The organism is Pseudomonas sp. W2-17 (assembly GCF_041060445.1).
Lineage (GTDB): Bacteria > Pseudomonadota > Gammaproteobacteria > Pseudomonadales > Pseudomonadaceae > Aquipseudomonas.
In genome coordinates, this window is record NZ_JAUFNS010000014.1 from 57,672 (window position 1) to 114,996 (window position 57,325).

General features: G+C 60.4%; 50 protein-coding genes and 1 pseudogene (2 of these 51 only partly in view). 16 read left to right on the top strand and 35 right to left on the bottom strand.

Annotation, left to right across the window (positions count from 1 at the left end; translation table 11 throughout):
• Positions 1-2,001, top strand: partial view of a glycoside hydrolase gene (locus QWI20_RS18020; RefSeq protein WP_369306663.1) — the 3' portion only. The gene continues 204 nt to the left of window position 1, outside the view; 2,001 of the gene's 2,205 nt are visible here — the last part of the coding sequence; the start codon falls outside the window, past its left edge; the stop codon is at positions 1,999-2,001.
• A gap of 43 nt (positions 2,002-2,044) precedes the next feature.
• Here the strand turns inward: QWI20_RS18020 and QWI20_RS18025 are convergent, their stop codons facing one another.
• From QWI20_RS18025 to QWI20_RS18080, 12 genes are all read right to left on the bottom strand, one after another.
• Positions 2,045-2,671: a class I SAM-dependent methyltransferase gene (locus QWI20_RS18025; protein ID WP_369306608.1), complete on the bottom strand. Its 627-nt coding sequence runs from the start codon at positions 2,669-2,671 to the stop codon at positions 2,045-2,047.
• A 461-nt stretch (positions 2,672-3,132) separates the two neighbouring features.
• Positions 3,133-3,777, bottom strand: a complete 645-nt coding sequence (locus tag QWI20_RS18030; RefSeq protein ID WP_369306609.1) for a methionine ABC transporter permease — start codon at positions 3,775-3,777, stop codon at positions 3,133-3,135.
• Positions 3,767-4,894 (bottom strand): methionine ABC transporter ATP-binding protein, encoded by a 1,128-nt coding sequence (locus tag QWI20_RS18035; RefSeq protein WP_369306610.1) that lies wholly within the window; start codon positions 4,892-4,894, stop codon positions 3,767-3,769. The genes QWI20_RS18030 and QWI20_RS18035 overlap by 11 nt, the downstream gene beginning before the upstream one ends.
• A 2-nt stretch (positions 4,895-4,896) precedes the next feature.
• The gene (locus QWI20_RS18040) at positions 4,897-5,691 is read right to left on the bottom strand and encodes a MetQ/NlpA family ABC transporter substrate-binding protein (RefSeq protein ID WP_369306611.1); all 795 of its coding nucleotides are present in this window, start codon (positions 5,689-5,691) and stop codon (positions 4,897-4,899) included.
• Between the two features lie 96 nt (positions 5,692-5,787).
• The gene (locus tag QWI20_RS18045; protein ID WP_369306612.1) at positions 5,788-7,161 is read right to left on the bottom strand and encodes an LLM class flavin-dependent oxidoreductase; all 1,374 of its coding nucleotides are present in this window, start codon (positions 7,159-7,161) and stop codon (positions 5,788-5,790) included.
• Positions 7,161-8,387, bottom strand: coding sequence for an SfnB family sulfur acquisition oxidoreductase (locus QWI20_RS18050; protein WP_369306613.1), 1,227 nt, complete (start codon positions 8,385-8,387; stop codon positions 7,161-7,163). Before QWI20_RS18050 ends, QWI20_RS18045 begins: the two co-directional genes overlap by 1 nt.
• A 22-nt stretch (positions 8,388-8,409) precedes the next feature.
• The gene (locus QWI20_RS18055; protein ID WP_369306614.1) at positions 8,410-9,651 is read right to left on the bottom strand and encodes an SfnB family sulfur acquisition oxidoreductase; all 1,242 of its coding nucleotides are present in this window, start codon (positions 9,649-9,651) and stop codon (positions 8,410-8,412) included.
• A gap of 489 nt (positions 9,652-10,140) precedes the next feature.
• A complete protein-coding gene (locus QWI20_RS18060) occupies positions 10,141-10,875 on the bottom strand; it encodes a hypothetical protein (protein ID WP_192173020.1) in 735 nt (244 codons plus the stop codon).
• 572 nt (positions 10,876-11,447) lie between these two features.
• On the bottom strand, positions 11,448-12,191 hold the full coding sequence (gene tcyN, locus QWI20_RS18065; protein WP_237252870.1) for an L-cystine ABC transporter ATP-binding protein TcyN: 744 nt from the start codon (positions 12,189-12,191) through the stop codon (positions 11,448-11,450).
• A 3-nt stretch (positions 12,192-12,194) separates the two neighbouring features.
• Positions 12,195-12,863, bottom strand: a complete 669-nt coding sequence (tcyL, locus tag QWI20_RS18070; protein ID WP_133775647.1) for a cystine ABC transporter permease — start codon at positions 12,861-12,863, stop codon at positions 12,195-12,197.
• The gene (gene tcyJ, locus QWI20_RS18075; RefSeq protein WP_369306615.1) at positions 12,860-13,657 is read right to left on the bottom strand and encodes a cystine ABC transporter substrate-binding protein; all 798 of its coding nucleotides are present in this window, start codon (positions 13,655-13,657) and stop codon (positions 12,860-12,862) included. The genes tcyL and tcyJ overlap by 4 nt, the downstream gene beginning before the upstream one ends.
• Before the next feature lie 230 nt (positions 13,658-13,887).
• Entirely contained in the window at positions 13,888-14,889 is a 1,002-nt protein-coding gene (locus QWI20_RS18080; protein WP_369306616.1) for a D-cysteine desulfhydrase, read from the bottom strand.
• A gap of 205 nt (positions 14,890-15,094) precedes the next feature.
• Here QWI20_RS18080 and epsC point away from each other — a divergent pair, with 205 nt between their 5' ends.
• Together epsC and betT are read left to right on the top strand one after the other, a co-directional pair.
• Positions 15,095-16,048, top strand: a complete 954-nt coding sequence (gene epsC / locus QWI20_RS18085) for a serine O-acetyltransferase EpsC (protein ID WP_369306664.1) — start codon at positions 15,095-15,097, stop codon at positions 16,046-16,048.
• A gap of 418 nt (positions 16,049-16,466) precedes the next feature.
• Positions 16,467-18,422, top strand: coding sequence for a choline transporter BetT (gene betT / locus QWI20_RS18090; RefSeq protein WP_244655956.1), 1,956 nt, complete (start codon positions 16,467-16,469; stop codon positions 18,420-18,422).
• A gap of 115 nt (positions 18,423-18,537) precedes the next feature.
• Here betT and QWI20_RS18095 read toward each other — a convergent pair whose 3' ends face one another.
• Positions 18,538-19,290 (bottom strand): SDR family oxidoreductase, encoded by a 753-nt coding sequence (locus QWI20_RS18095; RefSeq protein WP_369306617.1) that lies wholly within the window; start codon positions 19,288-19,290, stop codon positions 18,538-18,540.
• Between the two features lie 238 nt (positions 19,291-19,528).
• Between QWI20_RS18095 and mgrA the strand changes: the two genes are divergently transcribed.
• The gene (gene mgrA / locus QWI20_RS18100; RefSeq protein WP_074890138.1) at positions 19,529-20,566 is read left to right on the top strand and encodes an L-glyceraldehyde 3-phosphate reductase; all 1,038 of its coding nucleotides are present in this window, start codon (positions 19,529-19,531) and stop codon (positions 20,564-20,566) included.
• Between the two features lie 162 nt (positions 20,567-20,728).
• On the opposite strand, the gene QWI20_RS18105 is transcribed toward mgrA, so the two are convergent.
• The 8 genes from QWI20_RS18105 to glnA all read right to left on the bottom strand — a co-directional run bounded on the left by QWI20_RS18105 (position 20,729) and on the right by glnA (position 29,292).
• The gene (locus tag QWI20_RS18105; RefSeq protein WP_369306618.1) at positions 20,729-22,468 is read right to left on the bottom strand and encodes an amidase; all 1,740 of its coding nucleotides are present in this window, start codon (positions 22,466-22,468) and stop codon (positions 20,729-20,731) included.
• 88 nt (positions 22,469-22,556) lie between these two features.
• Complete coding sequence (gene ntrC / locus QWI20_RS18110; RefSeq protein ID WP_065991040.1) at positions 22,557-23,993, bottom strand: nitrogen regulation protein NR(I); 1,437 nt, start codon at positions 23,991-23,993, stop codon at positions 22,557-22,559.
• Entirely contained in the window at positions 23,990-25,075 is a 1,086-nt protein-coding gene (gene glnL, locus QWI20_RS18115; protein WP_074890143.1) for a nitrogen regulation protein NR(II), read from the bottom strand. The genes ntrC and glnL overlap by 4 nt, the downstream gene beginning before the upstream one ends.
• 303 nt (positions 25,076-25,378) lie before the next feature.
• Positions 25,379-26,023 carry a DUF4124 domain-containing protein gene (locus tag QWI20_RS18120; protein WP_369306619.1) on the bottom strand — a complete coding sequence of 215 codons (645 nt, stop codon included), beginning with the start codon at positions 26,021-26,023 and terminating at the stop codon, positions 25,379-25,381.
• Positions 26,007-26,543 (bottom strand): DUF4124 domain-containing protein, encoded by a 537-nt coding sequence (locus QWI20_RS18125; protein WP_369306620.1) that lies wholly within the window; start codon positions 26,541-26,543, stop codon positions 26,007-26,009. The genes QWI20_RS18120 and QWI20_RS18125 overlap by 17 nt, the downstream gene beginning before the upstream one ends.
• 126 nt (positions 26,544-26,669) lie before the next feature.
• The gene (locus tag QWI20_RS18130; RefSeq protein ID WP_369306621.1) at positions 26,670-27,236 is read right to left on the bottom strand and encodes a chorismate mutase; all 567 of its coding nucleotides are present in this window, start codon (positions 27,234-27,236) and stop codon (positions 26,670-26,672) included.
• A 28-nt stretch (positions 27,237-27,264) separates the two neighbouring features.
• Entirely contained in the window at positions 27,265-27,714 is a 450-nt protein-coding gene (locus QWI20_RS18135; protein WP_369306622.1) for a cupin domain-containing protein, read from the bottom strand.
• A gap of 171 nt (positions 27,715-27,885) precedes the next feature.
• Complete coding sequence (glnA, locus tag QWI20_RS18140) at positions 27,886-29,292, bottom strand: glutamate--ammonia ligase (RefSeq protein WP_037018763.1); 1,407 nt, start codon at positions 29,290-29,292, stop codon at positions 27,886-27,888.
• Between the two features lie 332 nt (positions 29,293-29,624).
• Here glnA and thiI point away from each other — a divergent pair, with 332 nt between their 5' ends.
• Both thiI and typA read left to right on the top strand, forming a co-directional pair.
• The gene (gene thiI / locus QWI20_RS18145; protein WP_369306623.1) at positions 29,625-31,079 is read left to right on the top strand and encodes a tRNA uracil 4-sulfurtransferase ThiI; all 1,455 of its coding nucleotides are present in this window, start codon (positions 29,625-29,627) and stop codon (positions 31,077-31,079) included.
• 140 nt (positions 31,080-31,219) lie between these two features.
• On the top strand, positions 31,220-33,040 hold the full coding sequence (gene typA, locus QWI20_RS18150; protein WP_369306624.1) for a translational GTPase TypA: 1,821 nt from the start codon (positions 31,220-31,222) through the stop codon (positions 33,038-33,040).
• 151 nt (positions 33,041-33,191) lie between these two features.
• On the opposite strand, the gene QWI20_RS18155 is transcribed toward typA, so the two are convergent.
• The 3 genes from QWI20_RS18155 to QWI20_RS18165 all read right to left on the bottom strand — a co-directional run bounded on the left by QWI20_RS18155 (position 33,192) and on the right by QWI20_RS18165 (position 36,526).
• Positions 33,192-33,647, bottom strand: coding sequence for a YkgJ family cysteine cluster protein (locus QWI20_RS18155; protein WP_369306625.1), 456 nt, complete (start codon positions 33,645-33,647; stop codon positions 33,192-33,194).
• Positions 33,648-33,768: 121 nt separating this feature from the next.
• Entirely contained in the window at positions 33,769-35,154 is a 1,386-nt protein-coding gene (locus tag QWI20_RS18160) for a GTPase/DUF3482 domain-containing protein (RefSeq protein WP_369306626.1), read from the bottom strand.
• The gene (locus tag QWI20_RS18165) at positions 35,147-36,526 is read right to left on the bottom strand and encodes a DUF2868 domain-containing protein (protein ID WP_369306627.1); all 1,380 of its coding nucleotides are present in this window, start codon (positions 36,524-36,526) and stop codon (positions 35,147-35,149) included. The genes QWI20_RS18160 and QWI20_RS18165 overlap by 8 nt, the downstream gene beginning before the upstream one ends.
• 132 nt (positions 36,527-36,658) lie before the next feature.
• Between QWI20_RS18165 and QWI20_RS18170 the strand changes: the two genes are divergently transcribed.
• Positions 36,659-37,171: a dihydrofolate reductase gene (locus QWI20_RS18170; RefSeq protein WP_369306628.1), complete on the top strand. Its 513-nt coding sequence runs from the start codon at positions 36,659-36,661 to the stop codon at positions 37,169-37,171.
• A 306-nt stretch (positions 37,172-37,477) separates the two neighbouring features.
• Positions 37,478-38,533 (top strand): haloacid dehalogenase-like hydrolase, encoded by a 1,056-nt coding sequence (locus tag QWI20_RS18175; protein ID WP_369306629.1) that lies wholly within the window; start codon positions 37,478-37,480, stop codon positions 38,531-38,533.
• 43 nt (positions 38,534-38,576) lie between these two features.
• Here the strand turns inward: QWI20_RS18175 and QWI20_RS18180 are convergent, their stop codons facing one another.
• Complete coding sequence (locus tag QWI20_RS18180) at positions 38,577-39,845, bottom strand: DASH family cryptochrome (protein WP_369306630.1); 1,269 nt, start codon at positions 39,843-39,845, stop codon at positions 38,577-38,579.
• 143 nt (positions 39,846-39,988) lie between these two features.
• Between QWI20_RS18180 and QWI20_RS18185 the strand changes: the two genes are divergently transcribed.
• On the top strand, positions 39,989-40,453 hold the full coding sequence (locus tag QWI20_RS18185) for a DUF3429 domain-containing protein (RefSeq protein ID WP_346630906.1): 465 nt from the start codon (positions 39,989-39,991) through the stop codon (positions 40,451-40,453).
• A gap of 144 nt (positions 40,454-40,597) precedes the next feature.
• Here QWI20_RS18185 and ilvD read toward each other — a convergent pair whose 3' ends face one another.
• Positions 40,598-42,445, bottom strand: a complete 1,848-nt coding sequence (gene ilvD / locus QWI20_RS18190; RefSeq protein WP_369306631.1) for a dihydroxy-acid dehydratase — start codon at positions 42,443-42,445, stop codon at positions 40,598-40,600.
• 466 nt (positions 42,446-42,911) lie between these two features.
• On the opposite strand from ilvD, the gene QWI20_RS18195 reads away from it, so the two are divergent.
• Entirely contained in the window at positions 42,912-43,370 is a 459-nt protein-coding gene (locus QWI20_RS18195; protein ID WP_346630907.1) for a transposase, read from the top strand.
• A 228-nt stretch (positions 43,371-43,598) separates the two neighbouring features.
• On the opposite strand, the gene QWI20_RS18200 is transcribed toward QWI20_RS18195, so the two are convergent.
• A complete protein-coding gene (locus QWI20_RS18200; RefSeq protein ID WP_237252892.1) occupies positions 43,599-44,795 on the bottom strand; it encodes a class I SAM-dependent rRNA methyltransferase in 1,197 nt (398 codons plus the stop codon).
• A gap of 167 nt (positions 44,796-44,962) precedes the next feature.
• Here QWI20_RS18200 and QWI20_RS18205 point away from each other — a divergent pair, with 167 nt between their 5' ends.
• From QWI20_RS18205 to QWI20_RS18215, 3 genes are all read left to right on the top strand, one after another.
• Positions 44,963-45,829 carry an HDOD domain-containing protein gene (locus QWI20_RS18205; protein WP_192173003.1) on the top strand — a complete coding sequence of 289 codons (867 nt, stop codon included), beginning with the start codon at positions 44,963-44,965 and terminating at the stop codon, positions 45,827-45,829.
• A 38-nt stretch (positions 45,830-45,867) separates the two neighbouring features.
• On the top strand, positions 45,868-46,680 hold the full coding sequence (gene mutM / locus QWI20_RS18210; RefSeq protein WP_172610045.1) for a bifunctional DNA-formamidopyrimidine glycosylase/DNA-(apurinic or apyrimidinic site) lyase: 813 nt from the start codon (positions 45,868-45,870) through the stop codon (positions 46,678-46,680).
• Positions 46,681-46,844: 164 nt separating this feature from the next.
• Complete coding sequence (locus QWI20_RS18215) at positions 46,845-47,180, top strand: multidrug transporter (protein ID WP_192173001.1); 336 nt, start codon at positions 46,845-46,847, stop codon at positions 47,178-47,180.
• Here the strand turns inward: QWI20_RS18215 and ggt are convergent.
• The 4 genes from ggt to QWI20_RS18235 form a co-directional block, all read right to left on the bottom strand.
• Positions 47,162-48,895, bottom strand: coding sequence for a gamma-glutamyltransferase (gene ggt / locus QWI20_RS18220; protein WP_369306665.1), 1,734 nt, complete (start codon positions 48,893-48,895; stop codon positions 47,162-47,164). The two genes, QWI20_RS18215 and ggt, sit on opposite strands and share 19 nt — an antisense overlap.
• Positions 48,896-48,982: 87 nt before the next feature.
• A complete protein-coding gene (locus QWI20_RS18225) occupies positions 48,983-49,234 on the bottom strand; it encodes a YfhL family 4Fe-4S dicluster ferredoxin (RefSeq protein WP_065991092.1) in 252 nt (83 codons plus the stop codon).
• Positions 49,235-49,333: 99 nt separating this feature from the next.
• Positions 49,334-49,816: a pantetheine-phosphate adenylyltransferase gene (coaD, locus tag QWI20_RS18230; protein WP_192172999.1), complete on the bottom strand. Its 483-nt coding sequence runs from the start codon at positions 49,814-49,816 to the stop codon at positions 49,334-49,336.
• Positions 49,817-50,139: 323 nt separating this feature from the next.
• Positions 50,140-51,579, bottom strand: coding sequence for a coniferyl aldehyde dehydrogenase (locus QWI20_RS18235; protein ID WP_369306632.1), 1,440 nt, complete (start codon positions 51,577-51,579; stop codon positions 50,140-50,142).
• Between the two features lie 147 nt (positions 51,580-51,726).
• Here QWI20_RS18235 and QWI20_RS18240 point away from each other — a divergent pair, with 147 nt between their 5' ends.
• The 3 genes from QWI20_RS18240 (at position 51,727) to QWI20_RS18250 (ending at position 54,600) form a co-directional block, all read left to right on the top strand.
• Entirely contained in the window at positions 51,727-52,923 is a 1,197-nt protein-coding gene (locus QWI20_RS18240; protein WP_369306633.1) for an MFS transporter, read from the top strand.
• 72 nt (positions 52,924-52,995) lie between these two features.
• Positions 52,996-53,682, top strand: coding sequence for a TetR/AcrR family transcriptional regulator (locus QWI20_RS18245; protein ID WP_065991100.1), 687 nt, complete (start codon positions 52,996-52,998; stop codon positions 53,680-53,682).
• Positions 53,683-53,745: 63 nt separating this feature from the next.
• Entirely contained in the window at positions 53,746-54,600 is an 855-nt protein-coding gene (locus QWI20_RS18250) for a sulfurtransferase (protein ID WP_369306634.1), read from the top strand.
• An 18-nt stretch (positions 54,601-54,618) separates the two neighbouring features.
• On the opposite strand, the gene QWI20_RS18255 is transcribed toward QWI20_RS18250, so the two are convergent.
• The 4 genes and pseudogenes from QWI20_RS18255 to rsmD form a co-directional block, all read right to left on the bottom strand.
• Positions 54,619-54,942 (bottom strand): AzlD domain-containing protein, encoded by a 324-nt coding sequence (locus QWI20_RS18255; RefSeq protein WP_369306635.1) that lies wholly within the window; start codon positions 54,940-54,942, stop codon positions 54,619-54,621.
• Positions 54,939-55,667 (bottom strand): AzlC family ABC transporter permease, encoded by a 729-nt coding sequence (locus tag QWI20_RS18260; RefSeq protein ID WP_369306636.1) that lies wholly within the window; start codon positions 55,665-55,667, stop codon positions 54,939-54,941. Before QWI20_RS18260 ends, QWI20_RS18255 begins: the two co-directional genes overlap by 4 nt.
• A gap of 68 nt (positions 55,668-55,735) precedes the next feature.
• Positions 55,736-56,751: pseudogene (locus tag QWI20_RS18265) on the bottom strand (hydrolase).
• Positions 56,735-57,325, bottom strand: the 3' portion of a protein-coding gene (rsmD, locus tag QWI20_RS18270; protein ID WP_065991110.1) for a 16S rRNA (guanine(966)-N(2))-methyltransferase RsmD. 30 nt of this gene lie beyond the right edge of the window; the window shows 591 of its 621 coding nt (coding positions 31-621); its start codon lies off the right edge, out of view; it ends in the stop codon at positions 56,735-56,737. The pseudogene QWI20_RS18265 and the gene rsmD overlap by 17 nt, the downstream one beginning before the upstream one ends.

A 57,325-nucleotide genomic window follows, 5' to 3' on the forward strand; every position in this document is an offset into this window, starting at 1 on the left:
CTCGAAGCCCGGCTGCAGCAACGTGATCTCCTGCTGACCATTAAGGCCCGCAACGCCGGGGTGCTGGAGTTCCTGAATCAGCCGGGCGACGCCATGGGCAAGGCGCTGATCTGGCCGATTGCCGAGGGGCATTATGTGCCTCGCGGGAACACTGTCTGGCAGCAGTTTCTTGCGACCCAGGGCGAGATCAATACCACTCAGGATCTCAGTCTGCCGCTGTGGGGAATGGACCACGGCGCGTTCACCCTGACCTGGCTGTTGACCCATCCATTCAACAACCGCCTTCGTTTGCATCACCAGGGTGACGCCCTGGGTTTGTCCGCCCGGCATGAGTTCACGACGCTGGATGTCAGCACGCCAATGACCTTTCGCCTGTCGCTGGATGCCGCCGACCCGCTCGCTGGCGCAAGGCGTTACCGTCAGTGGCTCATCGACAATGGCGAATATCAGACGCTGGAAAGCAAGTTCGAGAAAACCCCAGAGGGTCGTAAGCTGCTCGGCGCCGCTCACGTGTATCTGTGGGGCAATGACCTGTTGGGCCTTGATGATATTCAGTTCTGGGGCCGTCTGACTCAGGTACTTGCGTCCGACGACCCACTGGCCGTGCAGTTGCGCAACCGGCTGGATAAAGAAGCCCTGGCTTTGCTGAGTGGCAGCCATGGACAATTGCAGCGCTGGCAACACGTCGCCCTGCTGCGCAGTCTCAACAGCGCGTTCAACTCTGTCGCAAGACAAGCATGGCAACGTGATGCTCAGCCCGACGTGTCGCGGTTGACGTCGCGTTACGGTGAGCTTCGCGGGGAGGTCGCCCGCCTGTTTGCCGGCGCCCTCGCTGATGACCCGTCGACCTGGGGCGGTGCGCTGTCCCTGAAAGGCATCAAAAGTCTGCAAGCCTCCGGTTTGTCACGCCTGTGGCTGGGGCTCGGCGAAGGTTGGGAAGGTGGTCTCTGGCATCCCGAAGCCGTTCGCGCCGGTGTGCAGGCGGGGTATCTGATTGCGCCTTATGACTCTTACGAAACAGCTCTGGCGACTCACGAAAACCCGGACTGGGTGACGGCTCACCTGGGCAGCACCGCACATCGTCAATGCGCCATCGTGCTGAAGGACGGAACGTTCAAGGCAGGTTTTCAGCAGTCCGGGCATTACACCGATCCGCGTTGTGTCCGGCCTTTACTGGAGGGGCGGGTTCCGGCTGTCCAGTCCGCTGCCGGTTTCAACAGCTGGTTTCTGGATGCTTATGCCACGGGGATGCTGTTCGACAGCTATCGGCCCGGCGCGACCATGACCGAGATGCAAAACGCTGCGGCCAACGTCAGTGCTTCGCAGTGGGTCGCTGAAGCCCGAGCGCTGCCCTCAGGTTCCGAGGACGGTAATGCCGTCACTGCTCGTGGCATCCTTTTCGCCCACGGGATGCAGACGCCGGTGATCGGTTGGGGTGATCCGGAGCTTAGCCAGCACAAGTCCTCCCGCTGGTACCTGGGCAGTTGGTATCCGCCCGAGCAGCCGGATGTGTTCTTCAAACCGGTACCGATCAAGGAGCCTTATCGCACCGTTCACTTCAATCCGACGACCCGCCTGCCGCTCTATCAGACCGTGTTCCATGGATCGGTCATCACGACTCACCACTGGCTTTTCGACAGCCTGAAACTGGTCAATATCAGGCAGGAGAACGAGCTCGCCCAGTTGCTCTACAACGTGCCGCCGCTGTATCACCTGAGCAGCGCGACGCTGGGCGAGCGGTTGCCGGTGATGCAGCGTCAGGACCGGTTTTTCAGGCCACTGCATGAGCGCCTTGGTACCCAGGCGATGACGGCATTCACTTGGCTGACGCTTGATCGACAAGTTCAGCAGACCACGTTCGCGGACGGAACGAGACTGGTGGCGAACTTCGATGGTGGGACGCGTGAGGTAGGGACGACCCGGTATGCAGGGCATAGCGTGACGGCGATTGCGCCTGATGGAGCGGTCAGCGTCTATCACGCGACGGACGAGGGCGGCTGATGCGCCAGGTTTTCCGAGTCTTGCTACGGAAGACCTGTAGCGGTCAGACCTTGCGCCACACGCTCGCCAGCCACGGCTGTTGATCTCTCGGCAATCCCGGCGGTCGGTAGTAATGCTCGACTTCGGTGAACCCGGCCTCGGTCAGTAACGCGCTCCACGACTCCAGATCATGGAACGCGCCATAGCGCTCGCCTTTCCAGCCTTCCTGATTGTCGCCTCGGGGATTGGAGCTGAACAGCACGCCGCCGGGCTTGAGTGCGGCGCGCAACTCACGCAGCACCCGAGGCAACTCCTGACGCGGCACGTGGAACAGCGAGGCATTGGCGAAGATGCCGTCGAAACGTTCTGCGGGCAGATCAAGTTCCAGGAAGTTCTGATGGAGGACCTCGCAGCCGCTGTCGGCACGGGCCATCTCGGCGAAGCGTTCGGAGCCATCCAGGCCGGTGGCGATGTGGCCCATGGCGGCTAATGTCTGCAGATCACGCCCTGGTCCGCAGCCGAAATCGAGAATCTGAAACGGTGCCGTGCCAGTGATGTTGCGTAGCAGCGCGTCGATGTTCTGGCTCACATCATGGTCGCGGGTCCCTTCGCGAAAGCCCTCGGCGACCTCGTTGTAATTGCCGAGGGTAGTGGCCGTGATCTGGGCGAGGTCTTCTAGGTCGAGTTTCATGGGGCGAGTTTCTGGGCGAATAAGGCCGCCAATATACCCCGCTCCCGAATTGCAATCTCCTGGCGGGACTGCATGCCGTTGATAGGACCGGCTTCAGCCGGGAAGAGGCCGTGGCAGCGCCATCAATTTTGCAGTGTGACGCCTGATGCTTTCCCGGCTAAAGCCATTCCTACTGAATGAACGCATGCCGTTGATAGGGCCGGCTTCAGCCGGGAAGATGCCCGTAGCAGCCCATCAATTTTTGCAGGGTGGCACCTGACGCTTCCCGGCTAAAGCCAGTCCTGCTGAATGAACGCATGCCGTTAGTGGGACCGGCTTCAGCCGGGAAGAGGCCGTGGCAGCGCCATCAATTTTGCAGTGTGACGCCTGATGCTTTCCCGGCTAAAGCCATTCCTACTGAATGAACGCACGCCGTTAGTGGGACCGGCTTCAGCCAGTACTGCAGGGAAGGCGCCCTTTGATCAGCGCTTGTTCAGTCGCAACGCCAATCGATCCCCGCCCAACTGAATCACTGCCACCAGGATCACCAGCAACACGATCACGGTGAGCATCACCTGCGTATCAAACCGCTGATAACCGTAGCGATAAGCGATGTCGCCCAAACCGCCTGCCCCGATGGCACCGGCCATGGCCGACGAATTGATCATTGTCACAATGGTGATGGTAAATCCGCCGACGATGCCCGGCAGCGCTTCGGGCAACAGCACATGCCAGACGATGTGCCAGCGGCGGCAGCCCATCGCTTGTGCCGCTTCGATCAGGCCGTGGTCCACCTCGCGCAGGCTCACTTCCGCAATACGCGCGAAGAATGGCGTCGAAGCAATCGTCAGCGGCACCACCGCCGCCCACACGCCGTAGGTCGTGCCGACGATCAGCCGCGTGAACGGGATCAGCGCGACCATCAGAATCAAAAACGGTACCGAGCGGAAAATATTCACGAACGCGCCCAGTACCCGGTTCACATTGGGCGCCTCAAAAATGCCTTCCTTGCCGCTGGTGACCAGAATCACCGCCAGTGGAATGCCCAGTATCAAAGCGATCAGCGACGACACGCCCACCATCAGAAAGGTGTCAATGACGCCCTGCCACAGACGATCAAGCCACATAACCCAGTACCTCTGCGTGCTGCGCATGTTTACGGGCGCGATTGAGCAATTCTTCCGCTGACAACGGCGAATGACTCACCGCCAGCAGCAGATGACCCAGCGCACGCCCTTGAATGCGTTCGACGCCGCCGTGCAGCAGACTCACCCGCCCGCCAAATGCATTGAACAGCGCCGACAAATCAGGCTCCTTGCCGTCGCTGCCGGTGAATTGCAGGTCCAGCACAACGCTGGCGTGATGCTCGGAAGCATGCGGCTGCAAGCGCGCTTGAACATCCTCCGGCAGCGCATGTTGCAGCGGCGCCAGCAGCGTCTTGCTCACCTCATGCTGCGGGTTGCCGAATACCTGCCAGACCGGGCCCTGCTCGACGACCTCACCTTTTTCCAGCACCACCACCCGGTCGCAGATTTCCCGGATCACCGCCATCTCGTGGGTGATCAAAATGATCGTCAGGCCCAGGCGCTGATTGATCTCGCGCAGCAGGCCGAGAATCGATTGCGTGGTTTCCGGGTCGAGGGCCGAGGTCGCCTCATCGCAGAGCAGAATCGCTGGATCATGCACCAGCGCCCGGGCGATGCCCACGCGCTGCTTCTGCCCACCCGACAGCTGTGCCGGATAGGCCTTGTGCTTGCCTTCCAGCCCGACCAACTCCAGCAGCTCGGCGACTTTGCGCTGACGCTGCGCCTTCGGCACGCCCGCGACCTTGAGCGGCAGCTCGACGTTCTGCCACACGGTCTTGGCCGACATCAGATTGAAATGCTGAAAGATCATGCCGATGCGTCGGCGCAGCGCCACCAGCGTGTCTTCGTTGAAGTCGCCGATGTCCACCTGATCGATCAGCACGCGCCCGCTGCTGGGTTTTTCCAGGCGATTGATGGTGCGAATCAGTGACGATTTGCCTGCGCCGCTTCGGCCGATGATGCCGAACACTTCACCGCGCTGGATATCCAGATCGATGCCCGTAAGCGCCGGCACCGGCCCTTGCGGACCTTCATAGACCTTACCCAGATTGATGAAGCGCACATGGGCTCGCTGCTTTTCCGGGTGCAGTTCGGCTTGCTCGGCGGCATGAGGTGCAGCAGCCTCAAGCGCTAAAGCGCGTTGCGCGGATGCCGTCATGATCAGTTCTTCCAGCCAACCTGATACAGCGAGCCATTGACCTTATCCAGCGAGGCGCGCACGACCGGCGAGTGTTGGTAGATGTCGATGAACCTGGCCAGACGCGGGTCATCCTTGTGGTCCGGTTTGATGACGAACTGAATCACGTACTCCGGGTGATCGAGGCCGTCGAACAGAATCGCCGAGCCGGCATCGAAGGTCTTCGACAGACGAATGTAGGCCGGGTAGCCCTGCACCAGATCGGCATCGTCATAGGCGCGCACCAGTTGCACGGCTTCGACCTGAATCAGCTTGATCTTCTTCGGGTTGGCGGTGATGTCGTCTTCGGTGGCCTTGTAACCCACGCCTGGCTTCAACGTGATCAAGCCGGCCTTGGCCAACAGTTGCAGGCCGCGTCCGCTGTTGATTGGATCGTTGGCGATGGCGACGGTGGCGCCGGTTGGCAGCTCATCGAAGCTTTTGTACTTTTTCGAGTACAGCCCGACATTGTTGATAATGCCCGGCGCGTAAGGCACCAGATCGAAACCGGACGCGGCCTTGGCGTTTTCCAGAAATGGAATGTGCTGGAAGTAGTTCACGTCGATATCACCAGCGTTGAGGCTGACGTTGGGCGCAATCCAGTCGGTGAACTCCACCAGCTCCACCTTCAGGCCCTGTTTCTCGGCTTCGGCGACGGCCGCTTCCAGCGGTATGGCAAACGCGGCCGTGGTGCCGACTTTGAGCGGTTTATCGGCAGCGTGGGTGACGCCGGCAAACAGGCCCAGGGACAGCGCGAGGGTGAGGAGGGTTTTGATCATTGAGGGATAATCCGTGTCAGTGGTCTGGTTTGAATGCTTGGGTGTCCGTGAAGCTTTCTTCGCGAGCAAGCTCGCTCCCACATGGTTTGAGCTCGCTCACGCCTGCGATGGAGTGCGTGCCCTGAAGCCGGCCCCCGCATGCCGTTCCGGCAGTCTTGCGTTGCCGTCCTCAAACAGCTTCTCGCGCAAGGTGCCGTGCTCGTATGCGGTCTTGTATGAGCCTCGTCGTTGCAGCTCGGGGATCACCAGATCGATGAAATCCTCGTAGCTCTCCGGGGTGACGATGCGGGTCAGGTTGAAGCCGTCCAGGCCGGTTTCGGCGATCCACGATTCCAGCTCGTCGGCGACCTGCCCGGGCGAGCCGATCAGCGTGATGTAACGGCCGCCGAGGGCGTGTTGATCGAGCAGCTTCTGGCGGGTCCAGTCGTTGTTCTTGAGAATCTTCGTCGCTGACTGAATGGCGTTGCCTTTCACGTGCTGGATCGGCTCGTCGAGCTCGTAGTCGGCGAAGTCGATCCCGGTGGACGCGGCAAAATGCGCGAGCCCGGCCTCGGCGCTGGCGTAGTTCAGGTACTCCGCGTGCTTGGCCTGCGCCGCTTCTTCGGTGGCGCCGACGATGACGTTGAGGCCCATGAACACTTTGATGTCATCGGGGTTGCGCCCGGCGGCCGCCGCGCTGGCGCGGACCTTGTCGACCTGCTCGCGGGTCGCGGGTTTGTTCTGCGCGCTGATGAACACGCACTCGGCGTTGCTGCCGGCAAACTGCAAACCGCGCTCGGAACTGCCTGCCTGAAACAGCACCGGTGTGCGCTGCGGCGACGGCTCGCACAGGTGATAACCCTCTACCTGATAGAACTCGCCGCTGTGCCGCACGTAATGGACTTTGTCCGGCTGGGCGTAGATACGCGCCTGACGGTCCTCGATCACCGCGTCGTCCTCCCAACTGCCTTCCCACAGCTTGTACAAAACCTCCAGGTATTCATCGGCCTGGTCGTAGCGGCGGTCGTGTTCGATCTGCTCGGTCAGGCCCATCGCGCGCGCGGCGCTGTCCAGATAACCGGTGACGATGTTCCAGCCCACGCGGCCGCGGGTCAGGTGATCCAGCGTCGACATGCGCCGGGCGAACAGATACGGCGCCTCGTAGGTAAGGTTGGCGGTCAGGCCGAAGCCGAGGTTTTTGGTGACCGCGGCCATGGCCGATACCAGCAGCAGCGGATCATTCACCGGCAACTGGATCGACTCCTTCAGCGTGACGTCCACCGACTTCTGGTAGACGTCATAGACCCCGACGATGTCCGCGATGAACAACCCGTCGAACAGCCCGCGCTCCAGCAACTGAGCCAGCTCTGTCCAGTATTCGAGGGTCTTGTACTGGGTCGACGTGTCCCGGGGGTGTGTCCAGAAACCGTGGTTGATGTGGCCGATGCAGTTCATGTTGAACGCGTTGAGCAGGATCTTTTTCTTGCTCATCAGATCGTCCCCCGGCGTGGCGGGTTGACGTCATTGAGGTAGTAGTTGCCGATGGCGTGATACTTCCAGCGCACCGGGTCGTGCAATGTGTGGACTCGCGCGTTGCGCCAGTGCCGGTCAAGGCCGTGCTCCGCCAGCGTGGCCTGGGAACCGGCGAGTTCGAACAAGGTGCTGCCGGCTTCCAATGAAATGTCGGTGCTGATCGCCCGCGCCTCCGCGACCGCAATCGACGCCTGCGCCAGACTTTCCGGCGTGGTCTCGGCCTGTGCCCGATCCAGGAATTCGCCTGAACGTTCGAGCAAGGCTTCGGCGGCGTGAAGACGAATGCCAAGCTTGCCGAAGCTGTGCAGCGTCAGCGGGTCATCGACGGCTTTTTCGATGCCGGAATCGATCCACGGCCGCGTGCGGGTGCGCACGAAATGCAACGCGTCTTCAAAGGCAGCGCGGGCGATCCCGGTGTCGATGGCCGCATGGAGGATTTGCGCTAGAGGGCCGACGGTTGTTGGGCGCTCGAAGGCGGTCTGAAAAGGCACCACATCATCGGCGTCAACGTACACGTTATCGAACACCACCGAGCCGCTGCCCGTGGTGCGCTGGCCGAAGCCGCTCCAGTCGTCGATCACGCTCATCCCTGCGGCGTTCGCCGGCACGAATGCCAACTGCTGCACGCCGTTGTCATCAACGACCGAAGTGGGTATGCGTTGGGCGTAGAGGGCGCCGGTAGCGTAGAACTTGCGGCCGTTGATGCGCCAGCCGTTGCCGCTGCCGTCGCGGCTCAGTCGGGTGGTGCGGTCGTGGGCGGTTTTCGTGCCCAGTTCGGCCAGCGCGTTACCGAAGCGCTGACCGGCGAGGACCTCGGCGTACAAACGCGCCTGCTGCGCCGGGCTGCCATTCACCCGCAGCACTTCCAGCGCGTAAAAATGGTTCTGTGGAATTTGCCCCAGAGAGGCGTCGGCGGCAGAGATGATCCGAATGACCTCGGCCAGGGTGACATTGGACACGCCAGCGCCGCCAAAGGCCTTGGGTACGCTGATGCCCCACAGTCCCGAGCGGGAAAACGCTTCCAGTTCCTGATGGGGCAGGCGACGTTCGCGATCACGCGTCGCGCTCTGTTGCTTGAAATCTTCCGCCAGCGTGCGGGCGATGCGCAGCGCCTCGGCGTCGTCACGAATGATCGCGGTCACGGCGGTCGCCTGCGCGTCACGCGGCAAGGTTTGAAGGCTCATAGGTGTGCTTCCAGTGGTCTGGTTATATCCAGGAGTGACGGGCGGGCAGGGCGCCGTTCAGGTGCCAGGCGCCGACGGCGTGGACCTTCCAGCGCACCGGGTCGTGGAGGGTGTGAACCCGCGCGTTGCGCCAGTGACGATCGAGATTGAATTCGGCCAGCGTTGCGCGACTGCCCGACAGCTCGAACAGTTTTTCGCTGGCCTGCAGGGCGATTTGCGTGGTCAGCACTTTGGCTTCAGCGACCACGATGGAAGCGCGAGCGGCAGATTGTTCGTCGATGGGGTCGGCGGCGATTTCATCCAGCACGCGGCCGGCCTTGCGCAACAGCGCTTCGGCGGCGTGCAGCTCGAGTTTCAGCTTGCCGATGTCAGCGATCACATACGGATCGTCACCGGCGCGCTCGACATTGGCGTCGATCCACGGCCGCGAACGCTCGCGCACAAAACGAATGCTTTCGTCGATGGCTTCCCGGGTAATGCCCGCATCGATGGCGGCCTGAATCAGTTGCGAAACCGCGCCCTGAATGTTCGGAGACAGGCCCAGCTTCCAGTTATCAACAACCAGTTCGCCACTCACGCGCACGTTTTCCAGCAGCACGCTGCCGCTGGCGGTGGTGCGCTGACCGAAGCCGGACCAGTCGTCGATGATGTGCAGCCCCGGCGTCCCGCGTGGCACGAACACCAGCACCTGTTTGCCGTCGTCGTTGACGGCCTTTACCGCTACCCAGTGGGCGAACAGCGCCCCGGTCGAGTAGAACTTGCGGCCATTGAGCAAAAACTGATCACCGTCCGCAGTTATTCGCGTTCTGACGTCGAGGGTGTTTTTGGTCCCGCGCTCGGGACCGCCGTTGCCGATGCGTGCGCCGCCGAGAACGCTGGCGAACAGGGTTTCTTTCTGCGCCTCGGTGGCGCTGCCGATCAGCGAGTTGAGAATCCCGAAGTGGTTTTGCGGAATCTGGCCCACGGCAGGGTCAGCCGCCGAGAGAATGGCGAAGACCTCGGCCACGGTTACGAATGACACCTGCGGCCCGCCATACGCGCGCGGCACCGAGATGCTGCCCAGGCCGCTGCGGCTAAACAGCTCGATTTCCGACCAGGGCAGTTGCCGCTCGCGGTCTCGCGTGGCGGCATTCGGGCGCACGATCGCGGCCAGTTCATGGGCCGCGGCAAGGGCATCGGCGTCGTTGCGCAGTACGTTGGCAGGGAGCAGGGGAGGAGCCACGTCCAGGGTGTGCTGGACAGAAAGGGCGTTCAGATCAGTCATGGTGATGACCTTCACGAGCGCGAGCACTGGGGTCGTTGTGCTTGACCATTCGAACCTCGAATCAATACCGCGATAGCGGCGGGAAAATTGACGATGGTCCGGTGGTCCGGTGCATATACCCTAAGCGTGTATAAAAATTAAATAAACTCACATTTAGGAATAAGCATAGAAGGCGAAATGGCGGCTGCTGTCGCCAGCGCCGTGGCTTGCGCGTAGGTCAGGCATGAACCGAAGGCCAGTGCCAGAATCATGTACTTGACGATATGTCTGCAGGGCATAGCGAACACCTCGTGAAGGGGGTCACCGCAGGCTAGCAGCCCGTTCCCGCGTATCCAGGAGGGAAGCTGTAGGACGTTGATGGAGATGATGTGGGAGGTTTCTTCTCTGTGGCTGATCCGAGGCGCCGTTCACGATTGAGGCATGCCAGGCGGCAGACGTGTCGCGGCGCGCCGAGGGTGCGCCGCGACAGCGTCTTGAGCTGGGTCGATATCAAGCTCCGACCTCATCGGTCATGTCGGTCGATACCTTGATCAATCGCGCCGGTGCCCAGCGCGAGTTATTGCCGACCCGGTCAATCACGCAATAGCTCACCTCCAGGTGCGGATCATCGCCCGCCTCGCGCACCAATTCTGCTGGTACTTCAACCACGATGGGCAGTCCGACGTCTTCTTGGGTGAGCGCTGGCAGATCCAGACGCATGTCGCCCCAGCGAAGGGTGATTTCATCGTAGGCATCCATGTTGGGATAAGCGTCGAGGGTGAGCTGTACGCCCTCATCAAAGTGGCGCGCAGTCAAACCGTCCTGCATGACCGACTCGGCGAACGTCACCGGTGCCAGTCCCTGATTCTCATCGCCCTCGCCGCTGACCAATTGACCGCCGGGAATCTCCAGTTTGACCCATAGCTTCGCGCCGGGAGATTTAATGGGTTCGCTGCCAATTTTGGTAACGCGATAGTAGGTTTTCACTTTTCCACTTCGAAGAAAACTTTCGGGTACATGTAGGACGGATGTGTGCCCGATGTCGGACTCCGATAATAGTTTTGAGGCGGCATAACAGCCTCCCCAAAACAATTCGATCAAATCACCGCAGTCCATCTCTGGCCAGGGGTCGATGTGCACTCGCAGATCGGCTGCCGCCAGGGCGCCAATCCCGTGCTTGTTCGACTGCGGAAGATACGGCGCCATCAACTTGAAAGACTGAGTCATTACAGGGATACGGATCATCTTTTAATACTCTTCGAATGCGTGCCTGGATCAAGGCAAGTCAGGTGATTGATTCATTGCAACTGCAGCGTGAAAACGACTGGCACTAGTACACGCCGGGATGCATAGGCATGGCAAACATTACAAACGGTGTTAATTAGTGGGTTGCTGTTCTGGAAAAAGAATAAACCGAGAGCGATTTCAGCTAATTGTGTTGCGGTGTTTGTGTCAACGGTAATTAAGTTTTTAAAGTGTGTGTAACGCAAATGCAGAAGTTTCCTACAGTTGGGCGTTGCTTATGAGGAGGGGGGTGCGACTGTGGTCCTACCTGAGCCGCCGGGCGCGCCGTATTCCACCGTCAGCAGGCTGATGAAAAGTGTCAGCGGCAGTTATTTGTGGGCGAGGAAATGGTCAATCAACGTTGCGGGGAAGTAGAGACAGTGAGCGCTGTTCGTATTGAAAAAACAGATAGATTGATGACGGCTAGCCGGCGTCGAAATAGTAGGACTTTTAGTGGGTCAACGCTTTTCTAAATATGAACGACAAAGAAAACGGCGCCTATTGGCGCCGTTTTAAACACATAACGTGTCGGACTAATTCCTGCTGCGCTCAAGAAACTGCCTTGTGCGTTCTTCTTTGGGATTGGCAAACAGCTCTTTCGCTTCACCCTGTTCAACGATGACGCCCTTGTCGATGAAGATCACCCGGTTGGCGACGTCCCGCGCGAAGCTCATCTCGTGGGTCACGATCACCATCGTGCGTTTCTCCAGGGCGAGGGCGTGAATGGTATTCAGCACCTCGCCTACCAGCTCGGGATCGAGCGCCGACGTCGGTTCATCGAACAGAATGACTTCAGGCTCCATGGCCAGCGCCCGGGCAATCGCCACACGCTGCTGTTGGCCGCCGGACAGACGACGCGGATAAGCGTCCTCTTTACCCGCGAGGCCGACCTTCGCCAATAGCGCGCGGCCCAGCTCGATGGCCTGTTCGCGCGGCATCTTCTTGACCACAGTAGGGCCTTCGATGACGTTTTCCAGCGCGGTACGGTGGGGGAACAGATTGAAGTTCTGGAAGACGAACCCGACATGCTGGCGCAGTTGCCGGATCAGACCCTGCTGCTGGCTCAACGGGCGGCTCAAATCGACTTTGATGTCGCCCACGACAATGCTGCCGCTCGTAGGCACTTCCAGCAGATTCAGGCAGCGCAGCAGCGTCGTTTTACCCGACCCGCTAGGGCCGATGATCGCTACCACTTCGCCCGGCTCGACCGTCAGGTCAATGCCTTTGAGCACTTCGTTGCCCTTGAATTGCTTGGTCAGTTTTTCAACCGTGATCATGCCTCAGGACTCCACATCGTGGCGGTTGGCCCGTGCTTCCAGGCGATTTTGAAAATGCGCCAGGATGCTGCACAGCACCCAATAGATCACCGCAACGGTGAAATACATGGTGAAAATCTCCAGCGTTCGCGAGGAGATCAGCTGCGCCTGGCGGAACACTTCCGGCACCTGAATGGTGGCGGCCATCGCCGTGTCCTTGACCAGTGAAATAAAGCTGTTGCCCAAGGGCGGCAACGCGGTGCGTGCAGCTTGCGGCAGGATGGCGCGACGCATGGTCTGCGCGCGCGTCATACCAATGCTCGCAGCGGCTTCCCATTGCCCTCGGTCCACCGAACCGATCGCGGCCCGAAGGATTTCGCAGGCATAGGCGGCCATGTTCAGCGACAGGCCGATCAGCGCTGCGGTGATCGCATCCAGTTCAATGCCCAGGTCCGGCAAGCCGTAATAGATCATGAACAGCTGGACGAGCAGCGGCGTGCCACGGAAGAACGACACGTAAACCCTGGCGACGGCGCTGATGACCCAGATCTTCGACAAACGCATCAGTGCCAGGCCGAAGCCCAGCACCAATCCGAAAAACATCGACCCCAGGCTCAAGCCCACCGTGTAATACGCGCCCTTGAGCAGGAAGGGCGCGGAGTCCAGCGCGAGCTGAAGGCTCTCTGGAATCATTTGGTCACGTCAGCCTTGAAGTACTTGTCCGACAGCTTGGCGAGGGTGCCGTCGGCGCGCAGCTTGTCGATGGCCTTGTTGATCGCGTCCAGCAGTTCAGGCTCGCCCTTGCGCAGTGCGACACCGGATTCCTGACGGGAGAACGGTTCGCCGGAAACGGCCAGCTTGTCCTTGGTCTTGGCGACCAGTTCCAGTGCTGCGAGGCGGTCAACGAGGATGGCGTCGATACGGCCGACACGCAGGTCTTGGTATTTAGTCGGATCATCGTCGTAGGTTTTGACGATGGCATCAGGCACGTTGGCTTTCAGCCATTCTTCGTAATTGGTGCCCAGGCCGACACCCACTTTCTTGCCTTTCAGGTCGGCAGCCGTTTTGATCACGCCGACGTCTTTGGTCTGCACCAGGGCCTGAATGCCCGACACGGTGTAGGGTTCGGAGAAGTCGTACTTTTTCTTGCGCTCGTCGGAGATGGTCACCTGATTGACCACGACATCCAGACGCTTGGACTCCAGTGCCGCCAGAATGCCGGCCCACGGCGTGGCCTGCAGCTTGACCTTGACGCCCAGTTCCTTGGCCAGTGCTTCGGAGAACTCCACTTCGAAACCGGTCAGCTTGCCGTCTTCACCCACGAAGCTGAAGGGTGGATAAGTGCCTTCCAGGCCGACATTAAGGGTTCCGTTCTTTTTGATGGTTGCCAGTTGATCACCAGCAACAGCCTGGCTAACCAGACCCGTGCCCAGCACCAGGCTGAAGGCCGACAACAGAAAGGTGCGGCGGATTGCAGACATGTTCATGAAAGTCCCCTGTTTTAATTGGAATGTCAGGCAAGTATCAGACCCGACGAAGCTACGTTGGCATCACGCGTTTATCCAGCTTTTTCAGTCGCCTGCAAGGCTCTGCACGCCGGCTGGCGGCGATCATAAGACTCGAACCCAACGATGAAAAATAATAAAAAGCGGATCGCTTATCAGTTTCTGGAATATGGCGTTCACGCGACGGTTTGCGTGGCAGCGGGACGAAGGCCCTATCCCGCCGAGAAGACGTCTTGATACGCAAACAAAGCTGGCGCGCCGCCGGTGTGGAGAAAGACGATCGGGCCGTCTTCGAAGCGCTGCCGACCAATGCCGTCGAGCAGCCCGGCCATGGCTTTGCCGGTGTACACCGGATCCAGCAACAGCCCTTCATGGCTGGCCACCAGCCGGATTGCCGCCAACGTCCCGGCATTCGGCTCGCCGTATCGTGGGCCGAAGTATTCATCCCACAGCTGCACCTTGAATGCGGCGGGCAATGATTCGCCCAGCAGTTCGACGGTTTGCTCGGCCAACCGCTGAACCTTGGGCGCTTGGGTTTCTTCCGGGCGCGACACGGTCACGCCAATCACCGGAAGCTCAGGCAGTTCTTCCGCCAGGGCCAACGCCAGGCCGCTGTGCGTGCCAGCACTGCCCGACGCGAGGACGACGGCCGCGAATGAGAGACCGCTTTGCTTGATCTGCTCGGCCAGTTCAAAACCGGCCTGCACATAACCCAGTGCGCCCAAGGCATTCGAACCGCCGATCGGCACCAGGTAGGGCTTCTTGCCGCTGAGGCGCAGTCGGCTGGCCAGGGCTTGCAGTTGCTCATCGGCGTTGTCGAGGTTCTCGACCCGTTCGACCTTGGTATCGAACAAATCCAGCAGCAGGCGATTGCCGTTGCCCAGGTAATTGCTGTCGTCGGTTGCAATCGGATTTTCCAGCAGCGCCACACAACCCAGGCCGAGGCGGGCGGCGAGGGCAGCCGTCTGACGCACGTGGTTGGACTGAATGGCACCCGCGGTGATTAATGTGTCGCATCCTTGAGCCAAGGCATCGGCCGCGAGGTATTCCAGCTTGCGCAGCTTGTTGCCGCCCATGGCCAGCGGGGTGATGTCGTCGCGTTTCACGTAAATGTCGCGCCCGGCCCAGGTCGAAAGGCGTTCGAGCTTTTCAAAGGGCGTCGGACCGCCGAGCAATTCCAGACGATTAAAACGGGCGAGCTGTTGTTTGATCATGGTGGCATCGACGGTCTGCAATTGAGTCGCAGGACTATAGGCAGACGTTTCCCACAGGGCAACCGCCCGGCGTCCTCCGTCCTCTGCACAGAAGCCCCACGAAAATAGTTATTTTTTTGCCGCGAAGGGATGTCGTAGAGTGATTCCACTTCGGCCGTTACAGCCTGACTCGCCGTTGAATTGAGGAGAAATCTGCGTGAGCACTATTCCCGACCTGTCCCCGGAATCCTGCGCCGAGGGCGTGACCGGCCACTGGCAACTGCAGCGGATTGTGGGCGAATTGCGCGCCGCGCGTGATGACTGGCGTACCAGCAACGGCAGAATCAGCGGCGAGAAGGGCGGCCGCGAACTGCCTTCCCGCGAGGCCATGCGCGACATTCTCGATGCGCTGTGCGGCGCGCTGTTTCCAATGCGGCTGGGGCCGGTGGACCTGCGCGAAGAGAGCGAGGACTTCTACGTCGGCTACACCCTCGACGTGGCGCTGAACTCGCTGCTCGATCAGGCGCGTCTCGAATTGCGCTACGCCGCCCGGCAGAAAGGCCAGGATGCCAGTTGCGCGGACGTGCATGCGGAACGGCTGATTCAGGATTTCGCCAGCGCGCTGCCGACGATTCGCCGCGTCCTCGACACCGACGTGCTGGCGGCGTACCACGGTGACCCCGCCGCGCGCAGTGTCGACGAGGTGTTGCTGTGCTACCCGGGCATTCTGGCGGTGATTCACCATCGTCTGGCCCATCACCTGTATCACAACGGCTTGCCCCTGCTGGCGCGCATCAGCGCCGAACTGGCTCATTCCGCCACCGGCATCGACATACATCCCGGTGCGCAGATCGGCCCGAGCTTCTTTATCGACCACGGGACCGGCGTGGTCATCGGCGAGACTGCCATCATCGGTGAGCGCGTGCGCATCTATCAGGCCGTTACCCTGGGCGCCAAACGCTTCCCCTCCGATGAAGACGGCCAATTGCTCAAGGGCCATGCCCGTCACCCAATCGTCGAAGATGATGTAGTGATCTATGCCGGCGCCACGATTCTGGGGCGCATCACCATCGGCAAGGGCTCGACCATCGGCGGCAACGTGTGGCTTACGCGCGGCGTCCCGGCAGGCAGCAACGTCAATCAGGCGAGCCTGCAGCACGAGGATGGGTGTTCGAAGTAGCCCGTCATATCGCAAATTTCAGGGTGCGCACACTGGCCTCTTCCCGGCTGAAGCCGGTCCTACTAATCGATCGCGTACGCTTCGTAGGACCGGCTTTAGCCGGGAAGGCGTCGGTCGCCATATCGCCAAGCCTCTATAATTTTCCAGCGTGTTGAAAACCCTCCCGAACCCACGGAACGAAAGGCTTTCGTTGTCCGTCCTACCCTCGCCTGATTAAGCGTCACGCCACCGTGCATTAGTCTCCGGCCGTCTATTCGTGCTTTAATTGAACGTTCAATCAAGTTAAACCGGTGGTTCGCTGCCCGCTGATCTCAGGAGGCCTACCTTTGCCGCATCCACGTTGCATGATCGATCCCCTCGCCCGCGCGGCGGTATTCATATGAATAATTCAAGCGCACCGAACAGCTCGCCTGTTCGCATGAACGGCCCTGTTTTCTATTTCGCTGCCAGCTTCATCCTGATCTTCGGACTGGTCGTGATCGGCTTCCCGGAAGCCTCCGGGGCCTGGTTGCTCGCCGCACAGAACTGGGCCGCCAACACCGTTGGCTGGTACTACATGCTGGCCATGACCCTGTATCTGCTGTTCGTTGTGGTCACTGCGCTGTCCGGCTACGGCAAGATCAAGCTCGGCGCCGACCACGACGAACCCGAATTCAGCTACCTGTCCTGGGCCGGCATGCTGTTCGCCGCCGGGATCAGCATCACGCTGTTCTTCTTCTGCGTGTCCGAGCCGTTGACCCACATGCTGCAGCCGCCGCAGGGTGAGGGCGGGACCACTCAATCGGCACGTCAGGCCATGCAGCTGCTGTTTCTGCATTGGGGCCTGCACGGTTGGGGCGTGTTCGCCTTCGTCGGCATGGCGCTGGCCTACTTCGCCTATCGCCACAACCTGCCGTTGGCATTGCGCTCAGCGCTGTATCCACTGATCGGCAAGCGCATCAACGGCCCGATCGGCTATGCGGTCGACGGGTTTGGCATCATCGCCACCATCTTCGGCCTCGGTGCTGACATGGGGTTCGGTGTACTGCACCTGAATTCAGGGCTCGACTACCTGTTCAACGTGCCGCACACCCAATGGATTCAGGTCGGTTTGATCACCCTGATGATGGGTGCGGCCATCCTGGTGGCCATTGCGGGCGTCGACAAAGGCGTGCGCGTCATGTCCGACATCAACATGCTGCTGGCCTGCGCGCTGCTGCTGTTCGTATTGTTTGCCGGACCCACGCAGCACCTGCTCAATACGCTGGTGCAGAACATCGGCGATTACCTCGGCGCGTTGCCGGTCAAGAGCTTCGACGTCTATGCGTACGATGGCCCGAGTGACTGGCTGGGTGGCTGGACCGTGTTCTATTGGGCGTGGTGGATTGCCTGGTCGCCGTTCGTGGGTCTGTTCATCGCGCGTATCTCCCGTGGTCGCACCATTCGTGAATTCGTTTGCGGCGTGCTGCTGATCCCGCTGGGCTTCACCCTCGCGTGGATGTCGATCTTTGGTAACAGCGCCATCGACCTGGTGCTGAACCACGGCATGGCTGCGTTGGGCCAGTCGGCTATCGACGACCCGTCGATGACCCTGTACCTGATGCTGCAGACGTACCCGTGGAGCCGGACGGTCATTGCCGTGACGGTGTTCATCAGCTTCGTGTTCTTCGTGACTTCGGCCGACTCCGGCACCGTGGTGCTGTCGACGCTTTCTGCCAAAGGCGGCAGCCCGGACGAAGACGGCCCGAAATGGCTGCGTGTGTTCTGGGGCGTGATGACGGCGCTGATCACCAGCGGCTTGCTGTTTTCGGGCAGCATCGATGCGCTGAAGTCTGCGGTGGTGCTGACCTCATTGCCGTTTTCGCTGATTCTGCTGCTGATGATGTGGGGGCTGCACAAGGCGTTCTACATGGAGTCCCAGCGCCAGATCGCTCAGCTGTACTCACTGGCACCGGTCTCCGGATCCCGACGTGGCGGCTGGCGTCAGCGTCTGACTCAGGCCGTGGCGTTCCCGTCCCGTGATGAGGTTTACCGCTTCCTCGACCAGACCGTACGCCCGGCGATTGAAGAAGTGACGGCAGTGTTCGTCGAGAAGGGCCTGACCGTCGTGACTCAGCCGGATCCGGCCAACGACACCGTGGGCCTGGAAATCGGCCACGGTGAAGAGCGTCCGTTCGTGTACCAAGTGACCATGCGTGGCTACTTCACGCCGTCCTTCGCACGCGGCGGCATGGGCTCCAAACAGCTGAACAACCGCCGTTATTACCGCGCCGAAGTGCACTTGAGCGAGGGCAGTCAGGACTACGACCTGGTGGGCTACACCAAGGAACAGGTCATCAACGACATCCTCGACCAGTACGAGCGCCACCTGCAGTTCCTGCACCTGGTGCGTTGAGGCTGCTTCTTTTGTAGAAAAACACGTGCCCGCGAGGGCGTCGTGTCAGTCACCCCAACCGGGACTGACACGACGCCCTTGTGGGCACGCTTGCTTTTACACCCTCGATTTCTGTTTAAGCCAAGCCACCATTGGCCCGCAGCACTTGACCATTCACCCAGCCTGAATCCGGGCCGGCCAGAAAGGACACAACGCTGGCGATATCCTCAGGCTGGCCCAGGCGCTGCAACGGCGGCATGGTGGCAAAGTGCTGGATTTGCTCCTCGGTTTTGCCTTCCAGGAACAGCTCGGTCGCCACCGGCCCCGGCGCGACGGCATTCACCGTGATATTCCGCCCGCGCAGCTCCTTGGCGAACACATGGGTAAAGGCTTCGACGGCCGCCTTGGTCGCGTTATAGATCGCGTAGCCCGGCAGGTTCAGCGCCAGCGCAGTGGTGGAGAAATTGATGATGCGACCGCCGTCGTTCATCCGCGCGCTGGCTTCGCGCAAGGTGTTGAAGGTGCCTCGGGTGTTGATGTTGAACGCCTGATCGAATTGCTCATCGCTGGTGTCTGCCAGCGGCAGTGCCTTCATGACGCCGGCGTTATTGATTAGCACATTGACCTTGCCCAGCTTCGCTTCCGTTTGCTCGAACAGTTCGTGGACCTCGTCAGCCTTGGCAACGTCGGCTTTGATCGCGATCGCCTGACCGCCGTCGGCATTGAGCTGCCCAATGAGGGCGTCCGCCTCCGCCGCGCTGCTGGCGTAATTCACGACCACCGCGAAACCGTCGTGGCTCAAGCGCCGGGCGATTTCCGCGCCGATACCACGGGAGGCGCCGGTGACGATGGCGACCGGACGGGGGATGTGTGGAGTGGACTGCGTCATGGTGAGGCTCCGATTCATTTGAAAGTGAGTGCAGCTTCACATGGCGGACCGCGTTGATAAACGCCGCAGAAACGCCTTCATTGTTCTGCTGCAGCGAACAATGTAATGGCTGTGGTTATCTGTCAGCCCTGAAGCGTAGCGTTCGTCCACTCTCTTGAACCCCCTCGCCGCAGAGAAATCCGAGTAATCTCGCAGGTTCGTTTTGTGACCGACTTCCCTACAAGAAAGAGAGGACTGGATGACTTACATCGCTGCCGAAAACCGTTATGAACGCATTCCCTATCGTCGCGTAGGCCGCAGTGGCTTGGTGCTGCCAGCGCTCTCCATGGGTCTGTGGCACAACTTCGGTGACAGCACGCCGATCGACACCCAGCGTGCGATGCTGCGCACGGCCTTCGATCTGGGTATCAACCACTTCGACCTCGCTAATAACTATGGCCCGCCCTACGGCAGTGCCGAAATCAACTTCGGTCGCCTGCTCAAGGAAGACTTCAAGCAATACCGCGACGAACTGATTATCTCCAGCAAAGCCGGCTGGGACATGTGGCCAGGGCCTTACGGTCAGGGCGGCGGATCACGCAAGTACGTGCTCGCCAGCCTCGACCAGAGCCTGCAGCGCATGGGTCTGGACTACGTCGATATCTTCTATTCCCACCGCTTCGACCCGGACACCCCGCTGGAAGAAACCGCAAGTGCGCTGGCCACGGCCGTGCAGCAAGGCAAGGCGCTGTATATCGGGATTTCGTCGTATTCGGGCGCCAAAACCCGAGAAATCGCAGGCCTGCTGAAAGAGTGGAAAGTGCCGCTGCTGATTCATCAGCCGGCCTATAACCTGCTCAATCGCTGGGTAGAAAAAGACCTGTTGGACACCACCGAAGAACTCGGCTCGGGCGTTATCGCGTTTACCGCACTGGCTCAGGGACTGCTCTCGGACAAATACCTGAACGGCATTCCAAAGGACGCACGGGTCAACCGTCCCGGTGGCGGCTCGCTACAGGCGGCGCATTTGTCGGAGCAGAACATCGAGCACGTGCGTGCGCTGAACGAGATCGCCAAGCGTCGCGGTCAGAGCCTGGCGCAGATGGCACTGGCCTGGACACTGCGCGATCCGCGCGTCACGTCCGCACTGATCGGCGCAAGCCGTCCGGAGCAGATCATCGAGAACGTCGGCGCCCTCGACAATCTTGAGTTCAGTCAGGAAGAACTGGCCGAGATCGACCGGTTTGCGGTGGAAGGCGGGATTAACCTGTGGGAGAAGCCGTCGTCGGCGGAGTAAAGGGCTCACTTCGCTGGGGGCGGGCGTAGTTCACCGCCCCCAGCGGTGCTCGCCAGCTCACCGTCAGGTAAAGCTTGCCTCGATCCGGCACCAGCTGTGCCGGAGCGTTGGCTGGGCGCCAGGCGATGACGAAGAAGGGCACTTGAACCGCCGGATCGCTATTCATGACGGCAGACTGCCTTCTCTGACCAGCGGATCTGTCGAGTTTTCGCGGGTGATTGGCCAGTAGGGCTGTGCAAACGGGGCAGGCGCTCGAAGCTGAGGGTCATCTGGTGCCTGTTGATGGTACTCGGGATGATGGTGCTGATAGTCCAAGGCTGCCTGAACCAGGCATGCATCGCTGAAGCGTGGTCCCCAGAACGCGGCGTTTATCGGCAACTGCCTGGTGATGCCAGTACTCCCATGGCCGATGGGAAATGTTACCATTGGCCATCCCAGTGCATTGGGCAGATCGTAATAGCGCCGTTGATTTTGCAATCCGAAGGGCTCGCCCAGTCCCATTCGAAACCCCACATGCGCGCCCAATGGCATGACCACCATGAAATCCACGCCCGCTTCATCCAGGGCGTCTTGCCATAAAGCCATTTGCGCGCGACGTCGCTGCTCCGCCTCTATTCGCACTGAGCATGGCATCTGTTCTATGACAGGGTGGGTAAATGCCGTGCCGTAGTAGCGCAGAAGTGTTTCCTTGTCCTCGTCGGGTCGACCCGCGGCAAAGTCTTCGACGGCTTGCCAGTAATTTGCTTCGTATTGCTGGCAGTAAGTCGTCGCCATTGCTGGCGTTACAGGTGTGTAGGGGTTTTCAATCGTCCATAGGATGGGTCCTGCGTAATAAAGACGGTTCGCCTCATCGGCCATGTTCACTCCGTCAAAGTCGATCACTCTGGCACCGAGCTGCTGCAACTGCTGTTTGAAGCGCTCAAACGCCAGTCCATAGTCGGGGTCGTAGGTTTGTCCCGGAGGAGTGACTAAGTCTGACATCCAGTCAGTCTGCGGCACGCCGATCGTCAGTCCCGCCAGTGGGGTATCCCCCGGACGTGGTGCGGTCGGCATCTCTGGAAACGGCAGCGGCGTATACAGCGTCTGCGGATCGCCAATGGGGTCAGGGCCTTGTATTGCGGCAAGAAGATGAGCGGCGTCCTGTACTGAGCGTGCCATCGGACCGACTACATCCCAACCTATGCGCAAGGGCATCAGGCCGCCGGTCGATACGTACCCCAGTGACGGCTTGATGGCGCTGGCACCGTTGGCAGCGGCCGGAATGATCATGGAGCCGCCGGTCTCCTCACCAAGCGTTGCGACACACAGCCGAGCGATCGGGGCAATAGCGGATCCGGAGCTGGATCCGCCGGGCACTTTGTTCACATCCCAGGCGTTACACCCAAAATCACCGTCGGTGCTGCCTGAAAAGCGTGAGCAAATGGTATGACCCAGCACGACAGCCCCCGCATCGCGCAAGCGAGCGACGGCGGTGGCATTGCGAAGTGCGAAATTGGTACCGAATTCCGGTGCGCCATTCTTGCTCTCAAGGCCGACGATGCCTATGGAGTCCTTGACGCCAACGGGTATTCCGCAAAGCATCGGCGCGATGCCACGCGGATCATCCGGATTGTTGATCCATTCATCAGCGTCTTGTGATTGGGCGAGCGCCTGCTCGCGATCAATACGCACAAAGGCGTTATAGCCGCCATTGTCGTTGTAGGTCTCAAACGGACCATTGAGCTGATCAATGCGCTCAAGATAGGCGAGGGTGATTTGCCGGGACGTCAGTTCGCCAGTGCGCAGCAATGCGGCCATTTCGACGAGCGAATAGTCGACCAGGCGCGCCTGACTTTTGATTTGCCGGCGTTGAAATCGTTGGCCGATGCCCCATTGAAAGGCGTATTGCCAGAATCGGTTCATGTGATTGAGCTCCCTGTCTCAATGGTCGAGACTTCAGGAGCTAATCACTGTTGTCGTACGGCGTAAACTGTCACAAATGACAGCTCACTCAGGCCTCATCACCCTCGTCGTCATCCCCGCCATCGATCTTCATGCCCAACTCCTTGATCTTGCGGGTCAAGGTATTGCGGCCCCAGCCCAGCAGCACGGCGGCGTCGCGACGACGGCCGGCGGTGTGCTTGAGCGCGGTCTCGATCATGATGCGTTCGAACGTCGGCACGGCACTGTCCAGCAGGCTGGATTGACCGCGGGCCAGCGCCTGATCGGCCCATTGGCGCAGCGCTTGTTCCCAGTTGGTCACCGGGGCAGCATCCTGCGGCAGGCTCAGCAGTTCAGGCGGCAGATCGCTGACATGCACTTCGCGGCCCGACGCCATCACCGTGATCCAGCGACAGGTGTTTTCCAGCTGACGGACATTACCCGGCCACGGCAGGTGCTTGAGGTATTCCTCGGTTTCCGCCTTCAGCAGCTTCGGCTCAACCGCCAGTTCCTGCGCAGCGCGGCTGAGGAAGTGGCGCGCCAGCGTCGGAATGTCTTCGCGACGGTCGGACATGCGCGGGATGTGAATGCGGATCACGTTCAGGCGGTGGAACAAGTCCTCGCGGAACTTGCCGGCCTGGACCAGGGTTTCCAGATTCTGGTGGGTCGCCGCAATGATGCGCACGTCGACTTTGACCGGCACGTGGCCGCCAACGCGGTAGAACTCCCCGTCAGCCAATACGCGCAGCAACCGGGTCTGGGTATCGGCTGGCATGTCGCCGATTTCATCGAGAAACAGGGTGCCGCCGTCGGCCTGCTCGAAACGTCCGCGCCGCAGGTTCGCCGCGCCAGTGAACGCACCTTTTTCATGGCCGAACAGCTCGGACTCCATCAAGTCTTTCGGAATCGCCGCCATGTTCAGCGCAATGAACGGCGAAGCCGAGCGCGGGCTGTGGCGGTGCAGGGCGTGGGCAACCAGCTCTTTACCGGTCCCGGACTCGCCGTTGATCAGCACGGTGATGTTGGAGTGGCTCAGACGGCCGATGGCGCGAAACACCTCCTGCATCGCCGGCGCTTCGCCGATGATTTCCGGGGTGCGGGTCAAGGTTGGCGGAACGGCCAGCCCCTGCTGCTCCTGAGCGTGCTGATTGGCGCGTTTGACCAGCGAAACGGCTTCGTCAACGTCGAACGGCTTGGGCAGGTATTCGAACGCACCGCCCTGATAGGACGCCACGGCGCTGTCGAGGTCCGAGTGAGCGGTCATGATGATGACCGGCAGGCGCGGATGCTGTTCGCGAATGCGCGCCAGCAAATCCAGGCCGCTGGCGCCGGGCATGCGGATGTCGGAAATGATTACGTCCGGTTGCTGACGGGCCAGGCGGCTCATCACGCCATCGGCGCTGTCGAAACTCTGCGTGGTCATGCCCTCTTGCTGCAGGGCTTTCTCCAGTACCCAGCGGATGGAACGGTCGTCATCGACGATCCAGACAGTTTCACTACGGCTCATGTCGACGCTGCTCCTTGTTCCAGCGGCAGGAAGATCGAGAATGTTGTATGGCCAGGGTGGCTATCACACTCGATCAGCCCCTGGTGCTGACTGATGATGTTCTGGGTAATGGCAAGGCCCAGCCCGGTGCCATCCGGGCGGCCGCTGACCATGGGGTAAAAAATGGTTTCTTGCAGCTCCGGTGGAATGCCGGGGCCGTTGTCGATGATTTCGATCTTGCTGACCAGACGATGGCGCACGTGACCGATGGTGAACTGGCGCATGGCGCGAGTGCGCAGGCTGATGCGGCCCAGACGCAGCTCGTTCTGGCTGCTGATGGCTTGCATGGCGTTGCGCACGATGTTGAGCACCGCCTGAATCATCTGCTCGCGGTCGATCAGCACATCGGGAATGCTCGGATCGTAGTCGCGCACAATGGTGATGCAACCCTGGCTCTCGGCTTCGACCAGGCTGCACACGCGCTCGAGCACTTCATGCACGTTGGTCATCGCCAGCATCGGCAGCTTGTTCGAGCCCAGCATGCGGTCCACCAAATTACGCAGGCGGTCGGCCTCTTCGATGATGACGTTGGTGTAGTCCTTGAGGCTCTCCTCCGGCAGCTCGCGTGCCAGCAACTGCGCGGCGCCGCGAATCCCGCCGAGGGGGTTCTTGATTTCATGGGCCAGGCCACGCACCAGCATTTTGGTGGTTTCCTGCTTGGACAGCTGAGCCTCTTCCTTGGTGATCCGCAGCAAGCGGTCACGGGGATGGACTTCCAGCAGCAGCATGGTCTCGGCCTGGGAAAGAATCGGGGTGACGGCGTAATCGACCGTGAGCGTCTGGCCGGTGAGGGCGGTCAGCATGGCCTCACGCTTGGTAAACGGATGCGCCTGTTCGACTGCCTGACGAAGCGAACTCAGCGCTTCGGCAGATTCGGTGAACAGCTCGCTGATGAATTGTCCGTGGCTGCGCTGACCGCTGATGGCCAGCAGCATTTCAGCGGCAGGATTCATGTACTCGAGGCGCAGGTCCGAGTTGAGCAGAATCGTGGCAGTGGTCAGGTTGTCGAGTAACAACCGATGCAACGCATCGCTGATAGTCATGAATCCCGGTGACCTCTTTTGGCTCTATGCACACGGGCTGGGCCGTGAGTGCAGGCTCTGATTGGTCTTGGCCAGCGTATGGAAACCGCTGAAACGTGTGATGTGCTCGCGCATTCATTACAAAATGCAAAAACCAAACCAAGGCTCCGAAAAGAAGCGCGGATCGAGCAATTGCGAGCGTTTTTTGCACGGCAGGCCCGGCGACAGTGCATGGATTCCTGAATGCCGAACCAAAATGGGCTTTTAAGGCGAAACCTTGTTCAGGTTGCGCACCACAATGGAGCATAGCCGGAAAGGCCAGGTTTAGCGGAAGAACGGAAAGAAGCTCGACTCTTCTTCCGGCTTGTCCTTGATGGGGCACTCGGGACGCACGCCGTAATCATCGGTTTTGCAGGGCTGTGCGAGTCGCTTCTGGGCCAGAGAGATGCGTATCAGGTGAAAGGGCTGATTGGGGGTTCGCTCCAGCACTCGACCGTATGGATCAATGATCTCCACGGACAACTGGTGAGTGCCGCGGTCGATGTTCGTCAGCGGAAAAACCGGGCTGCGCGTCGGCTCGCCATAGGGCTTGCTGTCGAGCAGTAACCGGTACACGTGGCCTGGCTGCAACTCGGGATCGTTGCTGACGGTGACGTTCAGGTTGCCTTCAATGTCGCGGATCGTGCTGTCGGGTTCCGGCGCCAGAATGCGCAGCAGCTGATAATGAAAGATGGGACTCGCCGCTGGCTTCGATTTGGATGCCCGACTGGGTGCTTTAGTGGGCTGATCGACCCGGTTGGTCGGCGCAATGTCGACCCTCTTCGCGTTGCGGTGAGGCTGATCGGTGAAGACCCGATTGCCGTCCGCATCGACGTAGGTATACACCTCGGCAAGGACGGATTGGCTCACGCCGAACAGCAGGCACAGGGAAATGGCCAACCGACAAAGGTGTTTAAGGTCTGCCGACATGGACTCGCTGCACTGTCAGGTTGACCGTCTCGCTTTGCTGGATTGAACGCTGGTTTTCCAGCACCTGAACCGAAAAGCTGTGCTCGCCCCGGTCAAGCTCCATGACCTGCAGCCGCGGAATGTTGGTGGGCTGGCCGTAGGGCGCGCCATCCACAATCAACTGCAGCAAATGTCCGGGCTGTAAACGAGGCTCTATGGCGACACCAACGGTGAACGAGCCGTTGTTGGCGCGGAGCGCTTCGTCCTGGGGCAAGTCTTTCAGCGCGAGCACCTGATAGGCAGCGGCGCTTTGCTGGTTCTGGGTTTGGTTCTGGTTCTGCGTCGCGGGCAGTGGCGGCGGTGGGGCAGGCACGACGGTTTCGACGCTATTGAGTGGCGGCAACTCGACGGTTTCGGCTTTGGTGCCGTTCGGCGGCTGATTGCTGTACGCCGTGTTCCCGGAGGCATCGGTGTATTTGTAGATCTGCGCGGCAGCAGGCAGTGCAAACACCAGCAACAGAAGGGCGAGACATTGACGCATGAACACTCCAGTGCAGCGATCAGGACAACCAACAATGGTGCCGCGCTGAATGCATGGCGCGGCACGGGTCAGCATAGAGGATTACTGATCAAGGGTGTCATTCGGGAAGCGGACCCGCGTGCCTGCTCACTGGCTTGCCGTGGTCCGGCAAAGGTCGCCTGCCGCCCGTTGCAGTGCGGTCACGATGACGGGATCACTTGCCTGTCGCTGGATTTCCGACTGCACCCAACCTGGGCATTTGGCATCGCTGCGGTAAGGCTGAAACGCCGAGTAACTTTGCATCAACACCGGCAGCAGCGTATCCAGCCGACCCCGTATGCCATCGGTCAGGTTGACGTCTGGCTTCTCCGGAGAGTGACCGGTGTCGCGCCACTGTTCGAGGCGCGCATATTGCACCATCTTGTTGGCTTCCATCTGGGCGGTCATGAAATCGCGTACGTCGTCGGCGCCCAACTTGAATTCACTCGCCCGTGATTCGGCGTTCTCAATCACCTGACGCTCGCGCTCACTGTCCTGAACCGGCTTGCCGCTGTGCCATTTGCTGCGCGCCACGTCATTGGCGATTTCCAACCGTTGCTCCATGGCCGCGATCAGCGGTTGAAGCTGCGCAGGAGGTTGCTGAGCAGGCGCCGCGTGAAGGCTGGTGGATACCAGGCCGCAGGCTAACGCAGCGAGTTGGAGCTGTTTAAGCATTGTCATGTCCTCACGTATGACCAAGCGATCACTGTTTAACATTTTGGCTGGTAGAAAGTGGCATTCCCTGTGTTCCGGCGTAAAAAACGACGAGTTCCACTGCGGTGTCCCCCGTCAGGCCTCGATGCTGCCTGTTGACCATTTCAGGCAGGACATCCCCTGGCTTGAGCAGAATCGATTTGCCACCTTCGAGGGTTTCCACCGTGAGATTGCCGGACACGACATAGGCCGCATTCGGCATCGGATGCTCGTGCCATTTGAGGGCAGTGTTGGCGGGGATTTTGATGTTGAGGACAGTCAGCTCAGGCTTGCCGACGGGGTAGGCTTCATAGGCTGTTCCGTCCCAGGAACTTGAGCTTTTGAGCAGAACGGTGGATTCGACCGTTGAGACCGGAACGGAGCTGGACGTTTGCGCGGTGGCGCATCCGCCAAGGGCGATCATCGCCAGCAGCAGGCAAGCGGGAGTGACGTTGAACATGAACGAAATCCTTGTGTTTTGAAGGCAGAAACACAAGGTTGCCGGAAACGTCGTTCCCATCTGCGGTACATATTTATAGCTGTATGGCGACCGAGCAATACGCGCCCAGTAACAAAAAAGGCCTCCCGAAGGAGGCCTCTTGTTCACGCGGCTCTCGCCGGCGCGACTGGATCAGCAGCTGTAGTACAGCTCGTATTCCAGTGGGTGTACGAAGGTGCGCACTTTGATTTCTTCTTCGGATTTCAACGCGATGTAAGCGTCGATGAAGTCGTCGCTGAATACGCCGCCTTTGGTCAGGAACGCACGACCTTTGTCCAGCTCTTCCAGGGCTTCTTTCAGGCTGCCGCAAACTTGCGGGATCTCTTTCGCCTCTTCAGGCGGCAGGTCGTACAGGTTTTTGTCGGCCGCATCGCCAGGGTGGATCTTGTTCTGGATGCCGTCCAGGCCAGCCATCAACAGGGCAGCGAACGCCAGGTACGGGTTGGCTGCCGGGTCCGGGAAACGTGCTTCGATACGACGGCCTTTAGGGCTGTTGACGTAAGGAATACGGATCGATGCCGAACGGTTACGAGCCGAGTAGGCCAGCATGACCGGCGCTTCGAAGCCTGGAACCAGACGCTTGTACGAGTTGGTTGCCGGGTTGGTGAAGCCGTTCAGGGCCTTGCCGTGTTTGATGATGCCGCCGATGAAGTACAGAGCCGTGTCGGACAGGCCGGCATAACCTTCGCCCGCAAAGGTGTTCTTGCCATCTTTGGAGATGGACATGTGAACGTGCATACCCGAACCGTTATCGCCGTACAGAGGCTTGGGCATGAAGGTAGCGGTGCGGCCGTAAGCGTCGGCAACGTTGTGCACGACGTATTTCAGGGTCTGAACTTCGTCAGCCTTTTTAACCAGCGTGTTGAATTTCACGCCGATTTCGTTCTGGCCAGCGGTTGCCACTTCGTGGTGGTGAACTTCGACGACCTGGCCCATTTCTTCCAAAGCGTTGCACATTGCGGTGCGGATTTCGTGGTCGTGGTCGAACGGTGGAACCGGGAAGTAGCCGCCTTTGATGCCTGGACGGTGGCCCTTGTTACCGCCTTCGATGTCAGCGTCGGACATCCACGAACCTTGTTCGGAGTAGATTTTGAACATGGAGCCGGAGATGTCGGACTTGAATTTCACTTCGTCGAAGATGAAGAATTCTGGCTCAGGGCCGGCGAATACAGTGTCACCGATACCGGTCGACTTCAGGTATTCCTCGGCGCGGTGAGCAATGGCGCGCGGGTCGCGATCATAACCTTGCATGGTCGAAGGTTCGATGATGTCGCAAACCAGGATCAGTGTAGGCTCTTCGGTGAACGGATCCAGCACGGCGGTTTCGTCGTCCGGCAGCAGGATCATGTCGGAGGCTTCAATACCTTTCCAACCCGAGATGGAGGAACCGTCGAACATTTTGCCGACTTCGAAGAAGTCGTCTTCCAGCGCATCGCGGGCCGGCATGGTCACGTGGTGCTGAGTGCCTTTGGTGTCCGTGAAGCGCAGATCAATCCATTTAACGTCATGATCTTTGATGAGTTGAACCGACTTCGACATGTTGTCCTCCGGGGTGGATTAGGGCCTGAGTAGTGGTTGGCCCTTCAATTTGGGTGATGCCGGACGCGATACTCGACCAAGGCAACCTGCCTCACAAGGGAGCAATTTGCATGCCAGTGCCCTGTGTTGGGTTTTCCGCGGGAATAGCTGCCTTTAACCGCGTTAAACGTCGCATATTCGAAAACCGACGCACTCTTATGGTGCCAAGTAATTGTATACAGGGCCGTTTTGGTGCGCGGACGATTGGCCGTACGATAACTGGTTAAACCTTGAGCAATTTCCGCTATAATCCGCGCCCCCCTTTTTCGACCGGGACCTAGCGCGCTGTTTTCATGAAATTAATCGTCAAAGTCTTCCCAGAAATCACTATCAAAAGCCGGCCTGTGCGCAAGCGCTTCATCAAACAGCTGGCCAAGAACATCCGTACGGTGCTCCGCGATCTGGACCCGGCGTTGGTGGTGGATGGCGTGTGGGACAACCTTGAGGTCGAAACCAGGGTCGAGGATGCCAAAGTCCTGCGCGAGATCACCGAGCGGCTCAGCTGCATGCCCGGCATCACGCACTTTCTGCAGGTTGACCAGTATCCGCTGGGCGACATGGAAGACATTTACGAGAAGTGCAAGCTGCACTTCGGCGACGCGCTCCCCGGCAAGATTTTCGGGGTGCGCTGCAAGCGTGCGGGCCATCATGACTTCAGCTCCATGGACGTCGAGAAGTATGTCGGCAGCAAGCTGCGTCGTGAATGCAACGCCGCCGGCATTTCGCTGAAAGCCCCGGAAGTCGAAGTCAGAATCGAGATTCGGGATCAGCGACTGTTCGTGATCCACAGCCAGCACAACGGCATCGGCGGTTATCCGCTGGGTTCGCTTGAACAGACCCTGATCCTGATGTCCGGTGGCTTTGACTCAACCGTGGCGGCGTACCAGATCATGCGTCGCGGCCTGATGAGCCACTTCTGCTTCTTCAATCTGGGCGGACGTGCCCACGAGCTGGGGGTGATGGAAGTCGCGCACTTCATCTGGAAGAAGTACGGCAGCTCACAGCGGGTGCTGTTCGTCAGCGTACCGTTCGAGGAAGTTCTGGGAGAAATTCTCGGAAAAGTCGATAACAGTCATATGGGCGTAGTATTGAAGCGTATGATGTTGCGCGCTGCGACCAACATTGCCGACCGGCTGGAAATCGACGCGCTTGTGACAGGCGAGGCGATTTCCCAGGTGTCCAGCCAGACGCTGCCCAACCTGTCGGTCATCGATTGCGTGACAGAGAAGCTGGTCCTGCGACCGCTGATCGCCAGTCACAAGCAGGACATCATCGACCTGGCCGACCAGATCGGCACCGGCGATTTTGCCCGGCACATGCCCGAATACTGCGGTGTGATCTCGGTGAATCCGAAGACCGCCGCCAAGCGCAATCGGGTCGAGCACGAAGAAAAATCGTTCGACATGGCCGTGCTCGAGCGTGCGCTCGAAAACGCTCGCCTGGTACCGATCGATCGCGTGATCGAGGAATTGGGGCAGGACGTTCAGATTGAAGAAGTCAGTCAGGCGCTGGCGGGGCAAGTGGTCATCGACATCCGTCACCCGGATGACGCTGAAGACCGCCCGCTGGCGCTGACTGGCGTCGAAGTACAAACGCTGCCGTTCTTTGCATTGAACAGCCGTTTCAAGGAACTGGATGACACGCGCCAGTACCTGCTCTATTGCGACAAAGGCGTCATGAGTCGCCTGCATGCTCATCATCTGCTCAGTGAGGGGCATGCCAATGTGCGCGTTTATCGACCGAGCTAAGTGCCCGGGGCTGTTTGCCTGTGGCTTGCGTCACCGGCCCCCCGACACCAGTCGTCAGCCGTAACGGCTTTCGCCGGCTCCACCGTTCATAGCTGCCTACAATCAGACAGCTGACCGAATCCTCTGATCGAGATACACAAGTGATCGAAAATCTACGCAACATCGCCATCATTGCTCACGTTGACCACGGTAAAACTACCCTCGTCGACAAGCTTCTGCGCCAGTCCGGCACCCTTGAGCGCAACGAGCTCAACGACGAACGCGTGATGGACTCCAACGACCAGGAAAAAGAGCGCGGTATTACCATTCTCGCGAAGAACACCGCGATCAACTGGAATGGCTACCACATCAACATCGTTGATACCCCGGGCCACGCCGACTTCGGTGGTGAAGTAGAGCGCGTGATGTCGATGGTTGACTCCGTTCTGCTGCTGGTCGACGCTCAAGACGGCCCTATGCCGCAAACCCGTTTCGTGACCAAGAAGGCTTTCGAAGCCGGCCTGCGTCCGATCGTGTGCATCAACAAGGTTGACCGTCCAGGCGCGCGTCCGGACTGGGTTCTGGACCAGATCTTCGACCTGTTCGACAACCTCGGTGCTACCGAAGAACAGCTGGACTTCAAAGTCGTCTACGCCTCGGCCCTGAACGGCATTGCCGGTCTGGATCACACCGACATGGCTGAAGACATGACCCCGCTGTACCAGTCGATCGTCGACAACGTACCTGCGCCGAAAGTCGACCGTGACGGTCCGTTCCAGATGCAGATCTCGGCACTGGACTACAACAGCTTCCTGGGCGTCATCGGTGTTGGCCGTATTGCTCGTGGCCGCGTCAAGCCGAACACCCCGGTTGTCGCGATCGGTGCTGACGGCAAGCGCCGCAACGGCCGTATCCTGAAACTGATGGGTCACCACGGTCTGCACCGCATCGATGTAGAAGAAGCTGCCGCTGGCGACATCGTCTGCATCAGCGGTATGGACTCGCTGTTCATCTCCGACACTCTGTGCCACCCGGACGCAGTTGAAGCGATGAAGCCGCTGACCGTTGACGAACCGACCGTTTCGATGACCTTCCAGGTCAACGACTCGCCGTTCTGCGGTAAAGAAGGCAAGTTCGTGACCTCCCGTAACATCAAGGAGCGTCTGGACAAAGAGCTGCTGTACAACGTTGCTCTGCGCGTTGAAGAAGGCGACTCGGCTGACAAGTTCAAGGTCTCGGGCCGTGGTGAGCTGCACTTGTCGGTACTGATCGAAACCATGCGTCGCGAAGGCTTCGAAATGGGTGTTGGTCGTCCTGAAGTGATCATCCGTCAGGTAGACGGCGTGAAGCAGGAACCGTTTGAAAACGTGACCATCGATACCCCGGAAGAATCCCAGGGCAAGGTCATGGAAGAGATGGGTCTGCGTAAGGGCGACCTGACTAACATGGTGCCGGATGGCAAAGGCCGTGTGCGTCTGGAATACAACATCCCTGCTCGTGGCCTGATTGGTTTCCGTAACCAGTTCCTGACCCTGACCAACGGTGCTGGCATCCTGACCTCGATCTTCGACCGCTACGACACCATGAAGTCAGGCGACATGTCCGGTCGTCAGAACGGCGTTCTGGTATCGGTTGAAACCGGCAAGGCACTGACCTACTCCCTGGAAACCCTGCAGGCGCGCGGCAAGCTGTTCGTCGAGCACGGTCAGGAGATCTACAACGGTCAGATCGTTGGCTTGAACAGCCGCGACAACGACATGGGCGTCAACCCAACCAAAGGCAAGAAGCTCGATAACATGCGTGCTTCGGGCAAAGACGAGACCATCGCTCTGGTTCCACCGGTCAAGTTCACTCTGGAACAGGCTCTGGAATTCATCCAGGACGACGAGCTGTGCGAAGTCACCCCTAAGTCGATCCGTCTTCGCAAGAAGATCCTCGACGAAGGCGAGCGTACCCGCGCTGCCAAGAAAGCCAAGGCGTAACTAGCCCCGGCTGAACGAAAACGCCCCCGGTCGAAAGGCCGGGGGCGTTTTTGTTTGTTTGACTTTTGGTTTGGCCGGTGCCGATGCTGTGAGGGCTATGTCGCTCAATCCAGCCTCTTCCCGGCTAAAGCCGGTCCCACCTAGGTGCGGCTCAGAACTTCAACGGCACCCGGCCGGAGTTCGAGTTCAGCGTGCCGGTGCTTTCGCGCACGACTTCTTTCGGCTTGTACGCGCAATAACCCGGGCGAGGGCCGATCTTCGGGTGATTGCGGCAGGTGTCGGGGCGTTTGTCGTAGATGGTGCACAGCCGGCTCTTGCGATCCAGGTACAGGCAGTCGTTGTTGCTCATGCGCTGCAGGGTGAAGATCCCGGACTTCTGATTGAAGCGCTCGACGATCCCTTCCTTCTGCAGCCGCTTGGCGATGTTCTTCGGGTTATCGCCCTGTTCGAACTCGTCAACGATGCCGATGCGGATCAGGTCCTTGATCTTCACTTCCACAGGCAGCGTGCAGCAGCTGGAAACGCAGCCCCCGCACATATAGCTGGAGTATTTCTGCCAGGTCTCGATGCGGTCGAGTTCTGCAGCGGCGATCAAGGTGGGTTTCATGCGCGTGTGCTTCCGGGTGTATCGGGCGCGCGATCATACCGGTCCGCGCGCAATTCCCCTACCGCAAAATGATTGAAGCGACTGTCGGCAGCTCGCCGCCCGACCAGTCGTATGGCTCATTTCAGACCAGCACGGTCTTCGCCAATGCCTCGACTTGCTCCTGCCGCTCGCTCTGATTCAGCTTCGCCCCCGGATTCAGCGCCGACCATTGCGGATGCGCTCGCGCCTTGTGCAGCGCCTCTGGCAGCTTGCCTTCGCGCCAGGTTTTGTTGAGAGGAGCGGTCAGTTTGATGCTGTCCATCGCGGCATGTCCCCGGACTTCCAGCGCTTGCAGCAACTGCCGTTGGCGCAGCGCCAACAGTCGCAGCACGGCATCGTCAACAGTCAGTTCGCGCTGCCCCTTGAATTTGTCCATCAGCCGGCCGCCGTAACTGCGCGCTGTTTGCAGAGCGCCGCCGGCAATCGCGCCGACCAGTGCCGCCGCACCCAGTGTGATGCCGCCGACCAGCAAGTCCACGCCAGCACCTGCCGCCGCGCCCGCAGCGATACCGCCACCCACACGTACGCCCAGCAATTTCAGGGTTTCGGGATTGAACAGGTCATCGCCCCAGCGGCCATCCATCAACGGCAAATCGCTGGCCGAGGCGTCTTCGCGACGAAAGGCGTAGAGCTTGAGCAGCGACTCGACGCAACGTTGTTCGCGCTGGCGCACGGCCTTGCGCAGATCATCGATGGCGGCCTGCACCTGATCGGAATCGGTGGCGACACTTCGGCGGCAGGCTGCGCAGTCCAGCAACAGTTCGGCGATCAGCCTGGCCGCGCTCTGCTTGCGGGCTTCACGCTGGGCCTGTTGGTCTGCGATAAGACGCTCCAGTCTGCCCCGTGAGGCTTCCAGCAGCAGGGCGAGGCTTTCATACAGACGGCGTTCACCATCTTCGGGCGGGGCAACGCTGTCAAACCGCACAAGCGCATGCAGGCCGAGACGCGCCAGTGCTTCACGCCAGTCCGGTTCGCGCTGCTGCGCACTGCTGACAAAATTGAGCACGGGCAGCAAGGGTTTGCCGCAACTGGCGAGCACGGCAAGCTCGTCGCGGTACTTGGCAAGCACCGGCTCCCGCGCATCGATCACGTAAAGGCCGGCATCGGAGGCGAGCAGCTGACGAAGCACTTTGGCTTCCTGCTCGAAACGCTGACGCGCCTCGCTGCCCTCCAGAAAGCGCCCGAGCCGCGCCGGACCGTCGAGCCGTTCGCCGGGTCTGTCCAGCCGCTCGAGATAATCGAGCAGGGCGATGGCGTCTTCCAGGCCGGGCGTGTCGTACAGCTCCAGCAACGCCTCGCCGTCCACCGACAACCGCGCGCCTTCGACGTGCCGGGTGGTGCTCGGGCGATGGGAGACTTCGCCGAAGCCGACATCGCGTGTCAGCGTGCGCAACAGCGAGGTTTTGCCGACGTTGGTGTGGCCGACCACGGCCAGCTTCAGCGGTCGAATTGCGTCCTTGTCAGTCATCTCCGCTCTCCAGCCAGGTCACTGGCGCACTGTCGGTCCAGTTCAGTTCAAGCTGCTGCAGCGCCGTGTGCCAATCCTCCAGTCGGTCCGCGTCCAGGGCCTGTCCGGTGGGGGCAGGCAACAGCCAGATGCGCGTGGCGGCGGCGCATCGCGCGAGTTCTGCAATCAACGCCAGGCTGCCGCGGTCTGGCGAGCGACGTGGGTCGCAGGCGATGGCAAGGCGCGCGGGCGGATAGCGTGTCAGTTGGTCAAGCAGTGTGCGCCGTGATTCCCGGGAGTCGAGAACGCCGGCGTTGACCACGTTGTCGGGAAGCTCGGGTGGCCACGGCTGCTGATTGTCCAGCTCGATGGCGACCAGCAGCGCGCCCTGGCTTTCGTCCGCCGACGGACCGGAGGTTACCGCGTGAAGCTGAGGAGGCGCTGCATCGTTGATGCCCAACCGTTCACTGCTTGGCATCAAGCGCTCGCGCAGTTCGACGAAGCCGGGGTGATTCAGATCCATTGCCAACCCTTGTCGACCCACGCGCCAACGCAGGTAACACAGCATCGTCAGCAGCAGACGCGGCACAATACCGAATACCACCAGCACGCCGACCAGCCATCCGGCCCAAGCCTGACGGGCGTTTTCAATGGCCAGGGCGTTGTCACCGCTGGCGCGAATCATCGATTCGGTCGGCACGCTGAAACCCAGCAACGAAGGAATCGCCCCCAGGCCTCGGGTCAGGCTGACAAAGGTGTCGCTGCCCAGAATGGTGGTTTCCCAGACGAAGCCGTAGCGCCGCGTCGCCATCAGTAACAGCAGCAGCGTCAGGGCGCTGAGCAGGGCGAGCAGCCACAGGCCATTGACGCAGATGCCCAGCACCCAGCGATTCAGACGCTTGCGTTGCAGCAGCAATATCAACGCCGGCGCGAGCTGCGCCGCCTGGGCATCGCGTGCCAGTTTTTCGCTGAGCCACATCCAGAGGCGACCAAGGCCGGCGGTATTTTCCCCGACGAAGAGCAGGCCCATCGCCCAGCTTGTCAGCAGAATCAGGTTAAGCCCGAGCAGGCTGCCCAGCGCCCAGAACACATTGACGGGCGTCTGTCCGTCGCCCAATGCGGCGAAAGCCAGTCCGGCGCCGCTGACCACCGCGAACACCGCCAGCACGATCAACGCCAGCCGTGCGCCTTGTTTCCAGTGATGCAGGGCCTTGCGCATGCCGTCGCGTTCGGCAAGCCACAGGGCACGGTGTTTGATCCGGGTTTGCAGGTCGCCCGCAGCGGCGCGTGCGCGGCGATTGGCTTCTTCGTCTTCGAGCGCGCCGGCGTGTTCTTCACGCAGGCGCACGGCTTCGGTCAGCCAGAGTTCATCAAGGGGAGTCAGTGCAGTCACGCGGCGTCTCGTCGGTAAAGTCGTAGGTGAGCATAACCGGTGTGGCTGCGATCACGCAGCGAACGGGTATCGGTGCTTGGACCGCGTGGCGAGCGAATGTGCTGGGGCAGGGCGCTCTGATATCCTCGCGCCATGAAAAAACATCTCCCCCTGAGCTTGATCGCCGCACTCGCTGAAAACCGGGTCATCGGCGTCGACAATTCCATGCCCTGGCACTTGCCGGGCGATTTCAAATATTTCAAAGCGACCACGCTGGGCAGGCCGATCATCATGGGTCGCAAGACCTGGGATTCCCTGGGCCGTCCGCTGCCGGGCCGGTTGAATCTGGTGGTTACGCGCCAGCATGATCTGCAGCTTGAGGGCGCCGAGGTGTTCACCTCTCTGGACGCGGCGGTGCACCGCGCGGAAGAGTGGGCGCGCGAGCAAGGCGTCAGCGAAGTGATGCTGATCGGCGGCGCCCAGCTTTACGGCCAGGCCCTCGAGCACGCTGACCGCCTGTACCTCACCCGCGTGGCGTTGAGTCCTGAAGGCGATGCGTGGTTTCCGGAATTCGATCTGGCGCAGTGGAAACTGGTTTCCGACACGCCAAACCCGGCACTGGATGACAAGCCTGCGTACAGTTTCGAGGTTTGGGAGCGGGCCTGATATCGCTATCGCGAGCAAGCTCACTCCTACAAGGGGAATGCGATCAACTGTGGGAGTGAGCTTGCTCACGAAGATGGCATTTCAGCCGGTGAAGATTTAGGGGATGTGCTGGCCTATTCGCGAGCAAGCTCGCTCCCACAAGTTTAAGCAGCTCAAGCGTTGTCACAAAAACGTCGTTTTCCTGTCATCTGTCGCGAATGGCGACCAGGGTGACGCGGTGAGGACGGACGCTGTCGCTGACGCATCGAAACAGTCATGGCTTTTTGTTAGGGTCCTCCTCGAACCAAAAAAGGGGAGGGGATCACCATGAAATTCGTACCAACATTATTGGCCACAGCACTGTGTATGGGCCTGGCCGGACAGGCACTCGCCACCGAGCTGACCCACTGGCCCGCGCCTGCTGCCAAGCAGCTCAACGCAATGATTGCGGCGAACGCTAACAAAGGTAATTTCGCCGTTTTCGACATGGACAACACCAGCTACCGCTACGACCTGGAAGAGTCGCTGCTGCCGTACATGGAAAACAAAGGGCTGATCACCCGTGACACGCTCGATCCTTCCCTCAAGCTCATTCCGTTCAAGGACACCGCCGACCACAAGGAAAGCCTGTTCAGCTACTACTACCGCCTCTGCGAAATCGACGACATGGTCTGCTATCCGTGGGTTGCGCAGGTGTTTTCCGGCTTCACCCTCAAAGAACTCAAAGGCTACGTCGACGAGCTGATGGCATCGGGCAAGCCTGTGCCGAGCACGTATTACGAAGGCGACGTGGTCAAGACCATCGAAGTGCAGCCGCCGAAGGTCTTCACCGGTCAGGCCGAGCTGTACAACAAGCTGATGGAAAACGGCATCGAGGTCTATGTCATGACCGCAGCGTCAGAAGAGCTGGTGCGCATGGTCGCTGCTGATCCCAAGTACGGCTACAACGTGAAGCCGCAGAACGTCATCGGCGTGACCACGTTGCTGAAGAACCGCGAGACAGGCGAGCTGACCACCGCGCGCAAGCAGATCACCGCCGGCAAATACAATGAAAAGGCCAACCTCGGTCTTGAGCTGACCCCTTACCTGTGGACCCCGGCAACCTGGATGGCCGGCAAGCAGGCGGCAATCCTGACCTACATCGATCAATGGAAAAAACCGGTGCTGGTGGGCGGCGACACACCGTCCAGCGATGGCTACATGCTGTTCCACAGCGTCGACGTCAGCAAGGGTGGTGTTCATCTGTGGGTCAATCGCAAGGACAAGTACATGACCCAGCTCAACGGCATGATGAAGACCAACGCCGAGGCTCAGGCCAAAGAGGGCTTGCCGGTCACGGCGGACAAGAACTGGGTAATCGTCAAGCCGGACGAGATTCAGTAAGCCGTCTCATCGCGCGGCGCGGCGATTGCCGCGCCGCGCACTGTCAGGCCCATAACCTGCGATACGCGCCGTCGGCGTCATGCTCGTCGGCCTGTTTCGCGGTATTGAAGCGCCGACCGTCCCTCGGGTCCGTTCCGTAGCCGGCGATGTACAGCCAGTTGCCCTGATTGCTGTAGACATCGTAATCCACCAGCTGCGCCTCGAACCACGCGGCCCCGGCGCGCCAATCGCCCCTCAGGTCAAAAATCAGGTAACTGGCGACGATCTGGCGCATTCGGTTGGATAAGTAGCCGGTTGCTGCCAATTCCCGCATGCCAGCGTCTATCAATGCTTCCCCGGTTTCACCCCGACACCAGCGCGCAAAACCCTGAGGGTTGTGGCCCGGCTCGCTGCCACCTTTCAGGCCGCTGGCGCGGTAGAGACGCCGGCCGTATTTCAGGTGCAGCAAGCGGAAGTAGTCGCGCCACAGCAACTCGAAATAGATCCAGTACGTGCTGTCGTTGGCGCCGTGCTCGGCTTCGAAAACCTTAAGCGCCTGATCGATCTGCGGCGCTGACAGCGAACCGCGTGCAAGCCAGGGCGAAAACTTGGTGGAGTCGTCGACTGCGCTCAAGTTGTTGCGCGTGGCTTTATAGCTGTTCGCCAGACCCCGGCGGAAATACTGCTGCAGATGCTTGATGGCCGCCTGCTCACCGCCATAGAACGCATGTTGTTGATAAGGAAACGCCGAGCGCGACTCCAGGGGCGCAGGGGTTTGCAGCGTGACTGGTTCAATGCTCAAACCCGGGGTCAGCGCAGGAATTGTCGTTGGCGACGGTATGACGGGGCGTGCAGAGGTGTGGGCTTTTTCCACAAGACGCCGAAAGCTGCTGAACACATCCGGCAGCTCCTCAACCGTCATCGGTAGTTCATCCAGCGAAAACAGCGTCGACTGCCAGTGATCTTCCACGGTCAGTCCCGCTGCGCGAAGGGCTTGCACCTGTGCTTCCTCTTCGGGCGCTGCGATGCGTTCGCAGATGACCTTATCGATACCCCATTCGTGGGCCAGGGCGACAAGCCGTTCAACCGGATCACCCTCGATCTGCATCAACCCACCGCCGTGAGCCTGCAACTGCTCGGCCAGTGCGCTGACCGCTGTCTGTTCGAAATACTGGCGGTGGGCGCCGATACGCTCGAATCCCCACGGCGTCGAAGTCGCTACGGGTGTGCAGTAAACCGGCAGCAGCGTGTCGGCAAGTTCACATGCGTGGGTGAAGGCGGGGTTATCGGCAAGCCGAAGGTCCTGACGGAACCAATAGATCAACGTATTCATGTGAAGGTCTCAGCGTCTAGGGATCAAGGCCTTGATCAGTGGGTGACAGGACGGGGTCCTTTTTCCGTTCGAGCGAAGAGAAGCTAAACAGGATTGCGCTTTTGAGCGATAGTCTTTCAAGTAAATGACTGGAAGGGGCTCAAATGAAAGCGTTGTCGCTGTCTTCGTCGCCAAGGTATGTCGCCCTGCTGGGTTATGGGGGGTTGCTGCCGTTCGTTGGGCTGCTGTTGCTGATTCTGTTTTCAGTCGAGTACCGCCCGTTCTTGACGCAAGCGCTCGTTGCTTACGGGGCGGTGATCCTGAGCTTTGTGGGCGCTCTGCATTGGGGTTTCGCCATGACCCTGCAAGGGTTGAGTGCCGATCAATGTCGCGAGCGGTTCATCTGGAGTGTCATCCCGGCACTGATCGCCTGGCCCGCTCTGCTATTGCCGGCACCGCTGGGGCTTTTGCTGCTGATTTTCGGTTTCGTCACGCATTACTGGCAGGACCGGCGTCTGGTGAAGGCCACAACACTGCCCGCCTGGTATCTGCCGATGCGTCTGCGTCTGACGTTGGTGGCCAGTCTTTGCCTGCTGTTGGGTGCGATCACTGTAGCCATTGGCTCATGAACCGCCGGTGTCTGGATATGTTGCCGGCGAAATTGATGGGCCCGGGTGGATGTTCGACGGATGGTCGAACCTTGCCTCTCTAAAGCGGCCGGCAGACAAAACAACACCCCGACGTGCGGGGTGTTTTTCAGTGCGGGGTGATGCTTATGGCATCAGCTTGTCGAGCATCGCCTTGTCACGCACAGCACCCTTGTCGGCGCTGGTCGCCAGCAGGGCGTAGGCCTTGAGGGCGGTGGTCACCTTGCGAGGGCGCGACTCAACCGGCTTCCAGCCTTTCTTTTCCTGCTCGGCGCGGCGTTCAGCCATTTCCGCGTCGTCGATCATCAGATTGATCGAGCGATTCGGAATATCGATCAGCACCTTATCGCCGTCACGGACCAGACCGATCGCGCCCCCGGCGGCGGCTTCAGGAGAAGCGTGGCCGATGGACAGGCCCGAGGTCCCGCCCGAGAAACGCCCGTCGGTCAGCAGCGCGCAGTCTTTACCCAGGCCTTTCGACTTAAGATACGAGGTCGGGTACAGCATTTCCTGCATGCCCGGGCCGCCTTTCGGACCTTCGTAACGGATGATCACGATGTCGCCGGCCTTTACCTCGTCCGCCAGAATGCCGCGAACGGCGCTGTCCTGGCTTTCGAAAATCTTGGCGTTGCCTTCGAACACGTGAATCGACTCGTCCACGCCGGCGGTTTTCACCACGCAGCCGTCGAGGGCGATGTTGCCGTACAGCACGGCCAGGCCGCCTTCTTGCGAGTAAGCGTGTTCGACGCTACGGATGCAGCCGTTCTCGCGGTCGTCGTCCAGGGTTTCCCAACGGGTCGACTGGCTGAAGGCCGTCTGGGTCGGAATACCGGCAGGGCCCGCTTTGAAGAAGTGATGCACCGCTTCATCGTCAGTCTGGGTGATGTCCCACTTGGCGATAGCTTCTTCCATGGATTTGCTGTGCACGGTCGGCAGGTCGGTGTGCAGCAGGCCGCCACGGGCCAGCGAGCCCAGAATGCTGAAGATGCCGCCGGCGCGGTGGACGTCTTCCATGTGGTACTTCTGGATATTCGGAGCGACCTTGCACAGTTGCGGCACGCGGCGCGACAGGCGATCGATGTCGCGCAGGTCGAACGGAATCTCGGCTTCCTGGGCAGCGGCCAGCAAATGCAGGATGGTGTTGGTCGAACCGCCCATGGCGATGTCGAGGGTCATTGCGTTTTCAAAGGCCTTGAAGTTGGCGATGTTGCGCGGCAGTACCGAGTCGTCGTTGTCTTTGTAATAGGTTTTGCACAGGTCGACGATGGTCCGACCGGCCTGCAGGAACAGCTGTTCGCGGTCGGAGTGGGTCGCCAGCGTCGAGCCGTTGCCCGGCAGCGCAAGGCCCAGGGCTTCGGTCAGGCAGTTCATGGAGTTGGCGGTGAACATCCCGGAGCATGAACCGCACGTCGGGCAGGCGCTGCGCTCGTATTCAGCGACTTTTTCGTCGGACGCGGTGGAGTCGGCAGCGATGACCATGGCGTCGACCAAGTCCAGGCCGTGGCTGGCAAGCTTGGTCTTGCCGGCTTCCATCGGACCGCCGGAGACGAAGACCACCGGGATGTTCAGGCGCAACGCAGCCATCAGCATGCCGGGGGTGATCTTGTCGCAGTTGGAGATGCAGACGATGGCATCGGCGCAGTGGGCGTTGACCATGTACTCGACCGAGTCGGCAATGATCTCGCGGCTTGGCAGCGAATACAGCATCCCGTCATGGCCCATGGCGATGCCGTCATCCACCGCGATGGTGTTGAATTCCTTGGCGACGCCGCCTGCTCTTTCGATCTCGCGCGCCACCAGCTGACCCATGTCCTTCAAGTGGACATGGCCCGGAACGAACTGGGTGAACGAGTTGGCAATGGCGATGATCGGCTTTTTGAAATCGTCGTCCTTCATGCCCGTGGCACGCCACAAAGCGCGTGCGCCGGCCATATTGCGGCCATGGGTGGACGTTTTCGAACGGTAATCAGGCATTGGAACACTCCGGCTAATCGGCTGAATGAGGAAGGGAGTGAGCTTCTAGTGACGTCGTGTGCAAAAGGCAGTGACCGGATGCAGCGAAGAAACCGAACGATACGGGATCACCGTACGCCCAGCCTGAGCTCATAAACCCGCCGGGGATGACTGGCGATGAATAGCGCTGATTCTACACCTGTGAGGGCGGGAGGGAATGGCGGGAAGTGGGGCTGCGGATTCATTGGTCTGATTGCCAAACGGGTCGGTGGGGGATCCGACCTCAATCGCGAGCAAGCTCACTCACAAAGATGCCCGCTGATTCGAGCGATCAATGGTCCCGGCGCGATTGCAAGGTCCGGTGCGGAACCCCTGTAGGAGTGAGCTTGCTCGGGATAAGGATCTTGTAGACACATCCCGAATCTCAGTTTGGCGGTTACCCCCCAGGCACTGTTCTAGCCTTTCCGGCAATCAACAGGAGCGACTTATGCCGGAATTACCGCGTGGAAAATGTTTAAGAAACGGGAGGTTTTCGGAGTCGGGACGGATTTACCTCGTCACTTCGGTCACCCAAAACCGGGAGCAGATTTTCAACGACTGGAAGCTGGGGCGTTTGGTTGTAAACGAGTTCCGCGCTGTTCAGTCCTCGGGGGCTGCGGATTCGTTAGCGTGGGTCATCATGCCCGACCACATCCACTGGTTGCTTGAACTGACGGGAGGTGAATTAACCCGAGTTTTGCAGGGTGTGAAGTCGCGAAGCGCTCGCGCAATCAATCAGTCGCGAGGGACGCACAGGCAAGTCTGGCAGAGAGGTTTTCACGATAGAGCATTACGACGGGAGGACGATCTTTTGATGATGGCCAGATACATCGTCGCCAATCCATTGAGAGCTGGATTGGCGAAGCGAATTGGAGATTATCCGCTTTGGGACGCGAGTTGGTTTTGACGCAGAATCGCGAGCAAGCTCACTCCTACAGGTACCGTGGATCACATGTAGGAGTGAGCTTGCTCGCGATCTGTTGCGAAGAGACAGTAATCCTGTAATGCATTCAGTCAGGCATATCATTGTCGTCTGATTTGCTGCCCGTTCCCGGCAGATCGCGGCGCAAGCCTCGCTCCTACAGGTTCTGCAGATTGCTTGTAGGAGCGCGCCGGCTCATTACGCCGAAAATCTTTAGCTGTTCGGCAACAACCGGCAGGTGATGCTTTTGATGTAGCGGGTCTCTGGGATCGCAGGGTGGACCGGGTGGTCCGGGCCCTGGCCGCCGCGCTCGAGCAGCTGGATGTTGCGGTCCAGATGGCGGGCGCTGGTTAGCAGGATGTTTTGCAGGTCGTCTTCCGGCAGGTGCATCGAGCAGGAAGCGCTGACCAGAATGCCGTCCTTGCTGAGCAGGCGCATGGCTTGCTCGTTCAGGCGGCGGTAGGCGCCTTCACCGTTTTTCATGTCTTTCTTGCGTTTGATGAACGCAGGCGGGTCGGCAATGATCACGTCGAAACGCTCTTCAGCCGCTTTCAGCTCCTTCAGCGCTTCAAACACGTCGCCTTCGATGCAGGTGACCTTCTCCGCGAAGCCATTCAGTGCCGCATTACGCTCCACGCCGTCCAGCGCAAAGGCCGACGCGTCGACGCAGAACACTTCGCTGGCGCCGAACGCACCGGCCTGAATGCCCCAGCCGCCGATGTAACTGAACAGGTCCAGCACACGCTTGCCTTTGGCGTACGGCGCCAGGCGCGCGCGGTTCATGCGGTGGTCGTAGAACCAGCCGGTCTTCTGACCCTCCATCACCGGCGCTTCGAACTTCACGCCGTTCTCTTCCAGCGCGACCCACTCCGGCACCAGGCCGAACGCGGTTTCAACATAGCGGTTCAGCCCTTCGGCGTCGCGCGCGGCAGAGTCATTCTTGAGCAGAATGCCGCTTGGCTTGATCACTTGAATCAGCGCAGCGAGCACGTCGTCCTTGAGTTGCTCCATGGCCGCTGACGCCAACTGCACCACCAGAATGTCGCCGAAACGATCAACTACCAGACCCGGCAGCAGGTCGGAGTCGCCGTAGACCAGGCGATAGAACGGCTTGTCGAACAGGCGCTCGCGCAGCGACAGGCAGACGTTCAGGCGATGAACGAGCAGCGACTTGTCCAGTGGCAGCTTGACGTCGCGGGACAGCAAACGTGCGCAGATCAGGTTTTGCGGGCTCATCGCGACGATGCCCAGCGGCTTGCCGCCTGCTGCTTCGAGAATGGCTTGAGCGCCAGGAGCAAAGCCGTTGAGCGGGGTGGCAGCGACGTCGATTTCGTTGCTGTAGACCCACAAATGACCGGCGCGCAGGCGGCGATCGGCGTTGGGCTTGAGGCGCAAGCTAGGCAGGGACATGACGTCGCTCCGGAAAAAAGAGCGGGAGTATAGCGCGTCAACCTGCTGGCGGGCGCGCCATGCTCGATTACCGTCTGGCTGTCCGTCGGATCCGGTGAATCGTCACACAGTTGTTGATGCGTGGGCGCGAGGGGTTAGAATCGAGCCCTGACCCCGAGTGTGAAGTTATGTCCCAAGAGCTTACGTCCGAGCAGATCCAGCAGGCGTTACAAGGCATCAGCGTTCCGCCCCAGCCGCAAATCATGGTGGATTTGCAGATGGAGCAGTACATGCCCGACCCTGATCTGGGTGCCATCGCCCGGTTGATCGCCCAGGATCCGGGGCTCTCCGGCGCGCTGCTGAAAATCGTGAATTCCAGCCATTACGGTCTGAGCAATAAAATCGCTTCGATCCAGCGCGCGGTTAATCTGCTCGGCAGTCGCTCGGTCATCAACCTGATCAACGCGCAGTCGATCAAGGGCGAGATGAGCGACGAAACCATCGTCGTGCTTAACCGTTTCTGGGATACCGCCCAGGACGTTGCGATGACCAGTTTGACGATCGCTAAGCGCATCGGCTCTCAAACCGTGGACGAATCCTACGCGCTGGGTCTGTTTCATGACTGCGGCGTGCCGCTGATGATCAAGCGTTTCCCCGATTACATGAGCGTGCTCGAAGAAGCGTATTCCAACGCCACCGCCGAGTGCCGCGTAGTCGACACCGAGAACAGGCTGCTGAACACCAACCACGCCGTTGTCGGTTATTTCACCGCCAAGTCCTGGCGTTTGCCCGAACATGTCAGCAACGCAATCGCCAATCACCACAATGCGCTGGCGATTTTTCAGGACGACTCGGGTCGCAACGCGCCACTGAAGAACATGCTGGCCGTGCTGAAAATGGCCGAGCATGTGTGCGAATCTCACCGCGTCCTGGGCAACGAGCCCGTCGACCACGAGTGGAACAGCATTGGTCCTCTGGTGCTCGACTACGTCGGATTCTCTGACTATGACTTCGAAAACCTCAAAGAAAGTATTCGTGAGCTGAGTGCGCACTGACCCTGCGCGCCTGACCTCACCCTTCATCGAGCGGCCCCATGCCTGAATTACCTGAAGTCGAAACCACTCGTCGGGGCATTGCACCGCATCTGGTGGGCCAGCGCGTCAGCCGGGTGATCGTGCGCGATCGTCGTCTGCGCTGGCCGATCCCCGAAGACCTCGACGTGCGCCTGTCGGGGCAGAAAATCGTGGCCGTCGAGCGCCGTGCCAAGTATCTGCTGATCCAGGCGGAGGTCGGCACCTTGATCAGCCATCTCGGCATGTCGGGCAATCTGCGCTTGGTGGACGCCGGTCTGCCGCCGCTCAAGCATGAGCACGTCGACATCGAACTCGAGTCCGGCCTGGCCTTGCGCTACACAGACCCTCGGCGTTTCGGCGCCATGCTCTGGAGCCTCGATCCGCTCAACCATGAATTGCTCGCGCGCCTCGGGCCCGAGCCGCTGACGGACGTGTTCGACGGTTTGCGTCTGTTCGAGCTGTCTCGCGGCCGGGCGATGGCAGTCAAGCCGTTCATCATGGACAACGCAATCGTGGTGGGCGTCGGCAACATCTATGCGACCGAAGCCCTGTTTGCCGCCGGAATCGATCCGCGCCGTGCCGCCGGGAGCGTTTCCAAGGCGCGCTATATAAAGCTGGCGATTGAAATCAAACGCATCCTGGCCGCCGCCATCGAGCGAGGCGGGACGACGCTGCGGGATTTCATCGGCGGCGACGGCCAGCCCGGCTACTTCCAGCAGGAGTTGTTCGCGTACGGCCGCGGCGAGCAGCCGTGCAAGGTCTGCGGGACCACGCTGCGAGAAGTGAAGCTGGGTCAGCGGGCCAGCGTTTACTGCCCGAAGTGCCAGAAGTAATTCCCGACAGCGACAGAAGTACTGACCGCCGCTTGATCGCCTAGGTTTATCCGACGTCTCCTACAGGGCGTGTGTCGTCAGGGAGACACGCCGCCCCTTGCGTAAGCCCGCGCCCTGTTTATAGTGAACAGCTTCATATCTGCCTTAGCCTGAAGGACCATGCCATGAGCCCGTTTCGCATGCTTGCTGCCACGTTGGCCGTGTTCTTCGGCTTGCAATTCACACCTGCGCTGGCTCAGGACGCGACCGGCAGTGGTGATCCCGTCTACGAAATCGAAAGCCCTCCTGCCTACGCGATGATCGGCGACCTGCTGATTGCGCGGCCGATCCTCATCGTTGCCACCGTCATTGGCGCCGGGTTGTTTGTGGTTGCATTGCCGTTTACCGCCGCCGGTGGCGGTATTGGCCGCACCGGCAAGGCGCTGGTCGTGGATCCGGGCAAGGCGGCATTTGTCCGCTGCCTGGGTTGCACCGGCGATGGTTACGGCAAGCAGGACTGATCTGCGCAGGCTCGCATCAGCTTCAGTGCGGCGTCGGGTTTGAAGGTCGTCGACACGCCAATGCCGCGTGGATCACTGGCCGCTTCAACCCGGGCACTGTTCTTGTGCCACAACAATACCTGCTGGTTGCCAAAATCCTTCGCCGTCTCCTTTAGCGCGTAACCACGCTCGCGCAGGTCGGCCAGTTCCTGCTCCGTGAATGTCCCCGGCTCGTACTCGACCATATCCGGCGTGTACTGATGGTGATAGCGCGGCGTTGATGCCCAGCGGGCAATCGGCTGATCATCCAGGTATTGCAGCATCGACAGCAGCACCATGCTGGGGATACGGCTGCCGCCCGGGGTGCCGAAGGCGGCGAGCGACTGCGGGCCTTCGATAAAGCTAGGGCTCATGCTTGACAGGGGCCGCTTGCCCGGCTCGATGGCGTTGGCGTGACCGCCTGCCGCCTCCGAGGTGCTTTGGCCTTTGGGGTCGATGGCAAAGTCGTCCATTTCATCGTTGAGGATGATCCCGGTGCCGGGCACGGTGAATGCGGAGCCGAAGGGCAGATTCAGCGAGAGTGTCGCCGTGACGGCGTTGCCTTTGTTGTCCAGTACGGCGAAATGGCTGGTGTTGTCGCCCTCACGCCAGCGCGGGGCGGGCGGCAGAATGTTGTTGGGCGTGGCGCGGTGGGGGTCGATGCTGGTGGTGAGTTGCAGCAAGTAGTCGGGGGAGAGCAGCTGAGCTACCGGGTTGGGCACGAAGTCCGGGTCACCCAGCAACACGCGATCACGGTAGGCGCGGCGCAGTGCCTCGATAACAAAGTGCGCTTGCTGGATTTTTCCTGATTCCCGCCATGGCAGCTGCTGCAGCATGAACAGGCTTTGCGCCAGAGCCATGCCACCTGCCGAGGGCGGCGGTGCGCTGATCAGTTCGCGCTGGTCGGCCATCTGAAAGCGCAGAGGCGTGCGCGTGACGACTTCATATTCTTCGAAGTCGTGGTAATTCCAGATGCCGCCGGCGCGCCGAACGCCGCTGACCATTGCCTGCGCCACCAGTCCGCTGTAGAACCCGGCGCGGCCGTTGTCGGCAAGGCGCTCCAGCGTCTGAGCCAGTTCCGGCTGGGTGATGACGTCGCCCAGATTCGGCACGTCGTTGTTGCGCAGGAACAGGCGCGCGCTCTCCTTGTTGTTACGCAGCGCGAACAGCCGCCAACTGGCGCGCTCGCGATAAACGCTGTCCACTTTGAAGCCGCAGTAGGCGACGCGAATGGCGGGCGCCAGCGAGATCGAAAGCGGCAATCGGCCATAGCGTTCGGCGAGTTCGACCAGCGCAGCGGGAAGCCCGGGAATCGCGGCCGCCAGAGGTCCGTTAAGGGACAGGTCCGGCTGGAGGATGCCTTTGCGGTGAAACATCTTGGGTTTGGATTTGAGCGGCGCTTTTTCGCGCGCGTCGAGAAACTGATACTGAACGGAGTCGCCGGACTGGCGCAGCAGGAAAAACCCGCCGCCGCCGAGGCCTGAACCGTAGGGCTCCACGACCGCAAGCGTCGCGCTGATGGCGATTGCGGCATCGAATGCGTTGCCGCCGTCGACCAGGATTTCCTGACCGGCGGCCGTCGCGATGGGGTGCGGACTGGCTATGGCGGCCTGATCAGGGTGATCGGGGCTGGCCTGCGCCGAAAAAACGCACAGCAGAAACACTGCGCCTGACAAAACAGGTATCCGTTCCAGCATAGAGATCATGCGTATCTCGCTCAATTCAACAGGCGTTAAGCCAGCGTCTTCGGCGAAAGCACGTATGCCGACAGGATATGCGTTCGTTTATGCCTTGCTGGTGATCAGGTTGTACTTGGCCATGAGCTCGTCCTTGCTCTCCACGTGGTTTTCATCCAGCGGGATGCAGTCCACAGGGCAGACTTGCTGGCACTGCGGCTCGTCATAGTGACCCACGCATTCGGTGCACAGGTTGGGATTGATCACGTAGATCTCTTCACCCTGGGAAATCGCTTCGTTCGGGCACTCGGGTTCGCAGACGTCGCAGTTGATGCAATCGTCGGTGATGATCAGGGACATGGATACTCCTGCCACGGTCGACACCGGGGCATATCAAAACGAATGCGGCGGATTGTGCCGCATTAGCGCTCGGTATGCACCTCGCCTCGACGCAAGGCCTCAGGCTTTTTTGAAGCGTTCGCTCAGCGCCTGGGCCACGGCGGGGTGGACGAATTTGGTGATATCACCACCTAACGCTGCGATTTCCCTGACCAGCGTAGATGAAATGAACGAATAGCGTTCGGACGGTGTAAGAAAAAGACTTTCGATATCAGGGGCCAGTTGCTTGTTCATGTTGGCGAGCTGAAATTCGTACTCGAAATCCGACACCGCACGCAGGCCGCGCAGCAGGATGTTGGCGTTCTGCTCCTGGGCGAAGTGCGCCAGCAGCGTCGAAAATCCTACGACTTCCACGTTGTGCAGGTGTTTGGTCGCTTCGCGAGCAAGCGCAACCCGTTGCTCCAGCGGAAACAGGGGGTTTTTCTTGGGGCTGGCGGCGACGGCAATGACCACTTGATCGAACAGGCGCGAAGCGCGCTCGACCAGATCGCCATGACCCTTGGTGATCGGGTCGAAGGTGCCGGGGTACAACACTCGGTTCATCGCGTCGTCCTGGTCGGAGTTCGTTGGGGACTGGATGGTAGCGCAGCACGCTGGGCCGGCCAAGTCGCGCAAGTTTGGAGTAGGCGTTCTGGTGTGATAACCCTTGGTTTTACGGCGTGACGCGAGACGCCTTCCCGGCTAAAGCCAGTCCTACAGGATGACCGCGTTCAAATAGTGGGACCGGCTTCAGCCGGGAAGGGGCCAATGTGGGCGCCATCAGATTTGCGGCGTGACGCCAAATGCATTCCCGGCTAAGCCGGTCCCACAGTGTTCCACAGCCGGTCCTGCGGGCCGTGTTCTGTCAGTCGGGATTCGCAAACATGTCAGCGTACGAACAGTCGCTGAATCAATTTCTGGATCGCCTTTCCATAGGGCGGGTAGATCAGGCGTGCGGCGTTGAAGCGTCGTTTGATCAACACGCCTTTGGCATGGCTGAACGTCAGAAACCCTTCGTGCCCGTGGTAATGGCCCATGCCCGACGCGCCGATGCCGCCGAAAGGCAAGTCGTCCTGGGCGACATGCAGCAGGGTGTCATTCAGGCAGACGCCGCCCGAATGCGTCTGCTCCAGCACGCAGTTCTGTTCATGTCGGTCGTAGCCGAAGTAGTACAGCGCCAGTGGCCTTGGACGCTGATTGATGTAGGCGAACGCGTGCTCGATCTGGTCGTAGGGCACGATCGGCAGCAGCGGACCGAAGATCTCGTCCTGCATGATCAGCATGTCGTCGCTCACATCCAGAATCAGGCTGAACGGCATTCTGCGGTCCTGCCCCTCGGCGAACAGCTGAATCACCCGAGCGCCTTTGAGTTGCGCGTCGGCGAGATATGAATTCAGGCGTGCGACATGCCGCTGATTGATGATCGCGGTGTAGTCCGGGTTGTCGGCCAGCGTGGGATAAAACCGCGTGACGGCTTCCTTGTAGGATTCGACGAATTCGTCAACGCGATCCCTGGGCACCAGCACGTAGTCGGGCGCTACGCAGGTTTGTCCGGCGTTGAGGGTTTTGCCGAAAGCGATGCGTTCGGCGGCGTCCTTGAGTGGCACGTCGCGGGACACGATAGCGGGGGATTTGCCGCCCAGCTCCAGCGTCACGGGCGTGAGGTTTTCCGCCGCCGCGCGCATGACATGCCGCCCGACGCTGGTGGCGCCCGTGAACAATAAGTGATCAAACGGCAACTTCGAAAAGGCCGCGCCGACCTCCGCCTCGCCCAGCACAACCCCGACGTGATCCTCCGCAAACTCTCGTGCCAGCAGGCTTTTTAGCAACGCGCCGGTGGCGGGCGTGGATTCGCTGAGCTTGAGCATCACGCGGTTACCCGCCGCCAACGCGCCCACCAGCGGCCCGATGGCCAGATACAGCGGGTAATTCCACGGCACCACCACGCCAATCACGCCTAACGGCTGGTAAACGACTTTCGCGCTGGCGGGCTGGAACGCCAGGCCGACGCTTCGGCGCGAAGGCCGCATCCATTTCGTCAAATGGCGCTGGGCATGGCGGATGTTGTGCAGGCAGGGCATCAGCTCGGCGAGGAGCGTTTCATCGGCGCTGCGGTGGCTGAAATCAGCGCTGATCGCGTCAATGATCGCCTGACGCTCGGAGCTGAGCAGCGTGTGCAGGCGGTCGAGCCATTGCCTGCGTTCTTGCAGCGTCGGCATCGGATTGGCGGCGAATGCGCGACGTTGTTCGTCAAATACCTGCTCCAAGCTGCAGCGAAAGGGAGGTGCATCGTCTGCAAAGGGCAGAAGCTTGGATTCGACGGGCATCGCGGCAGTCCTTATTAACGTTATGCAATGGTTTTTAGAGTCATTGCTCTACGAAGTCAACGGTCCTTGCATTCGCTCGCAGGCTCACGCCAGACTGTCCCGGCTAAAACTGAACTGCCGCCCTGCACCACCTGACACGGAGTCTCAATGCGCACGGACTATCTGGCGTTTTTCATTTCCCTGTTTCTCTCCCGCCTCGCCGATCAGGTTCTGCTGTTTCTGGTGCCGCTGATTGTCTTTCAAACCACCAACAGCGCGTCCCTGGCGGGGCTGGCGTTCTTCGTCGAGACATTGCCGCGCTTCCTTGCCTTCCCGATTTGCGGCGCGCTGTGCGACAAGTACTCGCCCATCCGGCTGCTGCATATCAGCCAGATCTACCGCGCGTTGATCTGTCTGGTCGCGATGGGGCTGTACGGCCTGTTTGGCGGCATCGGCTGGCTGATCGGGCTGTCGGCGATCTGCGGCGTCCTGACCACCCAGGGGATCATGGCCCGGGAAGTGGTGATGCCGCATATTTTCCCGGATTACCGCTACGGCAAAACGCTCTCCTACTCTCAGATCGCCGACCAGACCGGCCTGGTGCTCGGCCCTGTGCTGGCGGCGCTGGCGCTGGAGATCTGTCCCTGGTGGGGCGTTGTCATCGGTGTGGCGCTGGTTTTCGTTGCGGCGGATCTCGCCATGCGCGTCTGGCAACGTAACAGCGATGTCACGCTGGAGCGCTTCGATCAGCATGCGGATATCTGGACCCAGCCACTGAAAATCGCCTTCGGCCACATCTTCCGATTGGCCGAGCTGAAGAAAATCATCTTGCTGGCGGTTGGCGTCAACCTCATCGTCGGCGTCACCCTGGCCAGCTCGGCGGCCATGGTGATCGGCTCGTTTGGCGAGAGCAAAGATTTCTACGCCGGTCTGCAGGCGGCGGGCGCCTTGCTGACCATCGCGATTCTGTTTGTCCTTGCGCGGATCAGCCTGCCGCTAAAACTGCTCGGTGCGATGTCATACATCGCCTTGCTGCTGGGGGCATTCGTTACCGCCACGAGTGCGTCATCCGAGGTCTACCTTGTCGGCTTTCTGCTGATCGTCGGCTTCGACAAGATGTTCAACGTGTACATGCGCAGCATTCGTCAGCGGGTGATCCCGGCGCGCGACTTCGGCAAGACCGTCGGCGTCATCACGCTGCTGAACAATCTGTCGCAGCCGCTTGCCGGTCTGTTGGTCGGGGTGCTGACGGCGCCGATTGGGCTGCGCGGGGTCATTTTGATCAACGCGCTGGCGGCAGCCGTGCTCGGCGTGGGCGTGGCAGCGGTGGTTCGGCTCAGGGTGGCGACTGCCGTGGAGCGATGAAGTCTGCAACGGGCCCGGCGCTTGCGTTAAGATCCGGCACATCCCTGTTACGTTTCGACGTTCGAGTTGAACATGGCGCCGCGCATCAAAACCGTACGCATCAACACCCGTGAACGCATCGTGCACAGCAGCCTGGAGCTTTTCAATCAGCAGGGCGAGCGCAGCGTCAGCACTAATCACATCGCTGCGCACATGGAAATGTCGCCCGGCAATCTGTACTACCACTTCCCCAACAAGCAGGCGATCATCGCCGAGTTGTTCACTGAATACGAAACGCTGGTCGACAGCTTTCTTCACCCGCCCAAGGGCCGTCTGCCAGGTGTTGAAGACAAGCGCCATTACCTGATGGCGATTCTCGACGGCATGTGGCGCTACCGTTTTCTGCATCGCGACCTCGAGCACCTGCTTGAAACCGACCCTGAGCTGGCGGTGCGTTACCGGCGCTTTTCCCAGCACTGCCTGATCAAGGCGATGTCCATTTACAGCGGCTTTGTCGACGCGCAGATCCTGAGCATGGACAAGGTCCAGATCGAATCGCTGACGCTCAATGCGTGGATCATCCTCACGTCATGGGTACGTTTTCTGTGCACCACGCGGGAAAACGCCGCCCATCTGAATGAGGACGCGATTCGTCGCGGGGTCTATCAGGTGCTGATGCTGGAACTGGCCTACGTCACGCCCCAGGCGCGGGAAGCGGTGAATGCGCTGTGCGCGGAGTTTTATGTGCCATTGGCCAAGGCACTGGAAGACGCTGGCTGACTCGGCCATGCCTTTTCAATCGATTGTCATATCGCCCTTTTTTACTGCCTGCAGGAGCCTGTCATGTCCATCGCGCAATTGATCAGCCCGCAACAATTGTCAGAACGCCTGACCCAGCCCGGGCTTGTGATACTGGATTGTCGTTCGTCGCTGGACGATTTGGACTACGGCCAGCGCAGCTACGCAGAGGGCCATATCGAAGGCGCTTCCTACGCTGACTTGCTCAATGATCTCAGTGGGGCCATCACCAAAGGTGTCACCGGTCGCCACCCGCTGCCGGATCCGCAGACGCTGATCGAGCACTTGCGGTTCTGGGGTGTGAACAATCAGAGCGATATCGTGCTGTACGACGATGGGCCGGGTGCTTATGCCGCCCGAGCCTGGTGGTTGCTGGCGTGGCTGGGCAAGCGCGACGGTGTGTATGTGCTGGATGGTGGGCTCAAGGCCTGGCATGCGGCGGGCTTGCCGCTGAGTCTTGATCCGCCGCACCAACCCGAGGGTTCATTCGACGGCGTGCCGGATGACTCGATGGTGCTGACGGCCGAGCAGGTGCAACTGCGCATCGGCGATCCCGCCCTGACGCTGATCGACGCACGTGCACCCGCGCGGTTCCGGGGTGAGGTGGAGCCCATCGATCCTATTGCGGGGCACATTCCCGGCGCGCAGTGCGCGGCATTCACCGACAACCTTGGGCCGGACGGCCGCTTTCTCCCGGCAGAACAGCTGAAGCAGCGGTTTGCCGAGGCCTTGCAAGGCCGTCCTGCCCATGCGCTCGTCGCCTATTGCGGTTCTGGCGTGACGGCCTGTCACAACCTGTTTGCCCTGGCCCTCGCCGGGTATCCGTTGGGGGCGCTGTACGCGGGGTCGTGGAGCGAGTGGATCAATGATCCGCAGCGCGGCGTCGCGACCGGCGACTAAGGTGGTGGCGTGTGGGCCTCACATCTGGCCTATCGCCCAGCGCAGCAAGAAAAACACCAGCAATCCGCCGCCGATGGTTGCCAGAAGATTGCGGCTGATGGCCGCAATGCCAATCGACACGATCCCGGCCAGCAAGTAGGCGTTGTCCAGGGACAGCTGCCAGTGCGCGCCGTCGGGCAGCAACATGCCGGGCACGACGATGGCGGTCAGCACGGCGGTGGGTACGTAATGCAGGCCTTGGCGCACCAGCGGCGGGAAACGCAGGTTCGGCCAGGCGAACAGGCTGTAGCGCATCAGAAAGGTGATCGCAGCCATGCCCAGAATCAGCCACCAGTACGTCATGGGCGCACCTCGTTCGGGGTCACGTCGTCCTGCCTTTCTGCCTGCCGTCTTTCCAGAAACACCCCCGCCGCGATACCACTGAACGCTGCGGCCATGAGCCCCAGCTTGTAGGGCCACGACCAGGTCAGCAGGGCAACCGCGCCAGCGACCAACGCGGCGGCGATCTGCGGCTGGTTGCGCAGCAGGGGCACGACGATGCCGATGAAAGTTGCCAGCATCGCGAATTCTAGGCCCCAACTGGCCATGTCGGGAAAAGCCTGACCAAACAGCACGCCTACCAGTGAGCTGCTCACCCAGCAGGCATATAGCGAGCTCGCCACGCCCAGCCAGTACCAATGCGCGAGCGGCGTCCGGCCGTGGACCAGGTAGTGGCGTTGAACGATGGCGAAGGTTTCGTCCGTCAGCCAGAACGCCAGCAACAAACGCCAGCGCTGGGGCAGGCCCTGAACCCGAGGCTGCAAGGTGGCGCTGTACAGCACATGGCGCAGATTGACGATGAACGTCGTCAACAGAATCACCACCGCGCCGGCCCCGGCGCCCATCAGGCTGATGACGATGAACTGCGCCGATCCTGCGTAAACGAACATCGACATGCCGACCGCCTGCCACAGCGTCAGCCCACCCACACCGGCGAGGGTGCCGAAGATAATGCCGAATGGGGCAATGCCGACCAGCATCGGCACGCTGTCGCGAAGGCCGCGGACGAAGAATTGATCACGGGACATGGTTTTTCTCCTTATGCCCCGGATGGTAAGCGGGTGGCGCATAAGTGTCTTGAACGATCGTGCAGGCGTTAGCGGTTTATCTGCGAGCCATGGACGTCCGTCAGCCACGCCGGAATCCGTTGTTCCAGGTAATACGTCGGCGTTCTGATCGTGCCGCCGACAAAACCCACATGGCCGCCTTTTTTCTGCAGGTCGAACTCGGTGCTGGGTGACAGCTCAGAGGCTTCAGGCAAGCTGTGTTTGAACACGAACGGGTCATCAAGGGATTGAATAAGCAGGGTTGGCGTGCGGATGGCGCCCAGGAAGTACCGACTGGAAGCGCGCCGGTAATAATCATGGGCGTCCACGAATCCATTGAGCGGCGCTGTCACGCGCCCGTCGAAATCCCAGAACGTGCGCATGTCTTTCAGCGAACCCAGGGCTGCCAGTTCTGCCAGCCCATCGCTGAGGCCTTCATGCTGAAAGCGTCTCTGCTTGTCCTTGATGTAGCCGACCATCTCGCGCATGAAGTGGCGTTGATAGACTTTAGAGAAGCCCAGCCCGATCCGGTCGGCGCATTCGTCAAGACGAAACGGCACCGATACCGCCGCAGCGCCTTGCAGGTGGCTGTTGAGCCCGGTTTCGCCGAGGTGCTTGAGCAAGATGTTGCCGCCGAGGGAGTACCCGACAGCGTAAAGCGGCGCCAACGGTCGGGCCTTGCGCAGATGATCGATCACGGCGGCAGGTCTTCGCTGGCGCCGGAGTGATAGCTGCGGGGCAACAGGTTCGGCTCCCCTGAACAGCCTCGCCAGTTGAGGGCGACACTCGCCCAGCCACGTTTTTCCATGGCGTGCTGCAGCCCGGCGACATAGGGGGAGTTGGACGAACCGGTCAAACCGTGCAGCACGAGCACGACCGGCACAGTGGCGTCGTGCATGCCGTGCCAGTCCATGTCGAGGAAATCGCCGTCTTCCAGCCAGATGCGCTCGCGCCGGCGCTCGAGGTGAGTGGTCGGCCGCCAGAGCGGTCCCCACAGCGTCTGCAAATGCGGGTTGCCCAGGCCGAACGCCGGGGCGAACCCGGGAAAGTCAGCTCGCGACGGCACTGCGTTCCCACACCGCGTAGTGAACCTGACCGGCTTTCTTTTCACGGTGCAGGCGCCAGTTGGCGGGCATGCCCAGCGTCGACGGCGCGGTTTCGCTTTCGGTGTAGATCCACGCGCTGTCCGCCAGCCAGTTGCGCTCTTCCAGCAGCGTGCAGGCAGGCATCAGCAAGTCCTGGTGGAACGGCGGGTCGAGGAACACCACGTCGAACTGCTCGGCCGGCTGGGTTTCCAGATGGCGAAGCGCGTCGCCGGTCGCGGTTTTGCCGACGGTGCAACGCAGCGTGCCGAGGTGTTCACGCAGGCTGGAGATCGCCATCGAGTTGGTGTCCAGCGCCAGACCCATGCTGGCGCCGCGGGACAGGGCTTCAAGGTACAGCGCGCCACTGCCGGCGAACGGATCGAGGACGCGCGCGCCTTCGATGTACGGCGCCAGCCAGTTGAACAGGGTTTCACGCACACGGTCCGGCGTTGGGCGCAGACCGGGGGCGTCAGGGAAACTCAGACGCCGACTGCGCCATTCGCCGCCGATGATCCGCAGTTGGCCGAGGCCCGTGTGGATTTTGTGCCCTTTGTG

Excerpts from the sequence above, each read along its gene's own strand:
- QWI20_RS18025 (WP_369306608.1), bottom strand. The coding sequence starts at position 2,671 with ATGAAACTCGACCTAGAAGACCTCGCCCAGATCACGGCCACTACCCTC.
- QWI20_RS18030 (WP_369306609.1), bottom strand. The coding sequence starts at position 3,777 with ATGTGGCTTGATCGTCTGTGGCAGGGCGTCATTGACACCTTTCTGATG.
- QWI20_RS18035 (WP_369306610.1), bottom strand. The coding sequence starts at position 4,894 with ATGACGGCATCCGCGCAACGCGCTTTAGCGCTTGAGGCTGCTGCACCT.
- QWI20_RS18040 (WP_369306611.1), bottom strand. The coding sequence starts at position 5,691 with ATGATCAAAACCCTCCTCACCCTCGCGCTGTCCCTGGGCCTGTTTGCC.
- QWI20_RS18045 (WP_369306612.1), bottom strand. The coding sequence starts at position 7,161 with ATGAGCAAGAAAAAGATCCTGCTCAACGCGTTCAACATGAACTGCATC.
- QWI20_RS18050 (WP_369306613.1), bottom strand. The coding sequence starts at position 8,387 with ATGAGCCTTCAAACCTTGCCGCGTGACGCGCAGGCGACCGCCGTGACC.
- QWI20_RS18055 (WP_369306614.1), bottom strand. The coding sequence starts at position 9,651 with ATGACTGATCTGAACGCCCTTTCTGTCCAGCACACCCTGGACGTGGCT.
- QWI20_RS18060 (WP_192173020.1), bottom strand. The coding sequence starts at position 10,875 with ATGATCCGTATCCCTGTAATGACTCAGTCTTTCAAGTTGATGGCGCCG.
- tcyN (WP_237252870.1), bottom strand. The coding sequence starts at position 12,191 with ATGATCACGGTTGAAAAACTGACCAAGCAATTCAAGGGCAACGAAGTG.
- tcyL (WP_133775647.1), bottom strand. The coding sequence starts at position 12,863 with ATGATTCCAGAGAGCCTTCAGCTCGCGCTGGACTCCGCGCCCTTCCTG.
- tcyJ (WP_369306615.1), bottom strand. The coding sequence starts at position 13,657 with ATGAACATGTCTGCAATCCGCCGCACCTTTCTGTTGTCGGCCTTCAGC.
- QWI20_RS18080 (WP_369306616.1), bottom strand. The coding sequence starts at position 14,889 with ATGATCAAACAACAGCTCGCCCGTTTTAATCGTCTGGAATTGCTCGGC.
- betT (WP_244655956.1), top strand. The coding sequence starts at position 16,467 with ATGAACGGCCCTGTTTTCTATTTCGCTGCCAGCTTCATCCTGATCTTC.
- QWI20_RS18095 (WP_369306617.1), bottom strand. The coding sequence starts at position 19,290 with ATGACGCAGTCCACTCCACACATCCCCCGTCCGGTCGCCATCGTCACC.
- mgrA (WP_074890138.1), top strand. The coding sequence starts at position 19,529 with ATGACTTACATCGCTGCCGAAAACCGTTATGAACGCATTCCCTATCGT.
- QWI20_RS18105 (WP_369306618.1), bottom strand. The coding sequence starts at position 22,468 with ATGAACCGATTCTGGCAATACGCCTTTCAATGGGGCATCGGCCAACGA.
- ntrC (WP_065991040.1), bottom strand. The coding sequence starts at position 23,993 with ATGAGCCGTAGTGAAACTGTCTGGATCGTCGATGACGACCGTTCCATC.
- glnL (WP_074890143.1), bottom strand. The coding sequence starts at position 25,075 with ATGACTATCAGCGATGCGTTGCATCGGTTGTTACTCGACAACCTGACC.
- QWI20_RS18120 (WP_369306619.1), bottom strand. The coding sequence starts at position 26,023 with ATGTCGGCAGACCTTAAACACCTTTGTCGGTTGGCCATTTCCCTGTGC.
- QWI20_RS18125 (WP_369306620.1), bottom strand. The coding sequence starts at position 26,543 with ATGCGTCAATGTCTCGCCCTTCTGTTGCTGGTGTTTGCACTGCCTGCT.
- QWI20_RS18130 (WP_369306621.1), bottom strand. The coding sequence starts at position 27,236 with ATGCTTAAACAGCTCCAACTCGCTGCGTTAGCCTGCGGCCTGGTATCC.
- QWI20_RS18135 (WP_369306622.1), bottom strand. The coding sequence starts at position 27,714 with ATGTTCAACGTCACTCCCGCTTGCCTGCTGCTGGCGATGATCGCCCTT.
- glnA (WP_037018763.1), bottom strand. The coding sequence starts at position 29,292 with ATGTCGAAGTCGGTTCAACTCATCAAAGATCATGACGTTAAATGGATT.
- thiI (WP_369306623.1), top strand. The coding sequence starts at position 29,625 with ATGAAATTAATCGTCAAAGTCTTCCCAGAAATCACTATCAAAAGCCGG.
- QWI20_RS18155 (WP_369306625.1), bottom strand. The coding sequence starts at position 33,647 with ATGAAACCCACCTTGATCGCCGCTGCAGAACTCGACCGCATCGAGACC.
- QWI20_RS18160 (WP_369306626.1), bottom strand. The coding sequence starts at position 35,154 with ATGACTGACAAGGACGCAATTCGACCGCTGAAGCTGGCCGTGGTCGGC.
- QWI20_RS18170 (WP_369306628.1), top strand. The coding sequence starts at position 36,659 with ATGAAAAAACATCTCCCCCTGAGCTTGATCGCCGCACTCGCTGAAAAC.
- QWI20_RS18175 (WP_369306629.1), top strand. The coding sequence starts at position 37,478 with ATGAAATTCGTACCAACATTATTGGCCACAGCACTGTGTATGGGCCTG.
- QWI20_RS18180 (WP_369306630.1), bottom strand. The coding sequence starts at position 39,845 with ATGAATACGTTGATCTATTGGTTCCGTCAGGACCTTCGGCTTGCCGAT.
- QWI20_RS18185 (WP_346630906.1), top strand. The coding sequence starts at position 39,989 with ATGAAAGCGTTGTCGCTGTCTTCGTCGCCAAGGTATGTCGCCCTGCTG.
- ilvD (WP_369306631.1), bottom strand. The coding sequence starts at position 42,445 with ATGCCTGATTACCGTTCGAAAACGTCCACCCATGGCCGCAATATGGCC.
- QWI20_RS18195 (WP_346630907.1), top strand. The coding sequence starts at position 42,912 with ATGCCGGAATTACCGCGTGGAAAATGTTTAAGAAACGGGAGGTTTTCG.
- QWI20_RS18200 (WP_237252892.1), bottom strand. The coding sequence starts at position 44,795 with ATGTCCCTGCCTAGCTTGCGCCTCAAGCCCAACGCCGATCGCCGCCTG.
- QWI20_RS18205 (WP_192173003.1), top strand. The coding sequence starts at position 44,963 with ATGTCCCAAGAGCTTACGTCCGAGCAGATCCAGCAGGCGTTACAAGGC.
- mutM (WP_172610045.1), top strand. The coding sequence starts at position 45,868 with ATGCCTGAATTACCTGAAGTCGAAACCACTCGTCGGGGCATTGCACCG.
- QWI20_RS18215 (WP_192173001.1), top strand. The coding sequence starts at position 46,845 with ATGAGCCCGTTTCGCATGCTTGCTGCCACGTTGGCCGTGTTCTTCGGC.
- ggt (WP_369306665.1), bottom strand. The coding sequence starts at position 48,895 with ATGCTGGAACGGATACCTGTTTTGTCAGGCGCAGTGTTTCTGCTGTGC.
- QWI20_RS18225 (WP_065991092.1), bottom strand. The coding sequence starts at position 49,234 with ATGTCCCTGATCATCACCGACGATTGCATCAACTGCGACGTCTGCGAA.
- coaD (WP_192172999.1), bottom strand. The coding sequence starts at position 49,816 with ATGAACCGAGTGTTGTACCCCGGCACCTTCGACCCGATCACCAAGGGT.
- QWI20_RS18235 (WP_369306632.1), bottom strand. The coding sequence starts at position 51,579 with ATGCCCGTCGAATCCAAGCTTCTGCCCTTTGCAGACGATGCACCTCCC.
- QWI20_RS18240 (WP_369306633.1), top strand. The coding sequence starts at position 51,727 with ATGCGCACGGACTATCTGGCGTTTTTCATTTCCCTGTTTCTCTCCCGC.
- QWI20_RS18245 (WP_065991100.1), top strand. The coding sequence starts at position 52,996 with ATGGCGCCGCGCATCAAAACCGTACGCATCAACACCCGTGAACGCATC.
- QWI20_RS18250 (WP_369306634.1), top strand. The coding sequence starts at position 53,746 with ATGTCCATCGCGCAATTGATCAGCCCGCAACAATTGTCAGAACGCCTG.
- QWI20_RS18255 (WP_369306635.1), bottom strand. The coding sequence starts at position 54,942 with ATGACGTACTGGTGGCTGATTCTGGGCATGGCTGCGATCACCTTTCTG.
- QWI20_RS18260 (WP_369306636.1), bottom strand. The coding sequence starts at position 55,667 with ATGTCCCGTGATCAATTCTTCGTCCGCGGCCTTCGCGACAGCGTGCCG.